Origin of the sequence: Streptomyces sp. NPDC006624 (assembly GCF_040611555.1) — a bacterium.
Taxonomy (GTDB): Bacteria; Actinomycetota; Actinomycetes; order Streptomycetales; family Streptomycetaceae; genus Streptomyces.
The window spans coordinates 1-55,762 of record NZ_JBEXOM010000023.1 but is presented as its reverse complement, the minus strand read 5'-3'; the positions used below and the strand labels follow the sequence as shown (position 1 = coordinate 55,762).

The following is a 55,762-nucleotide window of genomic DNA, read 5'->3' as shown; positions in this document are numbered from 1 at the left end:
ACGCCGTCCACCCGGCGGGTCGCCACCGACTCGGTGAGCTGGTCGCGTTCGGCCTGGTCACGGACGAGCATCAGCTGCAGCTGGGTGCGGCTCTCGGCGAGGGCACCGCTGACGCCGCGGATCAGCGCGGCGAAGAACGGCTCCGAGCCGAGCCGGCTCTCCGACTCCGGGATCACCAGGGCCACGGCGTTGGTGCGGTTGGTGACCAGGCCGCGGGCGACGGAGTTGGGGACGTAGTTGAGCTCTTTGATCGCCGCGAGGACCCGGGCGCGGGCGTCGGCGCTGACCAGGTCGGAGCCGTTGACGACCCGGGAGACGGTGGTGCGGCCCACGCCGGCGCGGGCGGCGACCGTTTTGATCGTTGGGCGGCGGGTGCCGGACATGCGCTTCCCCCTGGGCGTCGCGGCGGCGGTGCCTGCCGCGGAGGTGACCTGCGGCAATTCTTGCAGACGCGGCCACCGGCCGGGCACCCCGGGATCAAGGAGGAACCGGCCCGGCGGGCGGCGCCCGCGAAGAGTTGCGTTCAAGTCATTGACAGATCCGCCCCCCGCCCACGAGTCTTCGATGCGCCGGTGGGAACGTGCCCACCCCAAATTGGGCACGTTCCCACCGGCTCGGTCGGAGCCGTCGTCCGTCCTCGCTCCCGCCCTCTCGGTGGTCGCGGTGGCCGGCGCTGAACTCGTCTCTCCGTTGTGTCGGAGCCGTCGTAGGAGGAAGATCCATGGGCACTTTCGGTTCGTTGCGCAGAAAGGCGGTGGCGACGGCCGCGGCCGTGAGCGCGCTGGCGCTGGTCGCCGGCTGCGGCGGCAGCGACGACGCGGCCACCGGTGGGGGCAAGAAGGACGGCAAGGTCACCATCACCATGGGCCTGTACGGGGTGATGGGCATCAAGGAGACGGGCCTTCTCGAGCAGTACGAGAAGGAGAACCCCGAGGTGGACATCAAGGCCGAGATCGCCGGTGACGAGCAGACGTACTACACCGCGCTGCAGACCCGGCTCGCCGCCGGCAAGGGCCTGAAGGACATCCAGGGCATCGAGATCGGGCGGGCCAAGGAGATCACCGACACGCAGGCGGCGAAGTTCGCCGACTTCTCCGACGTGTCCGGCACCGACCACTTCCTGCCGTGGAAGCAGTCGCAGATCAGCACCGGGGACGGCAAGGTGCTGGGCCTGGGCACCGACATCGGCCCGATGGCCGTCTGCTACCGCAAGGACTACTTCGAGAAGGCGGGCCTGCCCACCGACCGCGAGGAGGTCGCCAAGCTCTGGGAGGGCGACTGGAAGAAGTACGTCGAGGTGGGCCGCACCTTCAAGAAGGACTTCAAGGGTGACCGCGTGGCCTACATGGACGCGGCCAGCGGCCTGTTCAACGCCATGGTCTACGGCCACTCCGAGCAGTTCTACGACGAGAAGGGCGAGTTGATCTACGACTCCAACCCGGTCGTCAAGGAGGCCTGGGGCCTCGCCGCCGACGCGGCGGAGGACGGCCTGACGGCCAAGCTCCGCCAGTTCCAGCCCGGTTGGGACCCCGGACTGGCCAACGGCACCTTCGCCACGGCCGTGTGCCCGGCCTGGATGCTGAGCCACATCAGCGAGAAGGCCGGTGCGGCGAACAAGGGCAAGTGGGACGTGGCCAGGGCCCCCAAGGGCGCCAACTGGGGCGGCTCCTTCCTCGGCGTGATCGAGCAGAGCCCGGTCAAGGAGGAGGCCAAGAAGCTCGTCGCCTGGCTGACCGCACCGGAGCAGCAGGCCCACATCTTCAAGGAGATCGGCAACATCCCGTCCTCGCGCCAGGCGCTGGAGAACGCGGATGTGAAGAACGCCAAGTCGGCCTACTTCAGCGACGCGCCGATCGGCGAGATCTTCGGCGCCGCCGCCCAGGAGATACCGGACAAGCAGGTCCTCGGCCGTAAGGACGGCACGATCAAGGACACCTTCTCCCAGGGCCTGACCCTCATCGAGCAGCAGGGCACCGCGCGGGACAAGGCGTGGCAGACCACCACGGAGCGCATCGAGAAGGCGGTCGGCTGACCACCGCCCCCCTCGCCGCGGCCGTCCGGGCCCGCCCGCCCCTCGCCGGCGGGCCCGGCGCCCGGCTCACCCACCCGCCTTCAGGAAGGAACTCCCGGTGGCCACCTCCACCACCCCGGTCCTGGCCGGGGACGAGCCCGCGGGGCCGTCCCCGGACAAGGGCGCCGCCCGGCGGCGCGGCGCGCTCCTGCACCGCCTCGACCTCAAGGGCGCCCCGTACGTGTTCGTCGCGCCGTTCTTCGTGGTCTTCGCCGCGTTCAGCTTCTACCCCCTCCTCTACACGTCGTGGATCTCCCTGCACGACGTGGAGCTGGCCACCCTCGACGTCATGCAGTGGGTGGCGTTCGACAACTACGTGGAGCTGTGGGGTGATGCGCGGTTCTGGAACGCGCTGCGGAACACGATCACCATCGGCGTCATCTCCACGGTGCCGCAGCTGCTGATGGCCCTCGGGCTGGCGCACCTGCTCAACTACCGGATGCGCGCCTCGCTGTTCTTCCGGGTGGCCTCGCTCGTCCCGTACGCCACCTCGGTCGCCGCGGCCGCCCTCGTCTTCACGATGATCTTCGAGCGTGACTTCGGCATGATCAACTGGGCGCTCGGCGTGGTCGGGATCGACCCCGTGGACTGGGAGGCCGACAAGTGGCCCGCCCAGGTCGCCATCTCCACCATCGTCATCTGGCGCTGGACCGGCTACAACGCGCTGCTCTACCTCGCCGCGATGCAGGCCATCCCCGCCGACCGCTACGAGGCGGCCTCCCTGGACGGCGCCTCCCGCTGGAAGCAGTTCACGCACGTCACCGTCCCCGGGATCCGCTCCACCATCGTCTTCACCATCGTGCTCTCCACGATCGGCGCCACCCAGCTGTTCGGCGAGCCGCTGATCTTCGGCCAGGGCCCCAACGGGATCACCGGCGGCGCGGACAACCAGTACCAGACGCTGGGCCTGCTGCTGTACGAGGAGGGCTGGAAGAACTACCAGATGGGCCGCTCGGCGACCGTCGCCTGGGCGATGTTCCTGCTGCTCGTCCTCGCCTTCCTGGTGCAGCGAGCCGTCAAGCGGCTGCGCTCCCGCACGTCCTGACCTGGAGTCACCATGACCACTGAGAGTCTCCCGGCCCGGACCGGCACCGCGGCCCGCACCTCCGCCGGGAAGCCGGCCGGCCGCGGTGGCCGGCTGCTGCGCCAGCGCGCCGGCCGTCAGCACCACGCCGGTCCCCTCGCCTATGTGCTGCTCGCCGTGATGGCGCTGCTGTCGATCTTCCCGCTGTACTGGACGATGGTCGCCGCCTCCACCGACAACACCCGGGTCAGCCAGACACCGCCGCCCTTCCTGCCCGGCCCGAACCTGTTCAGCAACCTCGCCCGGGCCTGGGACGAGGCGGCGATGGGCAAGGCCATGATCAACAGCCTGATCGTGGCCGGGGTGATCGCCCTGTCCACGGTCCTGTTCGCCACGCTCGCCGGGTTCGCCTTCGCCAAGCTGCGGTTCAAGGGGCGCAACGCCCTGCTGATGCTGGTGATCGGCACCATGATGGTGCCGCCGCAGCTCGGCGTCGTACCGCTGTTCATGATGATGGCCGAGCTGGGCTGGTCGCAGCAGCTGCCCGCCGTCATCTTCCCGACGCTGGTGAGCGCGGTGGGGGTGTTCTTCATGCGGCAGTACCTCTCCGAGGCCCTGCCGGACGAGCTCGTCGAGGCCGGACGCGTCGACGGGGCGCACTCGCTGCGGATCTTCTGGTCCATCGTGCTGCCCGTCGCCCGGCCCGCGATGGCCGTGCTGTTCATGATCACGTTCGTGCACGCCTGGAACGACTTCTTCTGGCCCTTCGTGGTCCTGGACATGACCAACCCGACGGTCCCCGTCGCCCTCACCCAGCTCAGCGCGGGCTACGTCCGCGACCAGTCGCTGATCATGGCCGGAGCGCTGCTCGGCACGCTGCCGCTGCTGGCGATGTTCATCGTCTTCGGCCGCCAGATCGTCAGCGGCATCATGGCGGGCGCCGTCAAGGGCTGACCCGCCGCCGCACGACCGGCCCCGGGCCGGGCCCGCACCCCGCCCGGCCCTCCGGTGCTCCGGCGCGCCCGCACCCCACCCCCGCCGGCCGCCACGCGCCCGCGCGCACCACCGCCCCGCACCCCGAAAGGACTTACGTGGTCACCGCAGCACAGCAGAGCCCGTCCACCCCGGACCCCGCCCGTACCTTCCCCCGGAACTTCCTCTGGGGTTCCGCGACGGCCGCCTACCAGATCGAGGGGGCCGCCGCCGAGGACGGCCGCACCCCGTCCATCTGGGACACCTACGCCCGCACCCCCGGCCGGGTCCGCAACGGTGACACCGGTGACATCGCCACCGACCACTACCACCGCCGGCGCGAGGACGTCGCCCTCATGGCCGAACTCGGCCTGGGCGCCTACCGTTTCTCCCTGGCCTGGCCCCGGATCCAGCCCACCGGCCGCGGACCGGCCGTCCAGAAGGGCCTGGACTTCTACCGGCGCCTGGCCGACGAACTGCTGGAGAAGAACATCCAGCCCGTCGCCACCCTCTACCACTGGGACCTGCCCCAGGAACTGGAGGACGCCGGCGGCTGGCCCGAGCGCGCCACGGCCGAGCGGTTCGCCGAGTACGCGGCCCTCGCGGCGGACGCCCTCGGCGACCGGGTGAAGACCTGGACCACGCTCAACGAGCCCTGGTGCAGCGCCTTCCTCGGCTACGGATCCGGCGTGCACGCCCCCGGCCGCACCGACCCGGTCGCCGCCCTGCGCGCGGCCCACCACCTCAACCTGGCGCACGGCCTGGCCGTCCAGGCGCTGCGCGAGAACCTCCGCGCCGACGCACAGGTCTCCGTCACGCTCAACATCCACCACGTCAGGCCCCTCACGGGCAGCGACGGCGACGCCGACGCGGTCCGCCGCATCGACGCGCTCGCCAACCGGGTCTTCACCGGTCCCATGCTGCGCGGCGCCTACCCGGAGGACCTGCTCAAGGACACCGCCGAACTGACCGACTGGTCCTTCGTCCAGGACGGCGACCTGGCGCGCATCCACCAGCCGCTGGACTTCCTCGGCGTCAACTACTACACCCCCACCGTGGTCTCCGAGACCGACGGCAGCGGCACGCACACCTCCGACGGGCACGGCAACAGCCCGCACAGCCCCTGGCCCGGAGCCGACCGCGTCGCCTTCCACCAGCCGCCCGGCGACACCACCGCGATGGGCTGGGCCGTCGACCCCAGCGGCCTCTACGACCTGCTGCACCGCCTCGCCGCCGACTTCCCGCGGCTGCCGCTGATCATCACCGAGAACGGCGCCGCCTTCGACGACTACGCCGACCCCTCGGGCCAGGTCAACGACCCCGCCCGCATCGCCTACGTGCGCGGCCACCTCGCCGCCGTCCACCAGGCGATCGTGGACGGCGTGGACGTGCGCGGCTACTTCCTGTGGTCCCTGCTGGACAACTTCGAGTGGGCCCACGGCTACAGCAAGCGCTTCGGCGCCGTGTACGTCGACTACCCGACCGGCACCCGCATCCCCAAGGCCAGCGCCCGCTGGTACGCCGAGGTCGCCCGCACCGGCGTGCTGCCCGGCGCCTGACCGGCCCGGCGCGGCCCGCTCGGCCCGCGCCGCACCACGGGCGGGCCCCCGTCCGCCGCACCCGCGGCGGACGGGGGCGGGCGCGGCGGGCGCTCAGTCGAGGCAGAACTCGTTGCCTTCCACGTCCTGCATCACGATGCAGGAATCGTTGTCGTCCGCCAGGAGCCGCACGCGTACCGCGCCCAGCGGGAGCAGCCGCGCGCACTCCGCCTCCAGCGCGGCCAGCCGCTCCTGTCCGACGAGCCCGGTGCCGACCCGCACGTCGAGATGCACCCGGTTCTTGACGACCTTGTCCTCGGGAACGCGCTGGAAGAACAGGCGCGGGCCCACGCCCGTGGGGTCGGCGCAGGCACACCACGAACCGCGGTCCTCGGGCGGCCGCGAGCGATCGAACTCATCCCACGTGGCGAACCCCTTCGGGGGTGACACCACGTACCCCAGCACCTCGCACCAGAAGCGGGCGACGCGCTCGGGTTCCGCGCAGTCGAAGGTGACCTGGAACTGCCTGATCGATGACATCGGCGCACGATAGCAAGGGCGATCACCCCCGGACACCACGAGCGGGTTCACCCGGTCGCCGCCACGAAAGCCCGGAAAAAGTCCACGCGGCGATGTCGAGAACCCATGATCGGCTACGTCCCCTGGAAGAACGCGACCACAATGGGTCGCACCAGCACCCGGGAGAACGACGATGGCCAAGTACCTGCTGCTCAAGCACTACCGTGGCGCTCCGGCCGCGGTGAACGACGTGCCGATGGACCGCTGGACGCCGGAGGAGATCTCGGCACACCTGCAGTACATGAACGACTTCGCGGCCCGGCTGGAGCAGAGCGGCGAGTTCGTCGACGGGCAGGCGCTCGCCCCCGACGGGATGTGGGTCCGCTACGACGGCGAGGGGCGCCCGCCGGTCACCGACGGCCCGTTCGCCGAGACCAAGGACCTCATCGCGGGCTGGATGGTGATCGACGTCGACAGCCAGGAGCGTGCCGTCGAGCTGGCGGGGGAGCTCTCGGCGGCACCGGGGGCGGGCGGCAAGCCGATCCACGAGTGGCTGGAGGTGCGCCCGTTCCTGACCGCTCCGCCCACCATCACGGAGTGACCGCCCCGATGGACGAGGCCCTGCTGCGCAGCCTCACGCCGAGCGTGCTCACCGCCCTCGTCCGCCGCGGAGCCGACTTCGCGGCGGCCGAGGACGCCGTGCAGGAAGCGCTGGTCGAGGCGATCCGGGTCTGGCCCGCCGAGGTGCCGCGGGACGCGAGGGGCTGGCTGGTCACCGTCGCCTGGCGCAAGTTCCTCGACCAGGCCCGGGCGGACGCCGCCCGCCGCCGGCGTGAGGGCCTCGTCGTCGAGCAGGAGCCGGCGCCCGAGCCCGGCCCCGCGGTGGACGACACGCTCCAGCTCTACTTCCTGTGCGCCCACCCCTCGCTGACGCCGTCGTCCGCGGTGGCGCTCACGCTGCGCGCCGTCGGCGGGCTGACCACCCGCCAGATCGCGCGGGCCTACCTGGTGCCCGAGGCGACCATGGCGCAGCGCATCAGCCGGGCCAAGCGCACGGTGGCCGGCGTGCGGTTCGACAAGCCCGGCGACGTCGCCACCGTGCTGCGCGTCCTCTACCTGGTCTTCAACGAGGGCTATTCGGGCGACGTCGACCTCGCCGCCGAGGCCATCCGGCTCACCCGGCAGCTCGCGGCCCGCATCGACCACCCCGAGGTCGCCGGGCTGCTCGCCCTCATGCTGCTCCACCACGCCCGCCGTGCCACCCGGACCGCGCCCGACGGCAGCCTGGTGCCGCTCGCCGAGCAGGACCGGGGCCGCTGGGACACCGGCCTGATCGCCGAGGGCGTGGAGATCCTGCAGGCCGCCCTGGCCCGCGACCGGCTGGGCGAGTACCAGGCCCAGGCCGCCGTCGCCGCGCTGCACGCCGACGCCCCCACCGCCGAGGAGACCGACTGGGTGCAGATCGTCGAGTGGTACGACGAACTCGTACGCCTGACCGACAGCCCCGTCGTCCGGCTCAACCGCGCGGTCGCCGTCGGCGAGGCCGACGGACCGCGCGCCGGGCTGGCGGCCCTCGCGGCGCTGGACGACTCACTGCCCCGCCACACCGCGGTGGCGGCGCACCTCCACGAACGCGACGGCGATCCGGCGACGGCGGCACGGCTGTACGCCGAGGCGGCCCGGAAGGCTCCCGACCTCGCCGAGCGCGACCACCTGATGCGCCAGGCCGCCCGGCTCAACGCCCGCCGCCGCTGACGTCTCCCGCAGCGGGCAGGCCTCGCGCGCTCAGGGCGTGCAGGTCGGCAGGACGGTCGTCAGCTGGGTCAGATCGTCGGGACGGACACGGATCCCCGGGAGCCACAGCCGTTTTCCCTCGTGCGAGACCTGGATCCAGATGCTGGTGTGCTGGTGCTCCTCGTCGGTGACGGTGACGCCGTTGGCCACGGTGCAGTGGGCCTGGAGCAGGTCTTCGTGCCAGACGCGGCCGGCGGAGTTGGTCGTGTTGTAGGGGCGGTAGGGGCTGTACGCCAGAGACAGCGCGCACTTGCGGATACGGGGTTTCTGGCATGCCGTCTCGACGTTGTGGACGAGGGCGCCGGCACTGCCGGTCGTCCCGGTGCCCGCCGCCGCGCCCTGCGAGGGCGTGCCGTCGGGCCCGCCCGGTGCGGGCAGCAGGAGCAGCAGTGCCGCCACGAGTCCACCGGCGACGACGACGGCAGCCGTCGCCGCGACGACCCGGCCCCGTGACCACCGCGCGCGCAGGCGGCGCCACGGGGCGGGCCCAGGCAGGGGCGACGCATCCGCCTCGTCACCGCCGACCGGGGCGGTGGCGGCCGGCGCCTCGCCGCGGGCGGGGCCGGCGGCCTCCCACAGGGCCCGGTACTCGGCGGCATCCGCGCCCAGCGCGCGGCACAGGTCCCGCACCACGGGCCAGGACGGCACGGTCTCGCCGCGGAAGTAGCGGGAGAGGGACGAGTCGCTGATCCGGACCTGCGCCTCCAGGCTGCGCAGCGTCCGCCCCGACTGCTGCTGCAGGGTCCGCAGGGCTGCTCCCAGCTTCCGTGCCGCCGCGCGGGCCTCTGGTCCTTGGCCGGTCATCGATCGGGCCCTTTCCGCAAGGGGGAGCGACAGCGTCCCGCCGGTTGTCCCGTGTCCCGGGACAGGCACGTCCCAGCAGGTCAGGACTGTATTTATCCCGACATCGGTGAAGCAACCGGGATCTGGTTGTAGGGGTGTCGTTTCCTGCGCAAACTCGGCATACCGGCTCGGCGGATCACCCCCGAGGGTGAGCGTGCCGGCACTCCTGGGCCGCGCCGACCCTCCTGGTACGGACGGCCCGCACCCCTCACCGAAAGGAACCTCACCATGCGTGTACGCACCGCACTGTCCGCCTTCGCGACCCTCACCGTCATCGGACTCGGCACCCTGGGCGCGGCGGCGCCGGCCGTGGCCGCACCCCTCACGGCGTCCCAGCAGGTGTCCACCCTCAAGGCGGCCGACAGCCTCGACGTCCACCGCGGCAAGTACATGACCCTCAGCGGCTGCCAGACCGCCGGCCAGCAGGGCATCGACCGCGGCCACTGGGACCGCTACCAGTGCGCCGAGGGCACCATGTGGCCCTGGAAGTGGAACCTGTGGACCAACCGCTGAGCACGTGACCCCGCCGGTGGCTTCCCCGGCTCGCACCGGAGGAAGCCACCGGCGGCGCACACCGCCCGGGTCGCCGGCCGGTCATCACCACGCGGTGATGACCGGCATTCCGGGTTCATGGTGCCGCCAGGCGTGGTTGAGGCGGGCGAGCCGGTCGGGGGCGGCGATGCCGCGCAGGGCCGCGACCTTGCCGTCGCTGACGTCGAACGCCACGGCGCCCGCGATCCGGCCGTCGACGACGGCGAGGACCGCGGGGGAGCCGTTGACCAGCGCGATGTGCATCGCGGGCGTGCCGCCGGCCAGGCGCCGCTTGGCCTCCGTGGGCCGGAAACCGGCCCGCGCGAAGGAGGCGACCCGCTCGCGGGTCTCAAGGCGCAGCAGCCGCTTGCTCAGTCCGGCGCCGTCCGAGACCGCCGTCACGTCGTCGGTGAGCAGCGCCACCAGCCGTTCGGTGCGCCCCGACGTGGCGGCGGCGAGGAACTCCTCGACGACGCGGCGCGCGGACGCCGGGTCGGCCTCGCCGTCCCGGCGGCGCCCGGCGGTGACCCGGCGACGGGCCCGGTGGGCGTGCTGCTGGCTCGCCGCCTCGGTGATGTCGAGCATCCCGGCGATCTCGGCGTGGCTGTACGAGAAGGCCTCGCGCAGGACGTAGACGGCCCGCTCGACCGGTGAGAGGCGCTCCATGAGGGTCAGCACCGCCAGCGACACCGATTCGCGCTGCTCGTAGGTGTCGGCGGGACCGAGCATCGGGTCGCCCTCGAGGAGCGGCTCGGGCAGCCAGTCACCGGCCGCGCGTTCGTGCCGCATCTGCGCCGAGCGGAGCCGGTCCAGGCAGAGACGGGTGAGGACCTTCGTCAGCCACGCCTCCGGCACCTCGATCCGGTCGCGGTCCGCGGCCTGCCAGCGCAGGAAGGTGTCCTGCACGGCGTCCTCGGCGTCGGCGGCCGAGCCGAGCAGGCGGTACGCGAGCGAGGCCAGCCGGCCGCGGCCGGCCTCGAACCGATCGAGGGCTGCGCTGTCCATGCCGAGCACCTTATGCGGCGGCCTTCACACCGCTCCGCTCCGGCGCGGTGGCCAGGCGGCGCCGCCGCGCGGGCATGCCGAAGGTCGGGTGGGCGATGCCCCAGCCGGCCGTCCTCAGCACGCCCGACTTGATCCGTGCGGCGGCCGGGCCGCCCACGTACCAGGACTTCGACCGGGCCTCCTCGTCCACCACCTGGATGATCGCGTCCCGCCGCCCGAGACTGATGTGGTTGCCGTGGTACTTCAGGGCCACCGTGGGAACCTCGCCGCCCGTCAGGCGCGCGATGATCGCGGCGGTGGCCTGCATGGTGGTGTAACCGGCCGAGGCGCAGGACATCGGCAGCGGCCGGCCGTTGTCGCCGATCGCGTGGGCACTGTCGCCGGCGGCGTAGACGTCCGGGTGCGACACCGAGCGCATGGTGCGGTCGACGACGATCCGGCCGCTGTCCGTGACCTCCAGGCCGCCGGCGGCGGCGAGGGGACGCACGGCGAACCCGGCCGCCCACACGGTCACGTCGGCCGGGAGGGACCCTCCGCCGGTGGTGAGGGCGCGGGTCGGTTCGACGGCCGCGACGCCGGTGTGCGCGTGGACGGTGATGCCGAGCCGGTCGAAGGCCCGGCGCAGGTGACGGTTGGCCTTCGGGGAGAGCCAGGCTCCCGGTTCGCCGCGGGCGGCGAGCGCGACCGAGAGGTCCGGCCGGGCCTCGGCGACCTCGGTGGCGGTCTCGATGCCGGTCAGCCCCTCACCGACGATCAGCACGGTGCCCCCTGCCCGCAGGCCGGCCAGGCGCTCGCGCAGACGCAGTGCCGAGGACAGGCCGGACACGTCGAAGGCGTGCTCGGCCACGCCGGGCAGGCCGTGACGGGCCACCGAGCTGCCGAGCGCGTAGAGCAGCGTGTCGTACCCGAGTTCGCCGGCGCCGTCCGCGCCGGTCACGGCGACGGTCCGGCGCCCGGGGTCGACGCCGGTGACGCGCGCCAGGCGCAGCCGTACGCCGGTGCCCGCGAACACGTCGGCGAGCTTGCGGACGCCGAGCTGCTGCCCGGTGGCGAGCTGGTGCAGCCGCATGCGCTCGACGAAGTCGGGCACGGCGTTGACGACGGTGATCTCGGTGTCGGCGGGGGAGAGCCGGCGGGCCAGGCTGCCGGCGGCGAAGGCCCCGGCGTACCCGGCGCCGAGGACGACGATGCGGTGCTTCATGGTGATGCTCCTGTCTCGTGCGCGTGCCCCTTGAACGAGACGGCGCCCCGATTCCTGACAGGAGCCGGATGTGACCTGGGCCACGGGCGCCGGTCCCCGGCCGAGAGGGCGCGCGAGACCGGGGTCGCCCTGTATGTCTGCTGCCGAGGCGTGCGGCTCAGTGCCTCGCCCGGTCGGGCCGGGCGTTGGCCCGCGTCACGTCGCCGCCGTAGTGCGCGAGCACCTTGGGGTCCATCACCCGCCGCCACAGCGGCGTCGCCCAGGCCAGGACGATCATGGATGCGTAGCCGGAGGGCAGTTGCGGCGCCTCCTCGAAGTGGCGCAGTGTCTGGTAGCGGCGCAGCGGGTTCGCGTGGTGGTCGGAGTGCCGCTGCAGTTGGTACAGGAAGATGTTGCTGGTCGTGTTGTTGCTGTTCCAGCTGTGGCGGGGAGCGACCCGTTCGTAGCGCCCGTCCGGGCGGCGTTCGCGCAACAGGCCGTAGTGCTCCAGGTAGTTGACCGTCTCCAGCAGCAGGATGCCGCATGCCGCCTGGACGAGCAGGTAGGGCAGGACCACGGGGCCGAATCCGGCCGTGAGCGCGGCGAACAGCACCACGGTCAGTCCCCACGCGGTCAGCACCTCGTTGCGGAACGACCAGGTGCGGTGCCGGCGGCGGTGCAGCCGGCGGGTCTCCAGACGCCAGGCCGACCGCGCGCTGCCCGCGACCGTCCGCGGCAGGAACGCCCACAGGCTCTCGCCGAGCCGCGAGCTGGCCGGGTCCTCGGGGGTGGCGACGCGTATGTGGTGACCGTGGTTGTGCTCGACGTAGAAGTGGCCGTAGGCCGACTGGGCCAGGGCGAGACGGGCCAGACGGCGTTCCACCGTCTCCCGCTTGTGCCCGAGTTCGTGCGCCGTGTTGATGGCGACCCCGGCGACGACACCCACCGTCGCGGCCAGCCCCAGCGCGTCCGGCACGCTCATGCCCCGGGACCACAGCAGGCACGCGTACAGCAGCCCGGCGTACTGCAGGGGCAGGTACAGGTACGTGCACCAGCGGTAGTACCGGTCCTCCTCCAGCAGCGGGATCGCCTCGTCCGGGGGGTTCTCCTGGTCGGGGCCGATCAGGGCGTCGAGCAGCGGAATGAGCACGAAGGCGAAGAACGGCCCCCACCACCACAGGACGGGCCAGTCGCCGACCGCGACCAGCGCCGCCGCCTGGAAGGGCAGGGTGGGGACCGCCAGGCCGAGCAGCCAGGCATACCGTTTGCGGTCGCGCCAGGGTGTGCCGGCCGGATGTGCAGGGGGCGTCGTCGACGGTGCGGTCATCGGGCTGGGCTCCTCGCGGCGTTCGGCTCCGGGGAAGGGCGGACACCGGGCAGCCGCTGCGGCCGGGGAGGCACGCGGCGGACCACGGGGTCCGGACCCGGCAGAGCGTGGCACCGGCGGCGAGCGCTGACAATCGGGGACACACTGTCAATGTTTTGACGACGCGTCAGGTAACGGCCGGTCCGCCGGCCGCGTCAGCACCCCCATGGCCGCCGCGGTGATGAGGTCCGCCGACTCGCGCAGCGTGTGACCGAGCGGCGGCAGCACGATGTGCGACAGGGTCAGCCGCACGATGACGTCGGCCGCCTGCTCCGTCCGTTCGGTGTCGAACTCCTGGTAGTGGATCTCGCACCACGACCGCACCAGGTGCCGGGCGCCCGTGACCACCGGCTCCGAGCGGGCCGTCAGGTACGGCAGCAGGGAATCGGTGCCGTTGCGGGCCGCCGCGACCACCGAGGCGACGAGCACGTTCTCCCGGGCCTCCCGGAGGGCGTGCAGGACGGCGGAGGCCAGGGCGTCCGACGGCGTGGGCGCCGGCTGCCGCAGGGCCAGGTCCACTCCGCCGAGGAAGCGCTCCGCCTCGCGGTGCACCAGCGCCTGGCTCAGGCCGCCGCGGCTGCCGAACTCCTTGTACACCGTGGGCCGCGACACCTCCGCCCGGGCCGCCACCTGCGACAGGCTCACCGCGTCCCAGCCCTTCTCCGCCGCCATGGCGCGCGCCGCGTCCAGGACGTCGTCGCGCATCTTCCTCCGCCACGCCTCCCGCGGCGGCAGGGCCACCGCCGGAGCGTGACCGGTGGCTGCGGCGAACGGTGTGTCCTCCACGACGTCTCCTCGTCTCTCCTCGCATCCATGCGCTGCTGCGGCGCCGATGACACGGCGGTGCCAGCACTCTGACGAGGTGTCAGGACGAGGATGCGTGTGTTCTATCGGATGGTACAGATGGCGCGCGGATCGTCGATATGTACCGCACAACTCCTTCGGTGGGCCGGACTCGCGCCCATGGAGCCACGGCTGAGCAGCGCCTCCGCCCGTCGCGGAGGGCGGTGTGCGCCGCGTGGCACGAATGTAACGTGCGATACGTCTAGCCAATCCTGAAGAGATTCTGTAACTTCCCAGAGCAGTCGGCGGCGCCTCCGCCGGCGAAGGCATCCGAGAGGTCCGATCCCCATGAACGCTCGCACGGCCCGTCGCCTGGCGGCCGCCACCGCCGTGACCACCGTCCTTTCCGCGCTCGCCGCCTGCTCCGGCGGCGACGACTCCGCACCGGCCGCGAGCAGCGAGCTCACCGTCGCCGGTGTGAAGATCGAGAAGGATCCCGCGCTGCACGACGCGCTGCCCGAGGAGATCAAGAAGTCGGGCACCGTCAAGGTCGCCACCGACGTGCCCTACCCGCCCTTCGAGATGTACGTCAAGGAGGGCGAGAGCGAGCTGACCGGCCTCGACTACGACCTGGGCCAGGCTCTGGGCGCCAAGCTCGGCGTGCGGTTCGCCTTCACCCCGCAGAAGTTCGACGGAATCGTCCCCGCGCTCCAGGCCGGCAAGTTCCACGTGGCGATGTCGGCCATCACGGACAACAAGGAACGGCAGAAGGTGGTCGACTTCGTCGACTACTCGCAGTCCGGTTCCGGCATCCTCGTCGCCGAGGGCAACCCCGAGAAGATCGCCACCCTCGACGACCTGTGCGGGCGCAAGGCGGCGGTGCAGGCCGCCACCAACCAGCTGGACCTGCTCAAGAGCCACCAGGCCGAATGCGGCAAGGCCGGCCGCGGGCGCATCGACATCGAGACCTACCCCAAGGACTCCGACGCCCAGCTCGCCCTGCGCTCGGGCAAGGTCGTCGCCCAGCTGCTGACCAAGCCGGCCGCCGGCTGGACCGCCAAGACCGCCGACGGCGGCAAGATCTTCGACCTCGTCGAGGACCCCGCCGCACCCGGCGGCTACAACGCCTCGCCCAACGGCATAGCCATCACCAAGCGCCTGCCCGAACTGACCGACGCGATCCAGAAGGCCCTGCAGGCCCTCATCGACGACGGCACCGTGACCAAGATCTACGACAAGTACGGCGTCGCCTCCATCGCGGTGAAGGAAGCCACCAGGAACGCGGCGGTCGACTGAGCATGGTCGAGCTGAAGACACCCCGGAACACCGCGGCGCCCGCCCCGGGGCGCCAGGCGGAGGACCTCGTCGTCGTGCCGGTGCGCAACTACGGCCGCTGGGTGGCCGCCGCGGCGGCCCTGGCCGCACTCGTCGGACTGGCCGGCTCGCTGGCCAAGAACGAGAACCTGCGCTGGGACATCGTCGGTGAGTACCTCTTCGCCGACCTCATCTTCGACGGGCTGGTCACCACCCTGTGGCTGACCGCCGCCGCCATGGTCCTCGGACTCGCCCTGGGCACGCTCATCGCGGTCATGCGGCTGTCCCCGAGCCCCGTCCTGTACGGCCTGGCCACCTTCTTCGTGTGGATCTTCCGCGGCACCCCGCTGCTCGTGCAGATCATCTTCTGGGGCTACGCGGCCGCGCTGTACAAGTACGTGATGATCGGTGTCCCCTTCACCGACATCACCTTCTTCCAGGCCGAGACGAACTCCCTGCTGACCCCCGCCGTCGCCGCACTGCTCGCCCTCGGGCTCAACGAGGCCGCCTACGCCTCGGAGATCGTGCGCGCCGGCATCCAGTCCGTCGACCCCGGCCAGACCGAGGCGGCGCACTCCCTGGGCATGCGCCCCGCCCTGACCATGCGGCGCATCGTGCTGCCCCAGGCGATGCGGGTCATCATCCCCCCGATGGGCAACGAGACCATCAACATGCTGAAGATGACCGCCCTGGTCTCGGTCATCTCCGCGCACGACCTGATGTCCAACATCCAGGACGTGTACGCCCAGAACTACCAGGTCATCCCCATGCTCGTCGTCGCGAGCCTGTGGTACCTCGCCCTGGTCACCGTACTCGGCGTCCCGCAGGCGTACCTGGAGCGCCGCTACGGCCGCGGCACCGCCCGCGCCCAGCACGTCTCCCCGCTGCGGCGCCTGCTCGGCGGAGCCGTCCGGCCCGCGCGCGTGAAGAAGAAGGAGGCGGGCCGGTGAGCGCCCCCACGCCGCACGACGAGAGCGTGCCGATGGTGCACGCGGAGGGCGTGCGCAAGCAGTTCGGCAGGCTGGAGGTCCTCAAGGGCATCGACCTCACCGTCCGGCGCGGCAGCGTGTGCTGCCTCCTCGGGCCGTCCGGCTCCGGCAAGTCCACGTTCCTGCGCTGCATCAACCACCTGGAGAAGGTCGACGGCGGCCGGCTCACCGTGGACGGCGAACTCGTCGGCTACCGGCAGCAGGGCGGCAAACTGCACGAGTTGCGGGAACGGGAGGTCGCCGAGCGGCGCCGCGACATCGGCATGGTCTTCCAGCGCTTCAACCTCTTCCCGCACCTGACGGCACTGGAGAACGTCATCGAGGCCCCCGTACGGGTCGCCGGGGTCGCCAGGGCGCAGGCCCGCGAGGAGGCGCGGCACCTGCTGGAGCGGGTCGGTCTCGCCGACCGCGCCGGACACTACCCCGCACAGCTGTCCGGCGGTCAGCAGCAGCGCGTGGCGATCGCCCGGGCCCTCGCCATGAAGCCCAAGCTGATGCTGTTCGACGAGCCGACCTCCGCGCTCGACCCCGAGCTCGTCGGCGATGTGCTCGACGTGATGCGGCAGTTGGCCGCCGACGGGATGACGATGGTCGTCGTCACCCACGAGATCGGATTCGCCCGCGAGGTCGGCGACACGGCCGTCTTCATGGACGAAGGGGTGATGGTCGAGGCCGGCGACCCACGGCAGGTCCTGGTCGACCCCGAGCAGGAACGCACCCGCGCCTTCCTGTCGAAGGTCCTGTGAACGCCCCCGCACGGCAGCGGCCCCGGCCCGCCGAACTGCTCGGCACCGCCCGCAGCCGTCTGCAGCGTTACCTGGACGACCTCGCCGCACTCGTGGCCGTCGACTCCGGCTCCTACAGTCCCGCGGGTGTCAACGCGGTCGCGGACTGGGTGCAGGCCCGCCTGGAGTCGCTCGGATTCGCCGTCGAGCGCATCCGCCCGCACGCCGGCACCGGATCCCGCCCCGACACCCCGGCGCTCGTCACGGGCGACGTGCTGGTGGCCCGCAAGGCGGGCCGCCTCGCCGAGGCGGACGGCGGACGGCGCATCCTGCTGGCCGCCCACATGGACACCGTCTTCGAGGACGGCACCGCCGCCGAGCGGCCCTTCGCCCTCGACGGCACCCGCGCGCACGGTCCCGGAGTCAGCGACGACAAGGGCGGGCTGCTGGCCGGTCTGACCGCGCTGGAGCTGCTGCACGAGCACGACGCCGCGCAGTACGCCGAGCTGGTGTTCCTCGCCACCCCCGACGAGGAGATCGGCTCCCCGGCCAGCCGGGCGATCACCGAGGACGTCGCCGGCGGCGCGCACTACGCCCTCGGCCTGGAGTGCGCCCGGGAGAACGGCGACCTGGTCGTCGCCCGCAAGGGCGTCGCCGACTTCCGGCTCACCGTCACCGGCCGCGCCGCGCACGCCGGCATCGAGCCCGAGCGCGGCGCCAACGCGGCCCTCGCCGCCGCCCACCTGGTCGTGGCCCTGCAGGCCCTCAACGGCCGCTGGGACGACGTCACCGTCAACGTCGGCGTCGTCAGGGCCGGTCACCGGCCCAACATCGTCTGCCCCGAGGCCGAACTCCGCCTGGAGGTGCGCGCCTCCACCGCCGCCGGGGTACGCAGGGTCAGGCGGGCCATCGAGGACGCCGCCGCCTGCCCGGCCGTACCCGGCACCACCGTGACCGTCGAGCAACTCGACGACTGCCCCCCGATGGAGGCGACCGCCGACTCCCTGCGGATGCTCGCCGCGGCCGAGAAGGCGGCGGCCGCCCTCGGCTTCGCGCTCGGCGCCACGGCCACCGGAGGCGTCGGCGACGCCAACCTGATCGCCGGCACCGGCGTGCCCGTCCTGGACGGCCTCGGACCCGTCGGCGGCGCCGACCACACCCCGCAGGAGTGGCTGGACACCGCGACCGTGCCCGAGCGCGTCGCCCTGCTGGCCTCACTGATCACCGCCCTCGGCAGCGACGACGGCGGCGCATGACCGCCGGGCCCCCGGCCGTGTCCGACCCCGCCCGGGGGCCCGGCTCCCCACCGACCCACGACACCTCCCAAGGAGGCCCCATGCGCGATCGTCCCGGCCGGCGCCGACTCCTCGCCGGCGCCACCGCCGTCGTCCTCACCCTCGCCGCCGCACCGGCCGCGCAGGCCGCCCCGCGCGCCGAGAGCGCACGGACGGCGGGCTCCCTCGTCCTCATCGGCGGCGCACTCGACGAGGACAACACCGAGGTGTACGGCGAGATCATCGAACGCGCCGGCGGCTCCCGCGCCCGCATCGGCGTCCTCACCGCCGCCTCCGTCCCCGAGAGCCAGGACCCGCACGCGGACGACCCCGACCGGTGCAGCAACTCGGCCTGCAACGGCGCCTACTACGCCGACCTGTTCGAGAAGCACGGGGCGGCCGACGCCCAGTGGATCCCCGTCGACCTCGACCACATCGCCGCCGCCGACTCCGACGCCGTCGTCGACCAGGTCGAATCCATGACCGGCTTCTTCTTCGGCGGCGGCGACCAGTACCGCTACGTCACCACCCTCCTGCACGGCGAACGGCACACCGACTCCAAGGTGCTCGCCGCGATCCGGGCCAGGCTCGCCGACGGCGCGGTCGTCGCCGGCACCTCGGCGGGCGCACAGATCGCCGCCGGACCCGACATGGTCACCGGCGGCGACTCCTACCAGGCCCTGCGCGACGGCAGCGCTCCCGGCTACTTCGACGACCCCACCCGGCTCGGCTACCTCCCCCGCGGCGGATTCGGCTTCCTGCGCTCCGGGCTCGTCGACACCCACACCGGCGCCTACGGCCGGGAGGGCCGCGCCCTGCGCCTGGCCGCGGACACCGGACACGACCGCGTCTACGCCCTGCAGGAGAACAGCGCGCTCGTCGTCGACGCCCCGGGAACCCGCGACGAGACCATGACCGTCCTCGGCGCCAACGGCGTCGGCATCCTCGACCTGCGCGACGCCCGCACCCGCACCGCGCCGGCCGGCTGGTCCGTCACCGGGGCCCGCTACACCCACCTCACCGACGGCGACCGCTACGACGCCCGCCGCTGGACCGCCCGCCCGGCCGGTGACAAGCAACCCCTGATCCCGCGCGGGACGGCCCCCGTCCCCGCCAACGACGACGGCTTCTACTCGCCCGACAACCCGGCCGGGGTCCCGTACTCCTTCCTCACCACCGCCCGGGCCCTCGCCACCGCCCGGTACCAGCGCACCGCCACGGCCACCACCTACGAGAGCGCGCCCCGCTTCACCGTCACCTTCACCGAACAGCCGGGCTTCTCCGCCTGGACGAGCGACGGCACCACCGCGCAGACCCTCCTCGGACTGCGCGTCGACACAGCGCCCCGGTGACCGATCGCCGCACTCCCGCGGCGGCCGGGGCCGGCCGGTCCCTCCGGCCGGTCCCGGCCGTCCGCGCGGGCATTAGGCTCGGCACCGGCGCACCACAAGATCGAAAGGAGCCCTCATGGCCCCCGGCACACTCGCCGACGACATCCGTCTCAAGCTGGGTCACCTCAGCCCCGCCGAGCGGAAGGTCGCGAGGGTGCTGCTGGCCGCCTACCCCGCCGCGGGCTTCGAGACCGTCGCCACGATCGCCGAACGCGCCGCCGTCAGCGCCCCCACGGTGCTGCGCTTCGTCGCCCGCCTCGGCTACAACGGGTTCCCCGAGTTCCAGGCCGCCCTGCGCGCCGAACTCGACCAGCGCAACGCCTCACCGCTGTCCCTGTACGAGGGGACGGAGGACACCTCGGAGGACGACTCGGCCGCGGGGCTCATGGCCCGCTCCAGCAGGCTGTTCACCACCGCCGTGGCCCAGACCCTGGCCGAGACCCCGCCGCACGACCTCGAACGGGCCGTCGCGCTGCTGTCCGACCGCAAACGCCGGATCACCCTGGTCGGAGGCCGCTTCACCCATCTGCTCGCCCAGTATCTGGGCCTGCATTTGATGCAACTGCGCGGCGACGTCCACATCTTGCCCGAACGCGATGTCGAGCGCGCCGCCGCCCTCGCCGGATTCGGCCGCCGCGACGTCCTGGTCGTCTTCGACTACCGCCGCTACGAGGACGACAAGGTGGCCCTGGCGCAGCTCACCCTGGAACGCGGCGGCAAGGTCGTCGTCTTCACCGACACCTGGCTGTCGCCCACCAGCGCGCACGCGGAGGTGGTCCTGCCCAGCCAGGTCACCACGCCCTCCCCGTACGACAGTCTCGTGCCCACCCTCGCCGTCATCGAGACCGTCGTCGCCGGCCTCCTCACGGCCCTCGGTGACGACGCCCACCAGCACCTGAAGCACACGGAGGACGTGGCCCGGCGCATCGGCCTGGTCTGACGCGGCGGCCCGCCGCCGACGGCGGGTGCGCAGGTCCCCGGGCGCCACTCGGGCGACTTTCGGCGGTCCGGCGGCGTGATGCCGCGGTTCCCTCCCGGACCGGTACGAGCATGCAGTCGTACCGCGTGTCCGGCCCCCGGGGAGGAACTGTGACCACCCAGAACGGCGCACCGGTGGCCACCGGTGTCACCGCCGAACGCCTCGCCGGGCTCCGCGCGTGGAACCTGGGGCTCACCCTGCTGCACCTGGCCCAGGCCGTGGCGATCGTCCTGCTCGCCGGGGGCTTCTCGATCACCGTCACCTCCTCCGTCCCCGAGGGACCACCGGGAACGAAGGCACCCGCGCCCGAGGCGCTGTTCGACGTGCCGATCGGCTGGGCGGTGGCCGTCTTCCTCGCCCTCGCGGCACTGGACCACCTGCTGACGGCGACGGTGTGCCGCGCCACCTACGAACGCGACCTCGCGCGCGGCATCAACCGCTTCCGCTGGCTGGAGTACGCCCTGAGCGCGACCCTCATGGTGCTCCTCATCGGCTTCTACTCCGGCATCACCGGCCTCAACGCCGTCATCGCCGTCGCGGGCGCGAACGTCGGGATGATCCTCTTCGGCTGGATCGAGGAGCTGATGAACCCGCCGGGGCGGGCGGTGACGACGATGCTGCCGTTCTGGTTCGGCACGCTGGTCGGCGTGACGCCGTGGATCTCCATCGCGTACAACGTCGCCGCGGCCGAGACCGTCCCCGGGTTCGTGTACGGGATCGTCGTCGTCCAGGCCGTGCTGTTCTTCAGCTTCGGCCTCAACCAGTGGCTCCAGTACCGCGGGATCGGCCGGTGGTCCGACTACGCCTACGGCGAGAAGGCCTACCTGGTCCTCAGCCTCGTCGCGAAGTCACTCCTGGCCTGGCAGATCTTCGGCGGTTCGCTGTCCGGCTAGCCCGACGCGGCCAGGGGGGCCCAGAACGCCGGGGCCGCGGCGTGGACCACCGGGCCGCCGCGGAGGGCTGCCGCCTCCGTCACCGTGCCCGCGTCCAGTCCCGGCGGCCCGCTGCGCGAGACCACCAGCGACGAACCGCCGTGGGCGACGGCCACGTCCAGCAGCCCCTTCGCCGGGTCCAGCCGTCCGCCCCGCCCGGCGGGGCGGTGGTAGACGGCCGGCCGGTACGTGATCCCGGCACGCGTCACGCGCGGCATCGCACGACCGAGCACGGCACGCGCCGCCGGGCCGTCCGGGCGGTGCGGCACGGCTCGCGGCGGCAGCGGCGGCATCACGGCGATCAGCAGCAGCGGCGCACCGCGGGCGGCGGCAAGCCGGACCGCCACGTCCACGACGGGGGCGTCGTCGAGACGGTCGGCCAGCACCGCGGCCACCGGGCACCGCGGGTGTGAAGGACAGGAGGGGGAGGGCGGGCGGAGGGAGCTCATGACCGTCGCACCTTCCGGGAGAGGGGAGGGGGTGCTTCCAGCGTCTCCTCCACCGGAAAGCCTGTCAACATTTACGCGAAATATGTTTCGCGTAACGGGGGTCGTATGTGTCGCGCGTCCCCCGCCCTCCGTCTCGCCCGCCCGGGACCACCCCGGCGTCAGTCCCGCACGACGCACAGGGCCCAGATGACGAAGGCGTACAGCGCGATCAGGACGATCGACCACACCGGGTAGTACGGCAGGGACAGGAAGTTGGCGATGATCAGCAGGACGGCGATGCCGACCCCGACGACCCTGGCCCACAGGGAGCGCGAGAAGAGCCCGACGCTCACGGCCATGGCGATCACGCCCAGGATGAGCTGGATCCAGCCCCAGCTGGTGAGGTCGGCCTTGAAGATGTAGTTGGGGGTGGTGACGTAGACGTCGTCGTTGGCGATCGCCATGATGCCCCGGAACAGGTCCAGGATGCCGGCGACGAACAGCAGGACGGCGGCGAACGTCACCAGTCCGCCGGCGGTCGCCTCGGACGCCCGCGAGCGGTGGTGGGTAGTCGTGGTCATGTCTGCTTCCCTCACTTCCTCGTCACCGCAGCAACTGGTGCTGCTCCACCGATCGTGCGGGACGGCCCGGGCCCGGTGATCACCCATCACGGGTGAGTTCGCGCGGCCGGTCACGCAAGCCGGGGAAGGAGCGGCCGCCGGACGCGGCGGGGCGGCCCGGGCGGCGGTGGCGGCGACGGCGGCGTCACCACCGCGTCCCACCGGTGTGCGACGCCGGTCGCGGGAGGGCGCCGCTTGTCACCCCTCGGGGGTGAGGCACGGTCGTCGGTGCTCTCGGTGGCGCCGCCATCGGTGGCCGGCTCGGTGATCGCCGTCCCCTCCCCATGGCGATCACCGCTGCCGCGGCTGCCGCGCTCACGGTGCTGGTGCTCTTCTGCGCCGGATGGCCCAACGCCCTGCCTCGCCGCCACCGTCCCGAAGGACGCCCTCGCCGAGACTGGCCCCGACACACCGTCCGAGAACTGACCCCCGGAAGGCGCGGCCATGTCAGAGCTCCTCAAGAAGCCCGAGACGACCAAGGGCCCGGCCGAGTGGTTCACCGGCGACGTCTGGTTCGACGTCATCGCCCCGCCGGACGGCCCTCAGCAGGGTCGCTGCACCTCGGTGCGCTTCGCACCCGGCGCCCGCAGCGCCTGGCACCGGCACGCCAACGGCCAGCTGCTGCACGTGACCGAAGGCGTCGGCCTGACCCAGGTCCGCGGCGGCGGGATCGTCGTCATCCGGCCCGGCGACACCGTCTGGTGCCCGGCCGGCGTGTGGCACTGGCACGGCGCCGCCCCCGACCACTTCATGACGCACCTGGCCATCTGGGACAGCTTGGCCGAAGGCCAGGAAGGCCCGGAGATCGAATGGGGTGAGCACGTCACGCAGGAGCAGTACGACGGCCGGTCGTCCTGATCCTGCCTCCGCCGCCGACCGGGCGGTTTCCGCTTCGGGCGGAGTGCGGGTGCCCGGAACCGATTCCCTGCGACCATGCGGGTGCACCCGACGACCAGGGAGGACGGTATGGAGCCGAGGGATCTCCGTCGTGCCGTGGACGCGGGACGGGCGACCGCCGCGGAGCTGGGTCTCGAGGTCGACGACGTGGCCGTCCTCCACGACTCGGACCGCGTCGCGCTGCGCCTGGCCCCGTGCGATGCGCTGGCCCGGGTCGCCCTTGAGGCGCAACGGGCCGAGGCCGAGTTCGAAGTGGAGGTCGCCCGCCGCCTCGCCGAGGCCGGCGCTCCCGTGGGCCAGCTCGATCCCCGGGTCGCGCCCCGGGTCCATGTGCGTGACGGCTTGGTCGTCTCGCTCTGGACCTACCACGAGCCCGTGGGGTCACCCGTCGCGCCGGCCGCCTACGCGGACGTGCTGCTGCGCCACCACGCCGCCCTGCGCCGGATCGACCTGCCCGCACCGCATGTCACCGATCGAGTCGCCGCCGCACTCAGGGAAGTGAACGACCCGGAGCGATCCCCCGAACTGCCCGACCGGGAGCGGGACTTCCTGAGCGGCACACTCGGCGGACTGAGCGCCGAGATCGGCGCCGGGTCGGCCGGTGAACAACTGCTGCACGGCGAGCCGCATCCCGGCAACCTCCTCCACACGAGCAAGGGCCCGCTCTTCGTGGACCTCGCCACGTGCTGCCGCGGGCCGATCGAGTTCGACCTCGCCCACGCGCCCGAGGAGGCGGACCCCCACTATCCGGAGGCCGACCGGACCCTGATCGACCGCTGCCGCGCCCTGAACTGGGCGATGTTCGCGGCCTGGCGCTGGCGCCGGGACGACCAGATGCCCGACCGGGAGCACTGGAGGGCGGAAGGGCTCGACCGGGTCCGTGCCGCACTCGAGCGCTGCGAAGCGGGTCCCGCTCGCCCTTGAGCGACGGGGGAGAGAACGAATCCGGAAGGCGACGAGTTCCGCGTTCGGCGCAGTGCGTCGGAGCGAGCCGCCCATGGATGCCTGACGCCGCTGCCGCTGCCGCTGCCGCTGCCGCGTGGCCCGGCACACGCGGCCTCGTGGATTGCGGCCGGGAACACCCGGGGAAGTCATAGGGCTGTGATCACCGTGAAGGGAGCATGACGCCCCGTGACGTTCACGACGCCCCCCATACCCAGAGCTGCTGGATCGTTCCCGCTGATCGGTCACGCGTTACGGCTCATCCGCGACAACCTCGGATTCATCGCCTCGCTGCGCCGCGACTACGGCCCGCTGGTCGAGATCACCCTGCAGCCCGGCACCCGCACCATCGTCGTCCAGGACCCCGACCTCATCCGCACCATGCTCGTCGACCTCGCCCCCACACTCGACAAAGGCCGCTTCTTCGAGAAGATGGGCCACATCCTGGGCGACAGCGTGGTCACCGCAGCCGGCCAGGACCACGTCGGCAGACGCCGCCAGTTGCAGCCGGCGTTCGCCCGGGACCGGATCGCCCGCTACGTCGACGTCATGCGCGACGAAGTCACCGCCACCACCGGCACCTGGCGGCCCGGCCGCCCATTCGACGTACACGAGGCCATGGTCGGACTGTCGCTCGACATGCTGGCCAAGACGGTGTTCTCCGCGAGCCTCGACGAGGAGACCTTCCGCAGACTGCGCCACGACCTGTCCGTCGTGATGACGGGCGTCGGCGCACGCGTCATGCTGCCCGACTGGGCCGAGCGGCTGCCGCTTCCCTTCAACCGCCGCTTCAACGAGTCCCGGGACGCCGTACGGGCCACCGTCCACCGGGCCGTCGACGAGCTGCGGGCCTCCGACCACGACACCGGCGACATGCTCTCGATGCTGCTGCACGCCACCGACCCCGACAGCGGCGAGCCGCTGACGACGGACCAGATCTGCTCGGAGATCCTCACCCTGGCCGTGGCGGGCACCGAGACCACGGCCAGCGTCCTGTCCTGGATCCTGTACGAACTCGCCCGGCAACCCGGCATCGAGGCCCGGGTCCTGGCCGAGCTGCACGAGGTCCTCGGCGAGCGCCCCGTCGCCTTCGCCGACATCACCCGGCTCCCTTACTTGCGGCGCGTGATCGACGAGGCGACGCGGCTGCATCACACCGGCTGGCTCGTGACCCGCAGGACGACCACCGAGACCCGCCTGGGGGAGTGGACCCTGCCCGCCGGTACGGAACTGGCCTACTGCCAGCACGCCCTGCACCGGGACCCCGCGCTCTTCCCCGACCCCCTGACCTTCGACCCCGATCGCTGGCTCGACAGCGCCCAGCCGCCGCCCACCGGTGCCTTCCTTCCGTTCGGCGCGGGCAAGCACAAGTGCATCGGCGACCACTTCGCGCGCACCGAGCTGATCACCGCCGTCGCGACCATCGTCCGCACGGTCCGCTTCGAACTCGCGGACAGCCGGAGAGTCCGCCCCGTGGCACGTGCCACCGTCCGGCCGGGACGCCTCATCATGACCGTGTCACCGCGGACGAGCACCACGCGCTCCGCGGCCGCCTGAGGCACGGTGCGGCCCAGCCGTGGGCCGGGCAGGCGTCACCGCCCGGCCCGTTCCACGGCGCACGGCCGTCGGTGGCCGCTACGGTCCGTCGGGCGGGTGCGAGGTGGCGCTGTCCGGCCTCGGTGAGGCGTACCCCGGGGCCGCCCCGCCCACGCCCCGGGGGCCGTGGCCGACACCGCCGGAGCGAGACCGGCCCTCGTGCTAGGGTCACGCGTTCGCGTGGTCGTCGTCGCGGTGGTCGGCTGTCCGGTGCCGCTGGTGCATCGGCTGCTCCGTCCTGCCGGGCCTTCCTCGGTACGTCCCCCTGCGGAAGGCTGTCCATGAACCATCACGAGGACTCCGGTAGCGCCCACGGCACTCCGGCCCGGCCCGGTGCCACGAGCCCGGCGACGGGTCCGGCCGTCTCCTTCGCCGACTTCGGACTGCCCGCGGAGGTGCTGCGGACTCTGAGCGGGCAGGGCGTGCGCGAGCCCTTCCCGATCCAGGCCGCCACCCTGCCCGACGCCCTGCGGGGACGCGATGTCCTCGGACGCGGGCGCACCGGCTCGGGCAAGACGCTCTCCTTCGGCCTGCCCCTGCTGACCCGTACGGCCGGGCGGCGCGCCGAACCGAAACAGCCCCTCGCGCTGATCCTGGTTCCCACCCGGGAACTGGCCCAGCAGGTCACCCAGGACCTCACGCCGTACGCCGAGGCGCTGCGGCTGCGACTGGCCACGGTCGTCGGCGGCATGTCGATCGGCCGGCAGGTCGCCGCCCTGCGCCAGGGAGCCGAGGTGGTCGTCGCCACCCCCGGACGCCTGCACGACCTGATCGGGCGCAACGCCTGCCGCCTGGGGCGGGTGAGGATCACCGTGCTGGACGAGGCGGACCAGATGTGTGACCTCGGCTTCCTGCCGCAGGTCGTCGACGCGCTCGATCAGGTGCACCCCGACGGTCAGCGCATGCTGTTCTCGGCCACGCTGGACCGCGACGTCGACCAGCTGGTCCGCCGCTACCTCAAGGATCCCGTCGTCCACTCGGTCGACCCGTCCGCGGGCACGGCCACGACGATGGAGCACCACGTCATGGTCGTCCACGGTCCCGACCGCTACGCCGTCATCACGGAGATCGCCGCCCGCGACGGCCGCGTCCTGCTGTTCCTCGACACGAAGCACGCCGTCGACCAGCTCACCCGGCACCTGCGGGCCAGCGGGGTGCACGCCGGGGCCCTGCACAGCGGCAAGTCGCAGCCACAGCGCACCCGGACCCTCGCGCAGTTCAAGAGCGGCCGGATCACCGCTCTGGTGGCCACCGACGTCGCGGCCCGCGGCCTGCACGTCGACGACCTCGACCTCGTGGTCAACGTCGACCCGCCCACCGGCCCCAAGGACTACGTGCACCGCGCGGGCCGGACCGCCCGCGCTGGTGAGTCCGGCCGCGTCGTGACACTGGTGTCGGCGGGTCAGCGCCGCGAGACGGGACGCATGATGGCCGAGGCCGGCATCGAGGCGACCGTCACCAAGGTGCGCTCCGGCGAGGCGGTGCTGAGCCGGATCACCGGCGCCAAGGCTCCCTCCGGCATCCCGCTCGACGGCGGACCCGCCGCCGTCCGGCCCAAGAACACGAACGCTCCCTTCCGCGGCCTCGGCACCAGCAAGGACACCTCCCGCGGCGGCGCTGGAGGCACGTCCCGGAAGGCCGCCGAGGCCCGCAAACTCGCCGAGGCCCGCAAGGCCGCCCTCGTGCGCCGCAACGGCTGAGATCCCCGTGCGTCGCCTCGACGCCTTGATGCCCGAAGTCCAGCACGCTTGGAGCACCCTCGCGTCTGCCCGGCGAGGCTGAGGTCCGGCCGGCCGGTGGTGCATCCGCCGACGGCCCTCCGGCGGAAGTGGTCGTGCAGGGGACAGGGTCCTCGTTCCGAACCCCGAGCCGGGACGAGGACCCGCCCTCTGGCTCAGCGCCCCCGGCTCAGATCGCGTGCCGCGTTGCCGCACCCCTGCCGAGCCGAGCCGCGCCGCCCGTCCAGCGACAGGCGACCTTCGCCCCGGGCGGTCTGCGACGATGGCGCCATGGACGAGGACGTCATTCCCATCCTTCGCGTCGAGGACGCTGCGGCGGCGGTCGCGTGGTACGGACGGCTGGGCTTCGCCAAGCGGTGGGAGCATCGCTTCGCACCGGGACTCCCCGCGTTCGTCGAGGTCGCCAGGGGCGGGGTGCGGCTGTTCCTGTCGGAGCACACGGGAGATGCCCGCCCTGACACGTTGGTCTACCTCCGCGTTCGTGATGTCGAGGCCATCGCTTCCGAGTTCGGAGTGCAGGCGAAGGACGCTCCGTGGGCGCGTGAGATCGAACTGCGCGACCCTGACGGCAACCGGCTTCGGATCGGCACGCCCACGGAATGACACGCCCACGGAATGACACGCCCACGGAGTGACACGCCCACGGAATGACACGCCCACGGAATGACACGCGCCGGCAGCGCGCGGCAGGGAAGCCGTGCCGGTGGCTGAGCGAGCAGGCGTCAGCGAGATCGACGACGACTCCCCCCGTGCGGCGCGCCACCGGCCGCGGCCACGTGCGTGCAGCCGGCTCGGCGCCTGCTCCCAACTGAACCGGCCAGGCGTCGAAGACCCGCCCGGAACCGCGCGACTCCGGCACGACCGCGCCCTGGACGGCCGCCTGGCCGCGGGCCATCCGCAGCCCATGGGCCGGCAGCGGTCGGGTACCCGCCGGTCATGCCGCAGCGGAGCCCGCACCTGTACATCGGCCACGACCGGGTCGGCTCGGCCGCGGTGCGCAGTGCGGGGACGTCGCTGCCGGACGAGCAGGGGACCTTGACCGTGCTCGTGCCGGGGCTGGGGGCGCCGGGCTATCTGCTGCGCACGCTGCGACGGTGTGCGCGGTCGGGGCCGGTGCGCCTGCTGGACGTCCCCGGCTTCGGGAATCCGGCCGGACGGGCCTGCCCCGAGACGCTCGGGCCGCTCGCGGAGACGGTGGCGCGGTGGCTGTCCGTCGTCCCGCCAGGGCCCGTCGTCCTCGCCGGGCACTCCACCGGCGCCCAGGTGGCGCTGCACGCGGCCGTGCGTGTCCCGGAGCGGGTCCGGGCGCTCGTCCTGCTGTCCCCGACCTTCCCGCCCCACCTGCGGCGGATGGCGCCGCTGCTCGGCGCGGTCGCCCGCACGGCCGTCCACGAGAACCCGGGCTTCCTGCCGACCGTGCTGCCCTCCTACCTCAGGGCCGGTCCTCGGTCACTGCTGAAGTACGTCCGGTCGGCCCAGGCCGACGCACCCGAGGAGGTCCTGCCCTCGGTGACCTGCCCGGTCACCGTGGTGGCGGGGGAGAGGGACGCGTTGTCCCCACCGGACTGGGTCGGCCACCTGGCGCGCCGTGCCGGCGACGGCCGCCCGCTGCTGGTGCCCGGGGCGCATGCCTTCCCCCATCCCCATCCCGCCGTCACCGCGGACGTTCTGGCGCGAGCGCGGCGAGGACGGCCGTAGCAGCGCTCATCGGCGGCACGGGTGGGATGCGAGCCGCGACCGGGGCCGCCGCCGCGGGCTGACGGCCGGGCCGGTGCCGTTCCGTCGTTCCCCGAAGGCGCCGGAGAGCCACCGCGCCGCACGGCGTACCCAGTGGCTTCGGGGTACCCGGTGGCTGCCGGCAAGGGGCGACGGGTGTGCGTCCGGTCCGTCCACGCCCCCTTGCCCACGCCGCAGACGTGCGGGCCGCCCGGCGCGTCCCCTGGCCGTCGTATGTCCCGTGCCGCATCGTGAACGGGTTGCTGACCTGTGAGAGGGCCGCCGTCTTCGCCGGGGCGCGGGCTCGGTGGGTGCGCCGGTGAGGTCGGGAGAGGACGAGTGCGATGAGCCGAGCGGATCGGGACCCGGAGCGGGCGGGGCATGCGCGGGACGCGGCGGCCGGCCCGAGCGGACTGATGGACCTGCTGGGCGTCGCCGCCGTGCTGCTGGAGGCCGACGGCCGCATCGACATGTGGAGTCCGCAGGCCGCGGAGCTGTTCGGCTACACCGGTGACGAGGCGGTCGGACAGTACGCGGCCCTCCTGCTCCTCCACCCAGATCACCGGGACGAGGCGATCAGACTGTTCGCCGAGGTCATGGAGACCGGCCGTGGCTGGGCGGGCGTGTTCCCCGTCCGGCACAAGGACGGCAGCACCCGGATGGTGGAGTTCCGCAACATGCGGCTGACCGACACCCTCGGCGACCACTACGCGCTGGGGCTCGCCACCGACCGGGCCACGCTGCAGCAGGTGGAGCGGAACGTGGCCCTGTCCAGCCAGCTGGTCACCCAGGCGCCCATCGGGCTGTCCGTCCTGGACAACGACTTGAGGTACGTGGCCGTCAACCCGGCCCTGGCGGCGATGCACGGCGTGCCCGAGGCCGATCACGTCGGCCGCAGTTTCCGCGAGATCCTGCCCGGCGAGGCCTTCGCGACGGCCGAGACCGACATGCGGGAGGTGCTGGCGAGCGGTGTGGCGATGGTCGACCGGGAGGTGGTGGGCCGTACCCGGGCCGACCCGGACAACGACCACGCCTGGGCTGTGTCGCTGTACCGGCTGGAGGACCACACCGGGCACGTGCTGGGGATCGCCAACGTGGTCGTGGACGTCACCGACCGGTACCGGGCGGCCAGGGCGGCCGACCGGGCCCAGCAGCGTCTGCGCCTGATGGCCGACGGCTCGTCCCGCATCGGCACCACCCTGGAGGTGGAGCGCACGGCGCGCGAACTCGCCGACGTCCTCGTGCCCGACCTGGCCGACATGGCGGCCGTGGACCTCCTGGACTCCCTCCTGCGGACGGGCCGTCCGGAGCAGGGGGAGGGCCCGCCGCTGTTCCGCTCCCTCGCGGTGAAAACCGCCTACCCCACCGAGGCCGCCCGGGCGATCATCCAACCGGGCCACCTCGTCACCTTCCACGCCGGTCACCCGGCGGCCCACTGCATCCGCACCCGCCAGCCGTCGCTGATCACCCACCTGGACAGCGGCGACCTCGGCCGTGTCGCCACCGACGCCGCCGCGGCCCGACTGCTCGCCGAGGCCGGTGTCCACAGCGACATGGCGGTCCCGCTCATCGCCCGGGACGAGGTCATCGGCGTGATGGGCCTGGCCCGCGCACGCAACCCGCAGCCCTTCGACGAGGACGACCTCACGCTGGCCTGCGAGCTGGCCGCGTCCGCCGCGCTCGGCATCGACAACGCCATCCTGCACCAGCACATCCGCAACGCCGCCGAGACCCTGCAGCGCAGCCTGCTGCCGCAGCTGGCGCCCCGCCGCCCCGGCCTGGAGATCGCCGCCCGGTACCGGCCCGCGCAGGCCTTCAGCGAGGTCGGGGGCGACTGGTACGACATCATCCCGCTCGACGGCGACCGGACCGCCCTCGTCGTGGGCGACGTCATGGGCAGCGGAATCCCGGCCGCCACCGCCATGGGCCGGCTGCGAACGGCCACCTCGACCCTCGCCGACCTCGACCTCGACCCGTCCCGGATCCTCACGCACCTCGACAAGATCACTCAAGGTCTCGATCCCTACATCGCGACCTGCCTGTACGCGGTCTACGACCCCCATCACGAGCGTGTGCACGTGGCCTGCGCCGGCCATCTGCCCCCGGTCCTGGTGCCCGCCGGAGGACCACCCCGACTGCTCGACCTGCCCACCGGCACGCCGCTGGGAGTCGGCAGCGGCCCCTTCGAGACCACCACCGTCGCCGTGCGTCCCGGTGATCAACTGGTCCTGTACACGGACGGACTGGTGGAGACGCGCGACGACCCCATCGACGAACGCCTGGACGATCTCCTGCACCTGCTGTCGCCGCCCCACCGCTCCGTGGAGGAGACCTGCGACCTGCTCCTGCGGCGCCTGCGCGAACCCGGTGACCGGGACGACGTCGCCCTGCTCATCGCCCGCGCCCAGCCCCTGCACGGCGGGACCGGCCCGCCGCGGCACTGACGCGCGTCACCCGGCGGACCCGTTCGCGCCCTCCCGCTCCACGCGGCGGAAGACCGGTGCCGGGCCGGTGCCCTCGGGCCGTACGGCGGCCAGCGCCCGGGCGACCGCGGACTCCAGCGTGCCACTGGTGTCGACGGCGACGGCCTCCGGCCACGGTCGCTCGGCGCCCGCCATCGCGGCGGCGATGCCGGGGCCGGCGTCGGACGGGCCCGGGGCGCGCGCGGTCAGACGGGCCGCCGACACGTCGCCCGGCACATGGCAGTGCAGGGTCACCAGGTCGGAGCTGGTCCGCTCGGCCACCCGCAGGGCCGCTTCGCGCCGGGCCGCGTCCAGCCAGGTGGCGTCCACGACGACGGACTCACCGCAGGACAGCAGAGCCGACGCGCGGTCGAGCAGCGCGGCGTACGTCCTGGCGGTCCACTCCGGCGTGTACAGGCCCTCGCCGTAGCCGGCCGCCGCCGGCTGCTCCGCCGGGATCCCCGCCAGCTCCTTGCGCAGGCGGTCGCTGCTGAGCAGCGTGACCCCCAGGCGGTCGGCCAGCGCGCCGGAGAGCGTGGACTTCCCGCTGCCCGGCAGGCCCCCGACGAGCGTCAGGCCGACGGCGGAGGCGCGCAGGTGGCTCAGCGCCGCCGGGACCAGCCGCCGTGCCGCCGCTTCCGCGCCCGGCGCGCCCTGACGGGCCTGGATCATCGAGACCTTGGCCCGCACGAACGCGCGGTAGGCGACGTAGTGGTGCCACAGGGAAGGCGGCGCGGGGTCGCCCGCGAACTCGCCGTACCGCGCGAGGAAGTACGCCGCCTCCCGCGGGGCGCCGAGCTGTTCCAGGTCCATGGCGAGGAACGCGGCGTCGTCGAGGCCGTCGAGATGGCGCAGACGGTCGTCGAACTCCAGACAGTCCAGGACCCGGGGGCCGTCGTCGAGGCAGAAGACGTCCTCGGCGAGCAGGTCCCCGTGCCCGTCGACCACCCGGCCCTGCTCGATGCGGGAGTCGAACAGCCGCTTGCGGCCGGCGAGATAGCGGCGTACCAGCCGCTCGGCCTCCGCCACCCCGTCGGGCACCACCCCGTCGTCGCCCAGCGCGCGGACCTGCGCGAAACTCGCCTCCCACCGCGACGACAGCGCGTCCCTCGTGCCCTGCTCGGCCACGTCCCGGCTCCGCGGCGCCCTGGCGTGCCAGGCGGCGAGTTGCCGGGCGACGGCCCGCAGGACGTCGTCGACGGCGGCCCCTTCCCGCACCAGGCGGGACAGCCGGCGCTCCGCGGGCATCCGCCGCATCACCACGAGCGGTTCGGGCGCCTGCGCGCCGGGGGTGCGGAGTTCGCCCAGCCCCAGATACACGTCGGGTGCGAAGCGGCGGTTGAGGGCGACCTCGCGCTCGCACGCGGCCCGGCGGGCCGTCACCGTCGTGTAGTCCAGGAAGCCCAGGTCCACCGGTTTCTTCATCTTGCAGGCGCGGTCGCCGGCGAAGAACACGATCGCGGTGTGGGTCTCGCACACCTCCGCGCGCGGCAGCGGATCCCCGGCGCGCCGGGCACCGGAGCGGGGTCCGGGACGGTCAGCCATGGGGTACGACGGCGACGGGGCAGCGCCCGTGGTGGATCGCGGCCTGCGCCACCGGACCCAGGTGCGGCCCCAGCCCGGCGCGGTGCCTGCGGCGGCCGACGACCACGAGCGCGGCGTTCTCGGCGGCCTGCACGACGGCCTTGGCGGGGCCGGCCAGACGGACGCTGCCGGTGACGTCCACCTGCGGGTACTTCTCGCGCCAGGGACGCAGCGCCCTGTCCAGCTGCAGCTGCGCCTCCTGCGTCATCTCCTCGGTGACGCCGTGGTCCACCCCCCAGGGCACCCGCGCGTGCAGCGGCACGCTGCGGCCGTGCAGGGCCAGCAGAGGCATGTTCCCCGCCGCGGCGGTGTGGAAGGCGAAGTCGAGCAGGTCGTCGGAGGGACCGTGCAGCTTCAGGGCCACCACGAGGCGGCGCGCGGTCGCCGCCGGCGCCTCGTCCGCGCGGCCGGCGGCGCGGACCAGGACGACCGGCCGCGAGGCCCGGGCCACGACGGGCATGCTGACGTCGCCCAGGAAGTAGCTCTCCACGGCCTCCAGCCCTCGCGAGCCGAGCACCAGCAGCTCGGACTCCGCCGCCGCCCGCAGCAGGGCGTCCTGGGCGTCGTCGGCGACCAGGTCCGCGGCGATGGACAACTGCGGGTGATGTGCCTGGAGCTCGGCCTGTGCGGTGTGGACGAGACGCTTCGCCCAGTAGTTCTGGTCGACTTCCGCGGGGACGCTGGTCGGCTCCGGCGCCAGCAGCGGCCAGGCGTGCAGCAGACGCAGGGTGAGCCGGCGCCGTTCCGCCTCGTCGGCGGCCCAGTGAGCGGCGGCAAGACTCTCGGGCGAGCCGTCGAGGCCCACGGTGACGACTGGTTGCATGGCGGCGGCCTCCGTCTCGTACGAAGCTGGAGAGGACGGTGGATGACGGTGAACGGGTCCGGTCGCGGGCGGGTGGGGGTCCGGGCGTCGCCGACATGCCGAGCGGTGCGGGTCCCTCATTCGAGGAGTACCGCAATCCCCTCCCCCTCGCATGCGGGCCCGCGGACGAGCGGGGAGAAGCTCCGCGGAACGCGGCACGAAGGGAGACGGACGAGGTGACGATTCCCCTGGTGGTCGGCGTCGACGGGTCCGAGGCGAGCCTGGAGGCGGTGGACTGGGCAGCCGGGGAGGCGGCCCGGCACGGGGTGCCGCTCCACCTGCTGCACGCCGCGGCGCCGGACGACGAGGGGACCGAGGTGATCAGAGCCGCCTCGGAACGCGCCGGGAACGCGGCTCCCGGCGTGCGGCTGACGAGCGAGGTGCGGCACGGGGACGCGGCCGCCGCCCTCGTCGGCACGGCGCACGACGCCTTCGCCCTGGTCCTGGGGTCCCGAGGACTCGGGGACCTCACCGGGCTGCTCCTGGGCTCGGTGGGTCTGGCCGTGGCCGCCCGCGCCGACTGCCCGGTCGTCGTCGTGCGGGGTGCGGCGGAGCACCGCGGCAGCCGGTTCGGGAGCGTCGTCGTCGGCGTCGAGGACGGGGAGGGTAGCCGTACGGCCGTGGACTTCGCCTTCCGCGAGGCGCACGTGCGGCGCTGCCGGCTGGTGGCGGTGCACGCCTGGACCGTCCCGGTCGGGAGCCCGCTGCCGCCGGGCCTGTCCGGATTCGCCCTCCAGGCCCTCCAGCGCCCGCCTGCGCAGGTGCTGGCCGAGGCGCTGCACGACCCGGCGGAGCGGTATCAGGGCGTGCCGGTGACCAGCGAGGCGGTCGAGGGCTCCGCGCGACGGGCGCTGCTGAGGGCCGCGGCCGGCGCCGACCTGCTCGTCGTCGGCGCCCGCAGACGGCAGGGGCACATCGGTCTGCAACTGGGGCTGGTCAACCACGCGGTGCTGCATCACGCGCCGTGCCCGATCGCGGTCGTCCCGCGGACCTGACCGCCGCCCGCAACACCGTCAGACCGACGCGGCGGCCCGCCGGCGGCATCCGGGCCGCCCGGTTCCGGCCGCCGTCACCGGGCGTGGGCCAGCAAGGAGCGCAGCACGTCCTCGGCATGGGTCCACAGCAGGGCCCCGCCGGCAGCGGGCAGCAGGTGCCGGGTCGCCGTCGGGATCAGCCGGGCGAGTGATTCCCCCAGATCGGGGGAGTGGACCGGGCTGGTGTCCTGCTGCCCGTACCAGAGGTCGACCGGGACGGTGATGCCGGCGGGATCGAAGGGCCAGCGACTCATCGCCAGGACGGTGTCCCGGGCATAGCCCGCCGGACCCCGGGCGAACGCCTCGTCCATCGCGCGCCGGAAGGCGTGCCGGAAGACCGGGTCGGTGTAGACCGCCCGGTCCGTCTCGGGACTCGTCGTGATGATCAGTTCCCACAGGGCGTCGGCGCCGCCGAACCCCGCGAAGGAGGCCTCGGCGGCGCCGGGACCGGCCGCGACGGCATCGACCATGTCCCTCGCCCGCGGGTTCAGCGAGTGAGCGAAACGCGGGTGGGCGAGTTCGTCGCTGCCGGACACCACGGCCACCGCCCGCACCAGCCGGTGCGCCGCCAGAGCCAGGGCGAACGGCGCCCCCTGCGAGAACCCGACCGCCAGCGGCGCCCGCAGCGTCCGCTCCCGCACGAGGTGGCCGATGTCGACGGCCCAGTCGGTCAGCGTCCGGCCGGGGGCGGGGTCGGAGGCGCCGAGGCCGGGCCGGTCCACGCTGACGAGCCGGACCCCGGCCGCGTCGACGGCGTCACCGCCGAACGCCAGCCGCCTGCTGGTGGCCGCCCCCGGGCACAGCAGCACCGGGGTGCCGTCGGCCGGTCCCCACTCCGCCCAGCCCAGGAGCCTGCCGTCCGGCAGCCGGGTCCGCCCGAGCCGCTCCGGTTCGCGCACGCCGTGATCCATGCTCCGCATTGTGCCGTGCGCCCCGGGCGGGCAGTTGACGCCCTGTCGGGAACGGGAGGCCCGCAGAGCCCGGTCAGGCCGGCTGCAGCAGAAGTGCCTTGATGTCGTGCGGGAGTTGCTCCACCACCGCTTCCAGGTGTCCCGGCGAGACGTGCCCGCGTACGACGGCGGTGACCGTCGCAGCCATGCCGGGCACGTCCTCCGCGGAGACCTTGGCCTCCCGGGCGAAGCGCTCGACGTAGCCCCCGCGGTCGTACTTGACCGGTACCACGCTGGGGTCCCAGCCGTCGTAGTAGGCGCCCCGCAGCAGATCGGGCAGTTGCGCGGCGAAGTGGGCGGCCACGTCGACGGTGACCCGGTCACGGAGGGTGTGCAGCCAGGTGCGAAGGACCCGGTGGGCGAGGTGGCGGTCCTCGGTGCCCAGAGCCTGCGACACCGCTTTCAACCAGATGTTCGCGGTGTGGATGGCGTGCTCGAAGTCGGGATGGTGGGTGGCGGACATGCCTTTCTCCTTCCGGTCGTCGTGCGTCCCCGCGTCGCACGGGGGTGCCGCGCCCGGGCGCTGACCGTGGCTGATGGCTTGTGTCTTCCTGCCCTACGGGCTCCATGCTAGGGCGGACCGAACCGCTCAGCAGCCGCACGCCGTCACGGGCGACCGGTGCCCGGAGCGGGCTTCCGCGGGGCCGGAAATCGTCCGCCGAGGGACGTTCGGCCCTGGGACCGGAGCCCGCCGCCGTCCCATGGTGAGACACGTGACGGGGGAACGGATCGGCGACGGGCTGGAGGCCGCGTCATGAGTACACGGAACCCGCCGCACGCGTCCGGCCCGCTCCCGCCCGGCCAGGAGCACGCGGCGAAGGGGACGAACCCGCTGCGGCGCACGTCCGACCGCGTCGAGGCCTGGCTGCGGGGCGTTCTGATGCTCCTCCTCGCCGTCGGCCTGCCGGTGGCCGCGCTCAGTGCGGGGACGACGGCGTACGAGTCGTCGCTGCGCACCGTGCGGGCCCAGGCGGCGGAGCGGCAGGAGGTCACCGCCCGGCTGACCTCGGACACCGACGGCGTCACCACGAACGGGAAGCGGGGGGCGGAGGTCCGCTGGACCGACGCCGACGGCACCGAACGCACCGGAAGCACCCTCGTGGAGCCGGGAACGGCCGAGGGCGCCGCCGTGCGGGTCTGGGTGGACCGGGACGGCGGCCTCACCAGCCCGCCGATGAACGGCTTCGACGCGTCGTTCGCCGGCTGGTTCGTGGGCGGCATGGCGGCGGCCGGGGTGGCGGTCGCCTACGCCGCCGCGCGGGCGGGCGCGTGCCACCTGCTGGACCGGAGACGGTACGCGCAGTGGGCGGCCGAGTGGGACGTCGTCGAGCCCCGGTGGTCCGGGCGCCACCACCGGTGACGGGACGGCGGATCCGGACGCGCAACGGAGGAGGCGACACGGATGTCCGACGCCACGACCACCGACCTGTACGAAGTGACGATGGCCCTGTCCTACCTGCGCGAGGGGATGACCGCCCCCGCGACGTTCAGCCTCTTCGTCCGCGACCTGCCTCCCGAACGCGGCTTCCTGATCGCCGCGGGGCTGGACTCGGCCCTGGAGTACCTGTCCGGCCTGCGCGTCGGCCCGGAGGACGTCGACGCCTTCGCCTCCGCGCTGCACCGCCCGCGAAGGGACCTGGAGCCGCTGCTCGGCCTGGAGTTCACCGGCGACGTGCGGGCGGTGCCGGAGGGGCGGGTCGTGCTCGCGGGGGAGCCCCTGCTGGAGGTGACCGCGCCCCTCCCGCAGGCGCAGCTGGCCGAGACCTACGTGCTCAACCAGCTCAGCCACCAGACGGCGATCGCCTCGAAGGCCGCACGCTGCGTGCTGGCGGCGGCGGGGCGTCCGGTCGTGGACTTCTCCCTGCGGCGCACCCACGGCCCGCAGGCCGGTTTCCAGGCCGCACGCCTGGGCGCGCTGGCCGGCTTCGCCGGGACCAGCAACGTGGCCGCTGCCACCACCCTGGGCCTGCCCGCCGTCGGCACGATGGCGCACTCGTACGTGGAGGCGTTCGCCTCGGAGGAGGACGCCTTCCGTGCCTTCGCACGGTCGCATCCCGGGCCGGTGACCTTCCTGGTGGACACCTACGACACGGAGCGGGGCGTCCGTGTCGCGGCGCGTGTCCTGAAGGACCTGGACCGCGGGCCCGGCTCGGCCGTACGGCTGGACAGCGGCGACCTCGGGGCGCTGGCGGCACGGGCTCGGTCCGTCCTCGACGACGCGGGCCTGCCGGACGTACGGATCACCGTGAGCGGCGGTCTAGACGAGTACGCGGTGGACGAACTGGTCCGCTCCGGGGCACCGATCGACACGTACGCCGTCGGCACCCGCGTCGGCGTCTCGGCCGACGCACCGTTTCTCGACTCGGCGTACAAGATGGTGGAGTACGACGGCCAGCCGGTGATGAAGCTGTCGTCGGCGAAGGTCACGGCACCCGGCCGCAAGCAGGTGTTCCGCCGTCCCGGATACGCCGACGTGACGGCCCTGGCCGAGGAGGAGCCCCCCGACGGCGGCAGGCCGCTGCTGGAGACGGTGATGCGGGGCGGGCGGCGCACCGGCGGCAGGCCCACCCTCGACGAGTGCCGTCGGCGCTGCGCGGCGGAGCTGGCCGCACTGCCCGCGCCGGCCCGGCGGATCCGGGCGCCCGTCGCGCCCCGGGCGGTGCCCTCCGGGCGGCTGAGCGCACTCGCCGACCACGTCCGGCACCGCATCGAGGAACGGACGGCATGAGGTGCCGTCAGGGCGGATTCCCGCTCCCGCGCCCTGTCCCGGGCGTGCCCGGTGCACCGCGCACGGCCCGGGGTGAGGCACCCAGCTCGCGGCGGCAGGCCTTGTTGAAGGCCTGGAGGTCGGGAATGCCCACCGAGGCGGCGATCGCGGAGATGGAGAGGGTGGACTCGCGCAGCAGATGGCGGGCGCGTTCCAGGCGGCGCTGCCGGATGTAGCCGACGACCGTGTCGCCGGTCGCCGCGCGGAACAGCCGGGTGAGGTGATTGTGGGAGACCCCGGCGGCGCGGGCCACGTCCGGGACCGTGAGCGGGTCGGCGAGCCGGGACTCGATGTGGGAGATCGCGGCGGTGACGGCGGGGTGCGCGCCGTCCGCGTGACCCTGCGGAGCGGGCGGGGCGAGGTGGGCGACGCGCCACAGGACGGCCCAGACCTCGGCCGCGGCCCGGACCGGTGTGCTCGGCCAGGCGGTGACGGCCTGGAGCATCAGGGCGGACAGCGCGGGCAGTTGCGGGCCCGCGTCCTGCATCACCGGCACCGTGCGGGGTTCGCCGGTGGCGGGCAGCCGGAGATGGGCGTACAGGTGCTCCGAGCGGCCCCGGTAGCGGTACCGGACGGTCGTGGCGGGCGGTACGAGACTGACCCGGCCTGGGCGGACGCTGTGGTGCGTGCCGTCGACGGTGAGGTCCGCCTCGTACCGGTACAGATGCAGCTGCCACAGGTCCGGCAGGCGGAACACGTCCGTGTGCCCGGCCGGGCCGTGGACTCCGACGCCGACGTTCGCCACGACGGGCGGCTCGTCCAGACGCACCACGGCCTCACGCATGGTGAAAACCTACCAGTGGTGGGTGAGCCTGGCCCACGCACCGGACGCGGTCGCCTCCCTACCGTGGTGGCCATGACGACACCCCGAGAGCACCTGCTCAGCTCGGTGCGGATGGCGCACTTCGTCGCCCACGGCTCGCTGCGCATGGACGCCGTGGTGCCCGCGGAGATGAACGCCGAGGCCGTCGAGGTCTTCGACACAGGCATCCCACCGGTGCCGTACGGCACGCCGGTCCCCGACGCCTACCCCGCGGGATCCTTCCCGCGGCGCCTGGTCGAACTGCCCGCGATAGCGGGCGCCCTGCGCAGTCTCGTCGGACCCGATCCCCACGTCGACCACCACTTCGTGCACGTCCGGGAGCCGCACGAGGGCGGTGCGCAGCCGCTGCACGGGGACGCCGTCATCGACGTGCGGCCCGACGCGTTCGACGTGCAGCTCATGTACTACCCGCAGGACGTGACGCTGGAGATGGGCGGCACCCTCAGCGTGCCCGGCAGTCATCTGCGGCGTACGAACGAGAGCGACACCGGCCGCTACCAGAACCTGCGCGGCCAGAGCCGGCTGGTCTGCCCGGCGGGCACCGTGGTGTTTCTGCACCACGGACTGTGGCACGGCGGCCGACGCAACGACAGCGCGGTACGCCGCTACATGTTCAAGATCCGTTTCAATCCGACGGTGCGCCAGCGGCGGTTGTGGGACACCTCGGACCTGGCGGACCCGCGTGTGGCGCGGGAGCTGAACACCCTCTTCCCCTGGTACGAGGCCGCGACGGGACGCCTGGAGCTGTACAACCGCGTCCTGCTGTGGCGGGCGCTGACCGGTGACGAGGACTTCGACCTCGACCACTGGGTCACCCGCGTCTCCAACCGGCCGCAGGAGGTCCCCGCATGAGCACGCTCACCCCCGCCCCGGCCGGCGCCGCGCTCCGCCAGCAGGTGCTGGTGCTGTACCTGGACTCGTCGGCCCTGGACGCCCCGGTCGTCGGCTGGTCGCTCTACGACGGCACCGGCCGCACGTCCCCCACCACGGGCGACAGCGACGAGCCTCCCTACGGGACGGGCCTGGCCGCCCTGCGCGACGGCTGGCGCCTGTTCCAGGCGGCCCAGCTCATCCCGCCGTATCCGGGAGCCGAGTACGACGTGTCGTTCCTCAAGCACGAGTTCTTCTTCGAGAAGCTCGTGGACACCGGCGGCGGTGGTCGCGGCACCGGCCCGTGACCACCGCCGGAGGGCTGCTTACGGTCAGGACGCCGTGCCGGTGACCGAACTGCCCGACTTGGTGACCTGGTAGGTGACCTCGGTGCCGCTCCAGAAATGGAACGTCAGCGTCACCGGAGCGCCGTCGCGCAGTGCGCCGAGGAAGCCGGACGTCAGGATGATCCGGCCGCCCGGGTAGTCAGGCGAGAAGGCCCGGTTGAACTCCTGATACGGAGTCCAGTCGGTCTGACCGGCCGGGCTGCCGTCGGCGTACGTGGCCTCCATGGTGGCCAGCCTGTCGCCGCGGAACCGCGTGGGGACGGCGAAGGAGCCGGTGGTTCCGGTCGCGTCCGACAGCACCGCCGGGTCGTAGGTGATGACGTCGATCTGCCAGGGGACGCCCTGGGAGAACCTCGCCTGCAGGGTCGCGTTGACCCCGTAGGCCCGGTCACCGGCCAGCCGGGTGAGTGCGGTCGCCGTCAGCGTGAGCCGGCTGCCGGAGACGGTGTAGTCCCGGCCGGGGACCAGCGGGCTGCCTCCCTGCCGCAAATCCCGGAAGGCGGTGCCGTTCAGGTTCAGGGTGAGCGACCGGGCAGCGATCCCACCGGACTTGGGCAGGTGGACCGCGTCGGCGGACGCGGTGCCGGAGCGGGTCGTCCAGCTGGACTTGATCAGATCCATCATGCCCGGGTCCCGCCACTGCAGGGTGGTGCGGTCGACGAACGAACCGGCGTCCCACAGGGCGGTGGTGACCCCGCTGCGGCGCGCCTGGTGGCCGAAGTCCTCGAAGTACTTCAGTGCCTCGCCCCGGTTCACGGCGTCCGGGCGGGTGTAGTCCGGGTAGCTCAGCAGGCCGTACTCACCGAGGTAGACCGGGACGCCCCGGGCGACGAACAGGTCGCGCATGCGGGCGAAGGCGTCGGTCATGTCCTTCTGCGCGGTGGCGTCGTACCGGGTGCCCCCTGCGATGTTCACGCTGAACGGCCAGTAGCCGTAGTAGTGCACGGTCGCGACCAGGTTGCCGTCCCGCAGCGCGCTCATCGTGGCGGACAGGTCCTCCATGAGGGCCTGGGACGGTGTGCAGCCCTCCGTGGGCAGCACGAGCAGACGATCGCCGTTGCCGCCGCCCGAGGAGCGGACGACCTTGTGGAAGGACGTGTTCAGCTCGCGCAGGAGCTGCTTCTTCTGCGCCTCGGTGGCGTTGTTGAACACCGGCTCGTTGACGCTCTCGAACAGCAGCGTCCGCGGCGCGTCCCGGAACCTGGCGGAGATCTGGGTCCAGGTCGCGTCGAAGCGCGCGAGCACCTCGTCGTGGTCGGTGGGCATGTCCGCGATCCACTGCCACGAGTCGTGGTGGACGTTGAGGACGACGTAGAGCCCTTCGGCGAGCGCCCAGTCGACCACCTGCTCGACGCGGTTCATGAACGCGGCGTCGACGGTGTAGGGGGCGGTGGCGGACTGGTGGTCCTTCCACGTCACCGGGATGCGGACGCTGCGGAAGCCCTTCGCCCGGACGGTGGCGAACAACTCCCGGGTGACCGGCGGGTTGCCCCAGGACGTCTCGTCGGGGATGGCGTCCAGGGTGTTGCCCAAATTCCAGCTGGGCTACATCGCGGCTACGGCGTCCATGGCGGAGGCCGGAACCCGGACCTTCGGCCGCACGGGGTGCGCGGAGGTGTCGGTGGCGGCGAGGGCGGTGCCGCCGGTCATTCCCAGGACGACGAGCAACGTCAGCAGCAGCCCGGCCAGACGTCCGGGGCCGCGGCTGCGGTGGTGCGGGTGCCGTAAGTCCTTCACGGGCCGTTCCCTTCGGTGGGTGGGGCGTGCGGTTGGGCGTGAACGGACCGAGCGTCGAAGCGCTTCACTCACCGGGTGAAGTTAGTGGAGGTGTTACCGGCGGAACAAGGGCTGCGACAGCAGGAGAGGATGGTGTCACCGGATACGGCCGGCGGCCTGTCGGGCCGGTGACGCTGTCGATGCGCTTCGATAGCGGGAGAGGCGCCGACAGGCAGCGGCGGTGGAGGGGCATGCCGCGGCCGTGCGGGCCGCCTCCCCATGCGCCGGGAACAGGGCACAGTGGACCCATGGAGGAACGAGGACTGGAGCCCGACGGAACGATCGCACGCGAAGGCGCTCTCGACCGGGTGCCGGCGGCCTTCGTGCCCGTCGTCGACGCGGCACGCGCCCACATCACCGCGGAGTTCGGCACAACGCGCCTGCACAGCGCGTACCTCTACGGCAGCATCCCCCGCGGGACCGCCCTCCCCGGAGTCTCCGACCTCGACCTTCAACTCGCCCTCCACGACGAGCCCACGGCGGCCGATCGCGCCGGCGCCGACGCGATCGAGGCCGCACTCGACAGCGCTTTCCCGCAGATCGACGGCGTCGGGATCCTGCTGACCAGCGTGCGGCTTCTGCTCAGCGAAGCCGAGCTCCACGACGGCGGATTCTTCACCGCCTGCCTCTGCACCTCGCTGCTGGGTCCTGACCTCGCGCGCGAACTGCCCCGTTACCGCCCCACATCCCTGCTCGCGCGGGAGACCAACGGCGACCTCGCCCGTGTGCTGCCGCGCTGGCGTGCCAAGGTGGCCGAAGCCGCCACGGACGCCGATCGCCGGATCCTGAGCCGTGCCGTGGGCCGTCGTCTCGTCCGTACGGGATTCACTCTGGTCATGCCCCGGTGGGGCGGCTGGACCAGCGACCTGGACCGGTCCGCGGAGATCTTCGGCCGCTACCATCCCGAGCGCGCCGCGCAGATGCGTGTCGCCGCGGCCGTCGGTCGTACGCCCTCACCCGAACCGGCGGTGCTCGCCATGCTGGTCGACGACCTCGGGCCCTGGCTCGCGGCCGAGTACGCAGCCGTGCACGGGGAGAAGGCGGAGAAGGCCCCACCCGTCCGTGCCCCGTCATGAAGGCGTCGCGTCCTCCTCCGCCGTCGCGGCGCCGGCCGTCGTGGGGCGGCGTACGACCAGCTTGCTCACCTCGTACGACATCTCGGTCGTCCGCGGCTCGGGCGGAGGGTGGTAACGCCCGGCGCACACCGAGAGGTTGACGATGAGGTAGGCGTGCCAGCCGCGGCCCACGCCCCGTCCGTCGGCGAAGACGCGCGTGCCGTTCAGCCACCACTCCACCGAGCGGGCGCCGAACACGGTGCGCAGGTCGATCCACGCTCCGGGGCCGACCACGTCGTCGTGGTGGTAGCGGTTCGTGCCGCGCACGTGATTGGTGAATTCGAGCAGGTCCGGGTTGTCCGGGTGGTACTCGAAGACGTCGATCTCCTGATCGCCGTCCCGCCAGGTCCAGATCGCCGGCCAGGCGCCGATCTCCCTCGGCAGCCGCACCCGCGCCTCCAGCACGTCCCCGGGGCGGACGGTGAACCCCTCCTCGCTGCCCTCGGTGGTGAGCAGCCCGGTGTTCCACCGCCCGTCCTGCCGTCGCCTGGCCCGGAAGACGCCCGAGCGGCTGTACGCGGCGTCGGCCACCAGGTAGTCCAGCTTGTCGTCGCGCGGATTGACCGGGCCCCCGCCGGGATAGGCCCACGAACGGCCCGCGACCCACTGCGTGGTGGAGGCGAAGTCGGCCGTGAAGACGACGGGGGAGGAGCGCGGGCGGCCGTGAGCGGAGGGAGGGCCGGACGGCAGGGGTTCGGTCATGCCGGATGTCTCACCGGCTGATGGCCGGGTATGCGCCCGATCATGTCTTTACGGCAGCTTTGACCCTTTCGGGTGAACGGTGCAGGTCACGGTACCCAGGCGCCGATGGTCCCGGTCGGTCCGATGCCGGGTGTCGCGGCCCGGTGAGGCAGGGGCTATGTCCTCTTACCGGCCCATAAACCGCAGGGGGTTGATTGTCACTGCTTCGAAGGAAGGATCTCGCTCCGCCCGGTGGACGGGGTCCGCCCGGGGTTAGCTTTCTGCAGGTAGGCGGATCGCCGCGATCCCTCTCGATGCCCACTCCTCCCTGGCTCCCGGTCGGCGTGCTCATGTGTGCCGGACGCCCCGTCGTGCAAGGAGAAACTCCCCCCGATGACCGTCGACAGCAGCCCGGAAGCCCGGACCACCCCCGAGGCGCCGCAGCAGTCCCTCGGTACCGCCGCCGCCCGCAACCTCGCCACCACCACCAAGTCCGCCCCGCAGATGCAGGAGATCACCTCCCGCTGGCTGCTGCGCATGCTGCCCTGGGTCGAGGCCGACGGCGGCGCCTACCGGGTCAACCGGCGGTTGCGGCACACCCTCGGCGACGGGCGGATCGAGTTCGTCCAGGAGGGCGCCACGGTCCGGGTGATCCCCGGGGAACTCGCTGAACTGGCCCTTCTGCGCGGGTTCGAGGACGGGGACGTCCTCAAAGCCCTGGCCGGCCGCTGCACGCAGCGCGACTTCGCGGCGGGCGACGTCCTCGCCGAGCGCGGCAGCCCCGCGGACCGGATCCACCTGATCGCCCACGGGCGGGTACGCCAGACCACCGAAGGCAAATACGGCGGGGAGATCGCCGTCGCGGTGCTCGCGGACGGCGCCCACTTCGGTGAGAACGCGCTGCTGGATCCCGACGCGCGCCACGACGTCACGGTCACCGCCGAGACCCCCGGCACCCTCCTCACGCTCTCCCGCTCCGACTTCGCCGCCGTCCGCGCCTGCGCGCCCGGCCTCCAGGCGCACCTCGACGCGTACGGCTCGCGCACCCGGCAGCGGCAGAACAAGCACGGCGAGGCCGAGATCGCCCTCTCGGCCGGCCACACCGGCGAGGCCGAACTGCCGGGCACCTTCGTCGACTACGACCTCGAGCCGCGCGAGTACGAACTCTCCGTCGCCCAGACCGTGCTGCGGATCCACACCCGGGTCGCCGACCTCTACAACGGCCCGATGGACCAGACCGAGGAGCAACTCAGGCTCACCATCGAGGCGTTGCGCGAGCGCCAGGAGCACGAGCTGATCAACAACCGCGAGTTCGGGCTGCTGCACAACGCCGACTTCAAGCAGCGCGTCCAGCCCCGCTCCGGCCCGCCGACCCCGGACGACATGGACGACCTGCTCTGCCGCCGGCGCGGCACCAAGCTGTTCCTCGCCCACCCCAGGACCATCGCCGCCATCGGGCGCGGATTCAACGCCTGCGGTCTGTACCCCGACCACGTCGACCTCGGCGGGCAGTCCGTCCCCGCCTGGCGCGGTGTCCCCATCCTGCCCTGCAACAAGATCCCGATCAGCAAGGAGCAGACCAGCTCCATCATCGCGATGCGCACCGGCGAGGAGAACCAGGGCGTCATCGGCCTGCGGCAGACCGGGCTGCCCGACGAGTACGAACCAGGGCTCTCCGTGCGCTTCACGGGCATCAACGAGCAGGCGATCCTCTCCTACCTCGTCACCACCTACTACTCCGCCGCGGTGCTCCTACCCGACGCCCTCGGCGTGATGGAGAACGTGCAGATCGCCCCCAGGCCGCACTGACGCCCTCACACGCGCGGCGGGTCCGCGCCCGTCACCCACCCCCCACGCACGCAACGGAGCGCCGACTCCGCCGCAGCAGCAAGGAGCCGCCGATGCCCCACGCCGGGCCCCTCGGACCACGTCCCCCCGAACGGCGGCCGACGCCGCCCCCCGCCGCGCCGCCTGCTCCCACTCCGCCGGCCCCCGGCCAACCGGTCACACCGACGGCCCGGCACTTCCTGGCCGCACTGCATCCGCCGGTCACCATCCCCGACCCGCCACCCGCCCCGACGCCCGACGGCGCCGTACCGGCACCACCTGCCCCGACGCCCGACGGCGCCGTACCGGCACCACCTGCCCCGACGCCCGACGGCGCCGTACCGGACACGCCCGACGCGACCACGGCCGCCCTCCGGCGGATCCTGCGCGGACCCACCGGACTGGGCACGGAGTCCCTCTCCCCGGCCCGCGCCCTCGCACCCCCGCTCCCGGACCCGGCGCCCGAGGCCCCCGCCCGGCCCGCCGCCGGGCGGGCCGTCCCCGGCCTGTACCACCACCCGGTCCCGGAGCCCGATCCCGTACGCGTCGAGGAGGTGAGCCGCCGCATCAAGCGCTGGGCCGAGGACGAGGTGCGGCTCTATCCCGAGGAATGGGAGGGACAGTTCGACGGCTTCTCCTTCGGCCGCTACATGGTCGCCTGCCATCCCGACGCCCCCACCGCCGACCATCTGATGCTCGCCACCCGGCTGATGGTCGCGGAGAACGCGCTGGACGACTGCTACTGCGAGGACCACGGCGGATCACCCGTCGGGCTCGGCGGGCGCCTGCTCCTCGCCCACACCGCCCTCGACCACCTCCACACCACCGCCGAGTACGCGCCGGCCTGGCAGAAGTCGCTCGGTTCGGACGCCCCGCGCCGGGCGTACCGCAGCGCGATGGACTACTTCGTCCGCGCGGCCACGCCGTCCCAGGCCGACCGCTACCGGCACGACATGGCCCGGCTGCACCTGGGCTACCTCGCCGAGGCCGCCTGGGCGCAGACCGGTCACGTGCCGGAGGTGTGGGAGTACCTGGCGATGCGCCAGTTCAACAACTTCCGCCCCTGCCCCACGATCACCGACACCGTCGGCGGCTACGAACTGCCCGCGGACCTGCACGCCCGGCCCGACATGCAGCGGGTCATCGCGCTCGCCGGCAACGCGACCACCATCGTCAACGACCTCTACTCGTACACCAAGGAACTCGACAGCCCGGGCCGCCACCTGAACCTGCCGGTGGTGATCGCGGAACGCGAGCGGCTCTGCGAGCGCGACGCGTACCTGAAGGCCGTCGAGGTCCACAACGAACTCATGCACGCCTTCGAGGCCGCCGCGGCCGACCTCGCGGCGGCCTGCCCCCTGCCCCCGGTGCTGCGCTTCCTCAAGGGCGTGGCCGCCTGGGTCGACGGCAACCACGACTGGCACCGCACCAACACCTACCGCTACAGCCTGCCCGACTTCTGGTAAGGAACGGACATCTCTGTGACCGCTGAAACGACCTCCACCGTCACCGCGAAGATCCCGGCCCCCGCGACGCCGTACCAGCGGGACATCGCCCGTTACTGGAACAACGAGGCCCGGCCGGTCAATCTCCGCCTCGGTGACGTGGACGGGCTCTACCACCACCACTACGGCATCGGCGCCGTGGACCACGCCGCGCTCGGCGACCCGGCGCACAGCGAGTACGAGAAGAAGCTCATCGCGGAGCTGCACCGGCTGGAGTCGGCCCAGGCGGAGTTCCTCCTCGACCACCTCGGCCCGGTCGGGCCCGACGACACCCTCGTCGACGCGGGCTGCGGGCGCGGCGGCTCCATGGTCATGGCGCACCGCCGCTTCGGCTGCAGGGTCGAGGGCGTGACCCTGTCCGCCGCCCAGGCCGACTTCGGCAACCGGCGCGCACGGGAACTGCGGATCGAGGACCACGTCCGGTCCCGGGTGTGCAACATGCTCGACACGGCCCTGGAGAAGGGCAGCGTCACCGCCTCGTGGAACAACGAGTCGACCATGTACGTCGACCTCCACGACCTGTTCGCCGAGCACGCCCGCTTCCTGAAGGTGGGCGGCCGGTACGTGACGATCACCGGCTGCTGGAACCCCCGCTACGGCCAGCCGTCCAAGTGGGTCTCCCAGATCAACGCCCACTTCGAGTGCAACATCCACTCCCGCCGTGAGTATCTGCGCGCCATGGCCGACAACCGGCTCGTGCCGCAGACCGTCATCGACCTCACCCCGGACACCCTGCCCTACTGGGAACTGCGGGCCACCTCCTCGCTGGTCACCGGGATCGAGGAGGCGTTCATCGAGTCGTACCGGGACGGCTCCTTCCAGTACGTCCTGATCGCGGCCGACCGCGTGTGAGCGCCGCCTCGCGGGGCGGGGGAGTGCCGGGACCTCACCGGCCGTCCCCGCCCCGCGAGGCGCACCTCCGCTCACCCGGCCCCGTCCTCCGGACGGCGCCGGGTGGCGAACGGCTCCGGCCGCGCGCCCGGGGTCAGCTCCTCAGGTGGGTGACCACCGCCGCCATCGCCCGGCGCAGGGCCGGGACGGTGTCCTCGGGCGGGTCGATCGTCTCGAAGGCGTGATGACCGCGGGGCAGGTCGACCACTTCCAGCCGCGCCGCACAGGCCTCGGCCGCGGTGACGAACGCCTCGACGGTGGCGGCGATCTCGGGTGACTCCAGCCCGGCGCGCAGCAGGACGAGGGGCAGCGAGCCCGCGCCGGCGACGGCCCGGGCCGGGTGGAACCGGCTGCCGGCCAGACCCCAGTTGGGCAGCGGCGCCAGGATGGGGTAGGAGGCGGCCACGCAGCGCAGCCAGGCCGGGGGTTCGGCCAGCCAGTCCGCGGACAGCGGACCGCCGCCGGAGAAGAACCACAGGGCGACCCGGTCGCCGTCCACCCGGGGATCGGCCCGCACCAGGTCCACCGCCGCGGCGACGTCCGCGGCGGCGCGTTCATAGTCGGCGACGTCGTGCAGGCGATGGTCGAGGGTCGCGCCGGCCACGCCCTCGGCGGCCGCCAGACGCGCGTGTCCCACCAGGGTCGGCCACTCGCGGGGTGTGGGACGGGCCCCGGCGGGCACCGGGCCGCCGTGGACGAACACCACGGCCGGCAGCGGCTCTTCGGAGTCGGGAACGTACAGGTCGACGTGTCCCCTGCGGTCTCGGGGCAGCTCGGGAACGTCCACCGGGAAGGGGCGCAGATGGGTGGGGGTCGCGCCGCTCCCGGCCGGTCGCAGACGGTGTCCCTCGCCGGCCGACGCGCGCAGCAGGACGTCCGCCAGTGCGGCCGGGCAGGACAGCATCGGCCAGTGCCCGGTGGGCAGTTCGAAGAAACCGACCTGAGGTTCGGCGAGCACCGCCAGCGCCGGGTCCCCGAGGTCGACGAGCTGTTGCACCAGGTCGATACCGGCGCCGTTGCGGGTGCACAGCACGCCCGTGACGGACACCGCGGTCGCCGCTCCGGTCAACCGCAGCGGCTGCACCAGGGTGCCCATCGGCTGCGGCGCGGCCAGGGCGGTCAACCGGTCCAGCGCCGCGTCGGGGACACCGGCGGTACTGCCCCAGCGCGCCCACTCGTCCCGGGCAGGCGGCGCCAGTTCACCTTCCCGCCCCGTGAGCCGGGCCCGCTCGGCCAGCTGCCCGCGCAGTTCCTGGTCCGGAACGGCGGCCAGCGCCGGTACCCCGTTCCGCGGCATCGCGCAGTCCAGATACACGATGCGGGCGACGCGCCGTGCGCGCCGGTCCGCGGCTCCGAGTGCGGGGTGGATGCCGTAGTCGTGCCCGACGAGCACGATCTCGTGTCCGGGGTCCACCGCGTCGATCGCCGCGATCACGTCCTGGACGTGCGTCTCCAGATCGACGGGCGGCGACCCGGCGGCCGCGGCCGCGTCGAGTCCCGTCAGCGCCACCGCGTGCACCTGCACCCCACTGCCCGCCTCGGCCAGCCGGGCGGCCGTCTCCCGCCAGACGTGGGCGCCGGTGAACAGACCCGCCACCATGATGAACACCGTCATGGATCACTCCTCCCCGAGTACGCATGACGCCGCGCCGTTCGCGTACGCCATGGTCCGCGGACGGGGCCTGCGCCCGGTCCGCGCGCCGGTACCGTAGGAACTCCCCCGGAGGGAGGTTCAACTGTCCACGTCACCTGAGCAGTTCTGGAGCATCGGTGAACTCGCCGAGCGCGCGGGCGTCACCGTCAAGACCGTCCGCTTCTATTCCGACCGGGGCCTGCTGCCCGAGTCCGCCCGCAGCGGCGGCGGGCATCGCCGCTACGGTCCCCGGGCGCTGGAGCGGCTGAGGCTGATCCGCTCCCTGCGCGGACTCGACCTGTCGCTGGCCGAGGTGCGCCGGGTCGTCGAGGACGGGGACGCGGCGGGCCGCGTGCTGGAGGACGCCGTCGCGGGCCGCCTGCGCGAGCTGGGCAGTGAGATGAGGGCCATGCGCTGGCGGGAGGCGGCGCTGCGGCTGGTCGGCGAGTGCCCGCCCGCGGAGCGGGCCGGCCGGCTGCGGCTGCTCGCTGCCGTGAGCACCCCGCCGAGCACGGCCCCGCTGGCCCGTTTCTGGCGCGCCTGGCTGCCGGCGCGGATGCCGGCCCGGGCGACGACGGCGTTCCTGGAGGCGGCCGTCCCGCAGCCGCCCGACGAGCCGTCCCCGACCCAGGTCCTCGCGTTCGCCCGGCTCCACGCGATGACGACGGCCCCCTGCCCGGACGGCCGGCAGCCCCAGCCGGCGGTGCACCGGGTGGCCGGAGCCCGCGGCGCGGCCGTGCTGTACGCGGGACTGGCCGAGGCGTTCGAACTCGCCGCGCCGCAACTGCGCCGGGGACGCGACCCGTACCCGGGGGAGGCGCTGGACGCCTATGTCGCGGCGTACGCGAGCGCCCACGGCAGCCGGGACACCCGCGACTTCCGCCGCTCACTGGCCACGCAGCTCGCGGCCGACCCGCGCCTGGACCGGTACTGGGAGCTGACGGCCGAGGTCCTCACCCCACCGGCCGGCCCCCCGGAGCCGACCCCGGGCTCCGCGGACGACTGGCTGCGCGGGGCGCTGGCGAGGGACAACGCGGAAGTGGCGTGACGCCTTATCCGTCCCGACAACCTGCCCCTCCACGGAGGGAGTTGACGACACCCGTATGGTGGAGGAGAAGCGCATCGATGCCCGCCCTGTGCTGTGAGCCGGGCGGCCGGACGGGGGAAGAAAGGTGCGTGCCCGATGACCGTCGGGCTCCTCTCCTCGATCGCTGCCCTGTGCTACGGCGGCACCGTCTCGATTCTCGCTCTGACCGCGACCTTCGCCCGGCGGCGCACGCTCCGGCGTGAAGCGCGCAGCACCCTTGCCGTCCTGGTGCGGGGGAGGGAGGCGGAGTCGCGGCAGGCTGACGGGGCGGCAGCCGGCGTGGACGGCTGAGGGAGCGTGGGGTGACCGGGCCGGCCGCCGGGGCGGATCGTCGTGATGGTTCTGTGACGGTGCGCAGTCGGGTGCCGGACGCGATCGGGGGTACCTGCGTCGCCATGGCACCCGAAACCGATCACACCGAGTCCGTACGAGCCCTGCGCCAGCTCCGCCGGATGCGTACCTTCTACGCCGGGGGCGCCGTCCTGTGGGCGGCTTCGGCCGCGACGTCGGGATGGGGCGACCCCGGAAGCCGGCAGATGTGGGTGTCGGTGGCGCTCCTGGCGGTCTTCGCCGCTCTGCTGGCCGTGACGTCCTGGTGGGTGTGGCGTCAGCAGCCCGCCGGACCGGCGGCACCCGGGCGTCACGCGGCACCGCGGAAGATGGCCGGGCGCCAGCAGGCCAGCGCCTGAGCCGGCAAGCGGACACCTTTGTTAGTCAAGTTTGACTAGGCTGTCCGGCATGACGGAGACCACCATCCCGATCCTGCCGTGCCGGACCGTCCAGCCCGTTCTCGACTTCTACACCGCCCTCGGCTTCGAGGTGACCTTCCAGCAGCGGAGTCCCCACCCGTACGCGGTCGTGGAACGTGGCGGCATCCAGCTCCACTTCTTCGCGATGAAGCGGTACGAGCCGGCCGAGTCGTACAGCACCTGCTACGTGCGCACCGATGATGTCGACGGGCTGCACGAGGTCTTCCGGGCCGGGCTCAAGGCGGCGTACGGGAGGGTCCCGACGCGTGGGCTGCCGCGCATCGGGCGGCTGACGGACACCTCGCACGGCATGCGGCAGTTCCTGGTGACCGACCCCGGCGGCAACTGCCTCCGCGTCGGGCAGCAGACGAGCCAGAGCGCGCATCACCGGCCCGCACCCGAGGGGACCTTCCCCCGGGCCCTGCACTACTCATCCCTGTTCGCGGACTCCCGAGAGGATCCCGCGGGTGCCGCGAGGATCATCGACCGGGTGCTGCGCGCCGAGGACGAGCAGCCCACGCCCGTGCAGCTGCTCCGGCTCCTCGTGCTGCGCGCGGATGTCGCCGGGCGTCTCGGCGACGAGGAGACCGCGAGGTCCGCCCTCGCCCGGGCCGCCGCCGTCCATCTCACCGAGCGGGAGCGGGAGTCGGTCCGTGACGACCTGGAGCGTCTCGACGACCTGGCGCGCCCCGACGGGCTGGAGCGTCTCGACGAGCCGGAGCGTCTCGACGAGCTGGGAGGCTGAGGCGCACGTGCGGGTGCCGGCCGCGAACCTGGCGTCCGGCGGTGGCGAGTTCGGTCCGCCGGGGCCGGGACGGTCGCGCTGAAGCCGCGACCGGCAGGGGACCGGCCCGGCGACGGCGTGAACCAGGCCCGTGTGCGACCAACCGCCCAGCGCACAAAGGTCGTTCAGCAGCCCGAGGAACGGCGCTGTCCGGGGACGTCCGCTTGCGGAGTGGGCGTCCTCGCCTCGGGGGAGCGGACGTCGGCCAGGGTCGTGGCCAGGGCCTGCCAGATGTGGGCCGACAGGTCGAGGTTGCCGGACGTCGTCGCCTGCCGTCCGAGCCGTTGCAGGGCGGCGATGCCCTCGTCGGCGCGGCCCGCCAGGATCATCAACCTGCCGTCGAGAACCGACAGCCGTACCCGGTCGCGGTAGGACAGCCGCAGGTCCTCCTCGGTGAGCAGGGCCCGGGTGAGGGCGCGGGCGTCGTCCAACCGGCCCTGGCAGAAGGCGAGCTGGGCCCTAAGCGCCCGCAGCTCCTGCAACTGGAGCGGGGTGCCGATCAGGTCGAGGACGGAGGCGGCCTCCTCCAGCCAGCGTTCGGCGGCGGCCACCCGGGGCGGTGACATCTGCAGCGCGGCGGCGGTGGCGGCGGCCCGCAACCGGGTCCAGAGGGTCAGATCGTCCTTGCCCTTCAGCAGGCCCAGGGCCGCCTCCAGACGGGCCCAGGCCGTGGTCTCGTCCCCCTGACGGTTGCTCACCACGGCCGCCGTCCACAGCGCTTCGGCCGCCTGCGTGGCGGTGGCCCGGGGCAGCAGCTCCCGCTCCAGCTCCACCACGTGCCGGCCGGCCGTCTCCAGATTGCCCAGCTCCGTCTCGATGCTGATCAGCACCATCAGGGCGGCCAGGGTGTCGGACACGCACAGCTCCGCCGCCCGGGCGATGGACACCGCCTCCTCCGCCGCCGGCTCGGCGGTGCGCATGTCGCCCAGGGCGCGGGCGCAGCGGGCGTAGCGCACACGCGAGCGGACCCGCAGCTCCGGAGCCTCCAGCAGATCGCCCAGCTCGACGAGTTCCAGCAGCCGCGTGCGCTTCAGCTCGTAGTCGCCGTCCCGGCCGGCGGCGCTGCTCAGCAGCCACAGCGCCTGCCAGCGGGCGGCGGGATCCTCGCCCGCGTCCTCCTCCACCGCGCGCAGCAGGGCCGCCGTGTCGTCCGTCCCGGGCGGGGCCGAGGTCACGGCGGCCAGGATCCCCGTCAGGGACCTGCCGTCCGACGGGCCGGTCAGCGCGGACGCGTCGACGCCGAGCCGGCGGGCGAGATAGGCCACGGCACGCTCGGTGGGGGGCCGTTCACCGGACTCCAGACGTGACAGGTATCCCGTCGACATGCCTTCACCGACGAGACCGGCCTGGCTCAGGCCCCGTGCCAGCCGGAGCCTCTTCAGCCGACGGCCGAAATGCGGCTGTTCGAGCATCTCCCCCTCTGTTCCCTGGCGCGATCGAAAGGGTCCCCGCGGCGTCTCCGACTGCCCGGTCGGGCGCGCGGGTTGTCAACACTTTAGGAAGCGCGGCAACGGGCGACAACCCGTTAAACGCAGGTCAACCGGCCCTCGACGAGGCGGTTCCGGACTCCCCGGGGAATGTCTGAATGGCGCCTTTCGCTGCCCGAATACCGCCCGATCGCAAGGGAGTTGACAGGTTGCCGAGGTCACTTGGCAAACCCTTGCCAGAGGGGTTGTCGAGCCTTAATCTCGATGGCACCCCCTTGATGTGATCCCTCTCTTCGTCATGTGGAGGTTTTCGTGCCGCGCAGTTCCCGACCGGGTTCCCGCCGACGGCCGGACGTACGGCCGGCCGGTCCGCCCGGTGGCTCGCCGTCGACACCGGACTCCGAGATCGAATGGCCATGACAACGTTATCCACGGCAGTCAGATGCCGGCCGCCTCGGCGCCGCTTCCTCTGCTCACCCTGACCCACCCGGGAGTCCGGCGCCCCGTCGCCGGCCGGCCCGGGACGACGCGGACACGCGGCCCGGCCACCGGCGAGGTGGTGCGTGCCGTCACCGGACGCTCGTCCACACCCCGGTACAGCGCATCGGTCCGTTCCGCGTCCGCACACCCTTCCCAGCCCCCCACGCGCAGGAAGAAGGACGGTACGTCCGTGGCGACCACGAGTTTCCCCGACGCCTCGCCCCGCAAGAAGAAGACCGCCGCCGCCCCGGCTGCCCCCGCCCGCCGCGACCCGACCGGAAGCGGCGCGCCGGGAACTGCCGCCCCGGCGGGTGCCTGCACCGCCCACGTGTCCCCCGGGGACCTGGTCGTCACGGCCGCGGAACCCGAATTCGCCCGCCAATTCGGCCTGAGTGCCGACGAGATATGCGGGTACGGTCTTGTCGACCTTCTCCGCTCTCCCGCTCCCGCTCGATTGCGGGAACGGTTCACCGCCCTTTCCTCGGGGCGTTGTCGCCGATTCACGGAAAGGGTGACGGGGCGCGACGACACCGGCCGGGAATTCCCGGTGGACGTCACCGCGGTCGCCGTCAGGAATCCCTCCGGTGAGATCGCCGGCGTCGTCGTCTTCCTGCGCCGGCCCGAGGACACGGCGTCCGGCGGGCCCGTGCTCAACGCCCTCGACGCGCAGGTGCTGGAGGGGGTGGCGAGTGGCGAGTCCACGGTGCAGATGGCCTCCCGTCTCTATCTGAGCCGCCAGGGAATCGAGTACCGCGTCGGGCAGATGCTGCGGCGCTTCGACGCGCCCAACCGGCCCGCCCTGGTGGCGCGGGCGCACGCGCTCGGGATGTTCGCCGCGGGTCAGTGGCCCCCGCGCGTCCTCACCGAACGCGTGCGGTAGCGGGGCGGAGAAGGGCTCGCCGAGCCCCGGGCGGCGGCCGTGGCGGTGACACACCGCCAC

Annotated in this window: 52 protein-coding genes and 1 pseudogene (1 of these 53 cut by a window edge); 35 read left to right on the top strand and 18 right to left on the bottom strand. The window is 73.0% G+C overall.

Annotated features, from left to right (window positions below; translation table 11 throughout):
• Positions 1–383: the beginning of a LacI family DNA-binding transcriptional regulator gene (locus ABZY20_RS31405; RefSeq protein WP_356445933.1), read on the bottom strand. The gene continues 631 nt to the left of window position 1, outside the view; the window shows 383 of its 1,014 coding nt (coding positions 1–383); it begins with the start codon at positions 381–383; the stop codon falls past the left edge of the window.
• A 338-nt stretch (positions 384–721) separates the two neighbouring features.
• Between ABZY20_RS31405 and ABZY20_RS31400 the strand changes: the two genes are divergently transcribed.
• From ABZY20_RS31400 to ABZY20_RS31385, 4 genes are all read left to right on the top strand, one after another.
• Positions 722–2,032, top strand: a complete 1,311-nt coding sequence (locus tag ABZY20_RS31400) for an extracellular solute-binding protein (protein ID WP_356445932.1) — start codon at positions 722–724, stop codon at positions 2,030–2,032.
• A 97-nt stretch (positions 2,033–2,129) separates the two neighbouring features.
• Positions 2,130–3,116 carry a sugar ABC transporter permease gene (locus ABZY20_RS31395; RefSeq protein WP_356445930.1) on the top strand — a complete coding sequence of 329 codons (987 nt, stop codon included), beginning with the start codon at positions 2,130–2,132 and terminating at the stop codon, positions 3,114–3,116.
• Positions 3,117–3,128: 12 nt separating this feature from the next.
• Positions 3,129–4,049 (top strand): carbohydrate ABC transporter permease, encoded by a 921-nt coding sequence (locus ABZY20_RS31390; protein ID WP_356445928.1) that lies wholly within the window; start codon positions 3,129–3,131, stop codon positions 4,047–4,049.
• A 137-nt stretch (positions 4,050–4,186) separates the two neighbouring features.
• The gene (locus tag ABZY20_RS31385) at positions 4,187–5,626 is read left to right on the top strand and encodes a GH1 family beta-glucosidase (RefSeq protein ID WP_356445926.1); all 1,440 of its coding nucleotides are present in this window, start codon (positions 4,187–4,189) and stop codon (positions 5,624–5,626) included.
• Positions 5,627–5,719: 93 nt separating this feature from the next.
• On the opposite strand, the gene ABZY20_RS31380 is transcribed toward ABZY20_RS31385, so the two are convergent.
• The gene (locus ABZY20_RS31380) at positions 5,720–6,145 is read right to left on the bottom strand and encodes a VOC family protein (RefSeq protein WP_356445924.1); all 426 of its coding nucleotides are present in this window, start codon (positions 6,143–6,145) and stop codon (positions 5,720–5,722) included.
• 172 nt (positions 6,146–6,317) lie between these two features.
• Between ABZY20_RS31380 and ABZY20_RS31375 the strand changes: the two genes are divergently transcribed.
• A complete protein-coding gene (locus ABZY20_RS31375) occupies positions 6,318–6,725 on the top strand; it encodes a YciI family protein (RefSeq protein ID WP_356445922.1) in 408 nt (135 codons plus the stop codon).
• Positions 6,726–6,733: 8 nt separating this feature from the next.
• Entirely contained in the window at positions 6,734–7,879 is a 1,146-nt protein-coding gene (locus tag ABZY20_RS31370; protein ID WP_356446055.1) for a DUF6596 domain-containing protein, read from the top strand.
• 30 nt (positions 7,880–7,909) lie between these two features.
• On the opposite strand, the gene ABZY20_RS31365 is transcribed toward ABZY20_RS31370, so the two are convergent.
• The gene (locus ABZY20_RS31365; protein WP_356445920.1) at positions 7,910–8,722 is read right to left on the bottom strand and encodes a helix-turn-helix transcriptional regulator; all 813 of its coding nucleotides are present in this window, start codon (positions 8,720–8,722) and stop codon (positions 7,910–7,912) included.
• 267 nt (positions 8,723–8,989) lie between these two features.
• On the opposite strand from ABZY20_RS31365, the gene ABZY20_RS31360 reads away from it, so the two are divergent.
• Complete coding sequence (locus ABZY20_RS31360) at positions 8,990–9,274, top strand: hypothetical protein (RefSeq protein ID WP_356445918.1); 285 nt, start codon at positions 8,990–8,992, stop codon at positions 9,272–9,274.
• Positions 9,275–9,358: 84 nt separating this feature from the next.
• On the opposite strand, the gene ABZY20_RS31355 is transcribed toward ABZY20_RS31360, so the two are convergent.
• The 4 genes from ABZY20_RS31355 to ABZY20_RS31340 form a co-directional block, all read right to left on the bottom strand.
• Complete coding sequence (locus ABZY20_RS31355) at positions 9,359–10,297, bottom strand: sigma-70 family RNA polymerase sigma factor (protein WP_356445916.1); 939 nt, start codon at positions 10,295–10,297, stop codon at positions 9,359–9,361.
• Between the two features lie 10 nt (positions 10,298–10,307).
• Positions 10,308–11,498, bottom strand: coding sequence for an FAD-dependent oxidoreductase (locus ABZY20_RS31350; protein ID WP_356445914.1), 1,191 nt, complete (start codon positions 11,496–11,498; stop codon positions 10,308–10,310).
• A gap of 157 nt (positions 11,499–11,655) precedes the next feature.
• Complete coding sequence (locus tag ABZY20_RS31345; RefSeq protein ID WP_356445912.1) at positions 11,656–12,804, bottom strand: alkane 1-monooxygenase; 1,149 nt, start codon at positions 12,802–12,804, stop codon at positions 11,656–11,658.
• 147 nt (positions 12,805–12,951) lie between these two features.
• Positions 12,952–13,629: a TetR family transcriptional regulator gene (locus ABZY20_RS31340; protein ID WP_356445910.1), complete on the bottom strand. Its 678-nt coding sequence runs from the start codon at positions 13,627–13,629 to the stop codon at positions 12,952–12,954.
• Between the two features lie 345 nt (positions 13,630–13,974).
• Between ABZY20_RS31340 and ABZY20_RS31335 the strand changes: the two genes are divergently transcribed.
• The 7 genes from ABZY20_RS31335 to heR all read left to right on the top strand — a co-directional run bounded on the left by ABZY20_RS31335 (position 13,975) and on the right by heR (position 21,191).
• Complete coding sequence (locus ABZY20_RS31335; RefSeq protein ID WP_356445908.1) at positions 13,975–14,922, top strand: ABC transporter substrate-binding protein; 948 nt, start codon at positions 13,975–13,977, stop codon at positions 14,920–14,922.
• 2 nt (positions 14,923–14,924) lie between these two features.
• Positions 14,925–15,890, top strand: a complete 966-nt coding sequence (locus tag ABZY20_RS31330) for an amino acid ABC transporter permease (protein ID WP_356445906.1) — start codon at positions 14,925–14,927, stop codon at positions 15,888–15,890.
• 32 nt (positions 15,891–15,922) lie between these two features.
• A complete protein-coding gene (locus tag ABZY20_RS31325; RefSeq protein WP_356446054.1) occupies positions 15,923–16,675 on the top strand; it encodes an amino acid ABC transporter ATP-binding protein in 753 nt (250 codons plus the stop codon).
• A complete protein-coding gene (locus ABZY20_RS31320; RefSeq protein ID WP_356445904.1) occupies positions 16,672–17,910 on the top strand; it encodes a M20/M25/M40 family metallo-hydrolase in 1,239 nt (412 codons plus the stop codon). The genes ABZY20_RS31325 and ABZY20_RS31320 overlap by 4 nt, the downstream gene beginning before the upstream one ends.
• Positions 17,911–17,990: 80 nt before the next feature.
• On the top strand, positions 17,991–19,280 hold the full coding sequence (locus tag ABZY20_RS31315) for a cyanophycinase (RefSeq protein ID WP_356445903.1): 1,290 nt from the start codon (positions 17,991–17,993) through the stop codon (positions 19,278–19,280).
• Between the two features lie 115 nt (positions 19,281–19,395).
• Positions 19,396–20,259: a MurR/RpiR family transcriptional regulator gene (locus ABZY20_RS31310; protein WP_356445901.1), complete on the top strand. Its 864-nt coding sequence runs from the start codon at positions 19,396–19,398 to the stop codon at positions 20,257–20,259.
• A gap of 149 nt (positions 20,260–20,408) precedes the next feature.
• Positions 20,409–21,191, top strand: coding sequence for a heliorhodopsin HeR (gene heR, locus ABZY20_RS31305; RefSeq protein ID WP_356445899.1), 783 nt, complete (start codon positions 20,409–20,411; stop codon positions 21,189–21,191).
• Here heR and ABZY20_RS31300 read toward each other — a convergent pair.
• Together ABZY20_RS31300 and ABZY20_RS31295 are read right to left on the bottom strand one after the other, a co-directional pair.
• The gene (locus tag ABZY20_RS31300; protein ID WP_356445897.1) at positions 21,188–21,679 is read right to left on the bottom strand and encodes a universal stress protein; all 492 of its coding nucleotides are present in this window, start codon (positions 21,677–21,679) and stop codon (positions 21,188–21,190) included. The two genes, heR and ABZY20_RS31300, sit on opposite strands and share 4 nt — an antisense overlap.
• Positions 21,680–21,837: 158 nt before the next feature.
• Positions 21,838–22,239 carry a hypothetical protein gene (locus ABZY20_RS31295; protein ID WP_356445896.1) on the bottom strand — a complete coding sequence of 134 codons (402 nt, stop codon included), beginning with the start codon at positions 22,237–22,239 and terminating at the stop codon, positions 21,838–21,840.
• A gap of 483 nt (positions 22,240–22,722) precedes the next feature.
• Here ABZY20_RS31295 and ABZY20_RS31290 point away from each other — a divergent pair, with 483 nt between their 5' ends.
• The 7 genes from ABZY20_RS31290 to ABZY20_RS31260 all read left to right on the top strand — a co-directional run bounded on the left by ABZY20_RS31290 (position 22,723) and on the right by ABZY20_RS31260 (position 31,612).
• Positions 22,723–23,136, top strand: coding sequence for a cupin domain-containing protein (locus ABZY20_RS31290; protein ID WP_356445895.1), 414 nt, complete (start codon positions 22,723–22,725; stop codon positions 23,134–23,136).
• 108 nt (positions 23,137–23,244) lie between these two features.
• Positions 23,245–24,099 carry a phosphotransferase gene (locus ABZY20_RS31285; RefSeq protein ID WP_356445894.1) on the top strand — a complete coding sequence of 285 codons (855 nt, stop codon included), beginning with the start codon at positions 23,245–23,247 and terminating at the stop codon, positions 24,097–24,099.
• Between the two features lie 207 nt (positions 24,100–24,306).
• Positions 24,307–25,674 (top strand): cytochrome P450, encoded by a 1,368-nt coding sequence (locus tag ABZY20_RS31280; protein WP_356445893.1) that lies wholly within the window; start codon positions 24,307–24,309, stop codon positions 25,672–25,674.
• Positions 25,675–25,994: 320 nt separating this feature from the next.
• Positions 25,995–27,413: a DEAD/DEAH box helicase gene (locus ABZY20_RS31275; RefSeq protein ID WP_356445892.1), complete on the top strand. Its 1,419-nt coding sequence runs from the start codon at positions 25,995–25,997 to the stop codon at positions 27,411–27,413.
• 309 nt (positions 27,414–27,722) lie between these two features.
• Entirely contained in the window at positions 27,723–28,055 is a 333-nt protein-coding gene (locus ABZY20_RS31270; RefSeq protein WP_356445891.1) for a glyoxalase superfamily protein, read from the top strand.
• A gap of 333 nt (positions 28,056–28,388) precedes the next feature.
• The gene (locus tag ABZY20_RS31265; RefSeq protein WP_356445889.1) at positions 28,389–29,150 is read left to right on the top strand and encodes an alpha/beta hydrolase; all 762 of its coding nucleotides are present in this window, start codon (positions 28,389–28,391) and stop codon (positions 29,148–29,150) included.
• Between the two features lie 362 nt (positions 29,151–29,512).
• Positions 29,513–31,612: a SpoIIE family protein phosphatase gene (locus tag ABZY20_RS31260; protein WP_356445887.1), complete on the top strand. Its 2,100-nt coding sequence runs from the start codon at positions 29,513–29,515 to the stop codon at positions 31,610–31,612.
• Between the two features lie 6 nt (positions 31,613–31,618).
• Here the strand turns inward: ABZY20_RS31260 and ABZY20_RS31255 are convergent, their stop codons facing one another.
• Together ABZY20_RS31255 and ABZY20_RS31250 are read right to left on the bottom strand one after the other, a co-directional pair.
• On the bottom strand, positions 31,619–33,109 hold the full coding sequence (locus tag ABZY20_RS31255; protein WP_356446052.1) for an AAA family ATPase: 1,491 nt from the start codon (positions 33,107–33,109) through the stop codon (positions 31,619–31,621).
• A 58-nt stretch (positions 33,110–33,167) separates the two neighbouring features.
• A complete protein-coding gene (locus tag ABZY20_RS31250; RefSeq protein WP_356445885.1) occupies positions 33,168–34,037 on the bottom strand; it encodes a universal stress protein in 870 nt (289 codons plus the stop codon).
• 215 nt (positions 34,038–34,252) lie between these two features.
• Here ABZY20_RS31250 and ABZY20_RS31245 point away from each other — a divergent pair, with 215 nt between their 5' ends.
• Positions 34,253–35,071, top strand: a complete 819-nt coding sequence (locus ABZY20_RS31245) for a universal stress protein (protein ID WP_356445883.1) — start codon at positions 34,253–34,255, stop codon at positions 35,069–35,071.
• 74 nt (positions 35,072–35,145) lie between these two features.
• On the opposite strand, the gene ABZY20_RS31240 is transcribed toward ABZY20_RS31245, so the two are convergent.
• Together ABZY20_RS31240 and ABZY20_RS31235 are read right to left on the bottom strand one after the other, a co-directional pair.
• Complete coding sequence (locus tag ABZY20_RS31240; RefSeq protein WP_356445881.1) at positions 35,146–36,021, bottom strand: alpha/beta hydrolase; 876 nt, start codon at positions 36,019–36,021, stop codon at positions 35,146–35,148.
• A 73-nt stretch (positions 36,022–36,094) separates the two neighbouring features.
• Complete coding sequence (locus ABZY20_RS31235) at positions 36,095–36,523, bottom strand: DUF2267 domain-containing protein (RefSeq protein ID WP_356445879.1); 429 nt, start codon at positions 36,521–36,523, stop codon at positions 36,095–36,097.
• A 291-nt stretch (positions 36,524–36,814) separates the two neighbouring features.
• Between ABZY20_RS31235 and ABZY20_RS31230 the strand changes: the two genes are divergently transcribed.
• Together ABZY20_RS31230 and ABZY20_RS31225 are read left to right on the top strand one after the other, a co-directional pair.
• Positions 36,815–37,420 carry a hypothetical protein gene (locus ABZY20_RS31230; RefSeq protein ID WP_356445877.1) on the top strand — a complete coding sequence of 202 codons (606 nt, stop codon included), beginning with the start codon at positions 36,815–36,817 and terminating at the stop codon, positions 37,418–37,420.
• Between the two features lie 42 nt (positions 37,421–37,462).
• A complete protein-coding gene (locus ABZY20_RS31225; protein WP_356445875.1) occupies positions 37,463–38,788 on the top strand; it encodes a nicotinate phosphoribosyltransferase in 1,326 nt (441 codons plus the stop codon).
• 7 nt (positions 38,789–38,795) lie between these two features.
• On the opposite strand, the gene ABZY20_RS31220 is transcribed toward ABZY20_RS31225, so the two are convergent.
• Entirely contained in the window at positions 38,796–39,611 is an 816-nt protein-coding gene (locus ABZY20_RS31220) for an AraC family transcriptional regulator (RefSeq protein WP_356445873.1), read from the bottom strand.
• 72 nt (positions 39,612–39,683) lie between these two features.
• Between ABZY20_RS31220 and ABZY20_RS31215 the strand changes: the two genes are divergently transcribed.
• Both ABZY20_RS31215 and ABZY20_RS31210 read left to right on the top strand, forming a co-directional pair.
• The gene (locus ABZY20_RS31215) at positions 39,684–40,502 is read left to right on the top strand and encodes a phytanoyl-CoA dioxygenase family protein (RefSeq protein WP_356445871.1); all 819 of its coding nucleotides are present in this window, start codon (positions 39,684–39,686) and stop codon (positions 40,500–40,502) included.
• Positions 40,499–40,828, top strand: coding sequence for a hypothetical protein (locus ABZY20_RS31210; RefSeq protein WP_356445870.1), 330 nt, complete (start codon positions 40,499–40,501; stop codon positions 40,826–40,828). Before ABZY20_RS31215 ends, ABZY20_RS31210 begins: the two co-directional genes overlap by 4 nt.
• Positions 40,829–40,852: 24 nt before the next feature.
• Here ABZY20_RS31210 and ABZY20_RS31205 read toward each other — a convergent pair.
• Positions 40,853–42,604 (bottom strand): annotated as a pseudogene (locus tag ABZY20_RS31205) (cellulase family glycosylhydrolase).
• Positions 42,605–42,891: 287 nt separating this feature from the next.
• Between ABZY20_RS31205 and ABZY20_RS31200 the strand changes: the two are divergent.
• Complete coding sequence (locus tag ABZY20_RS31200) at positions 42,892–43,719, top strand: nucleotidyltransferase (RefSeq protein ID WP_356445868.1); 828 nt, start codon at positions 42,892–42,894, stop codon at positions 43,717–43,719.
• On the opposite strand, the gene ABZY20_RS31195 is transcribed toward ABZY20_RS31200, so the two are convergent.
• Positions 43,714–44,460: a beta-glucanase gene (locus tag ABZY20_RS31195; protein WP_356445866.1), complete on the bottom strand. Its 747-nt coding sequence runs from the start codon at positions 44,458–44,460 to the stop codon at positions 43,714–43,716. The two genes, ABZY20_RS31200 and ABZY20_RS31195, sit on opposite strands and share 6 nt — an antisense overlap.
• Before the next feature lie 372 nt (positions 44,461–44,832).
• Here ABZY20_RS31195 and ABZY20_RS31190 point away from each other — a divergent pair, with 372 nt between their 5' ends.
• From ABZY20_RS31190 to ABZY20_RS31180, 3 genes are all read left to right on the top strand, one after another.
• The gene (locus ABZY20_RS31190) at positions 44,833–46,248 is read left to right on the top strand and encodes a family 2B encapsulin nanocompartment shell protein (protein WP_356445864.1); all 1,416 of its coding nucleotides are present in this window, start codon (positions 44,833–44,835) and stop codon (positions 46,246–46,248) included.
• Positions 46,249–46,340: 92 nt separating this feature from the next.
• Positions 46,341–47,732 carry a family 2 encapsulin nanocompartment cargo protein terpene cyclase gene (locus ABZY20_RS31185; protein WP_356445862.1) on the top strand — a complete coding sequence of 464 codons (1,392 nt, stop codon included), beginning with the start codon at positions 46,341–46,343 and terminating at the stop codon, positions 47,730–47,732.
• Positions 47,733–47,747: 15 nt separating this feature from the next.
• Positions 47,748–48,623 carry a geranyl diphosphate 2-C-methyltransferase gene (locus ABZY20_RS31180; protein WP_356445860.1) on the top strand — a complete coding sequence of 292 codons (876 nt, stop codon included), beginning with the start codon at positions 47,748–47,750 and terminating at the stop codon, positions 48,621–48,623.
• 133 nt (positions 48,624–48,756) lie between these two features.
• Here ABZY20_RS31180 and ABZY20_RS31175 read toward each other — a convergent pair whose 3' ends face one another.
• Positions 48,757–50,277, bottom strand: a complete 1,521-nt coding sequence (locus tag ABZY20_RS31175) for an alpha/beta fold hydrolase (protein WP_356445858.1) — start codon at positions 50,275–50,277, stop codon at positions 48,757–48,759.
• A gap of 121 nt (positions 50,278–50,398) precedes the next feature.
• Between ABZY20_RS31175 and ABZY20_RS31170 the strand changes: the two genes are divergently transcribed.
• The 4 genes from ABZY20_RS31170 (at position 50,399) to ABZY20_RS31155 (ending at position 52,876) form a co-directional block, all read left to right on the top strand.
• On the top strand, positions 50,399–51,343 hold the full coding sequence (locus tag ABZY20_RS31170; protein ID WP_356446050.1) for a MerR family transcriptional regulator: 945 nt from the start codon (positions 50,399–50,401) through the stop codon (positions 51,341–51,343).
• Between the two features lie 135 nt (positions 51,344–51,478).
• Positions 51,479–51,673, top strand: coding sequence for a hypothetical protein (locus tag ABZY20_RS31165; protein WP_356445857.1), 195 nt, complete (start codon positions 51,479–51,481; stop codon positions 51,671–51,673).
• Positions 51,674–51,777: 104 nt separating this feature from the next.
• Complete coding sequence (locus ABZY20_RS31160) at positions 51,778–52,071, top strand: hypothetical protein (RefSeq protein ID WP_356445855.1); 294 nt, start codon at positions 51,778–51,780, stop codon at positions 52,069–52,071.
• A 49-nt stretch (positions 52,072–52,120) separates the two neighbouring features.
• A complete protein-coding gene (locus tag ABZY20_RS31155) occupies positions 52,121–52,876 on the top strand; it encodes a VOC family protein (protein ID WP_356445854.1) in 756 nt (251 codons plus the stop codon).
• Between the two features lie 164 nt (positions 52,877–53,040).
• Here ABZY20_RS31155 and ABZY20_RS31150 read toward each other — a convergent pair whose 3' ends face one another.
• The gene (locus ABZY20_RS31150; RefSeq protein WP_356445852.1) at positions 53,041–54,327 is read right to left on the bottom strand and encodes a helix-turn-helix transcriptional regulator; all 1,287 of its coding nucleotides are present in this window, start codon (positions 54,325–54,327) and stop codon (positions 53,041–53,043) included.
• A 313-nt stretch (positions 54,328–54,640) separates the two neighbouring features.
• On the opposite strand from ABZY20_RS31150, the gene ABZY20_RS31145 reads away from it, so the two are divergent.
• The gene (locus ABZY20_RS31145) at positions 54,641–55,702 is read left to right on the top strand and encodes a PAS domain-containing protein (RefSeq protein ID WP_356446048.1); all 1,062 of its coding nucleotides are present in this window, start codon (positions 54,641–54,643) and stop codon (positions 55,700–55,702) included.
• Positions 55,703–55,762: the final 60 nt, after the last annotated feature.

What these genes read in the sequence shown, in the direction of transcription:
- ABZY20_RS31215 (WP_356445871.1), top strand. Translation starts at nt 39,684, where the DNA reads ATGACGACACCCCGAGAGCACCTGCTCAGCTCGGTGCGGATGGCGCAC.
- ABZY20_RS31375 (WP_356445922.1), top strand. Translation starts at nt 6,318, where the DNA reads ATGGCCAAGTACCTGCTGCTCAAGCACTACCGTGGCGCTCCGGCCGCG.
- ABZY20_RS31185 (WP_356445862.1), top strand. Translation starts at nt 46,341, where the DNA reads ATGCCCCACGCCGGGCCCCTCGGACCACGTCCCCCCGAACGGCGGCCG.
- ABZY20_RS31155 (WP_356445854.1), top strand. Translation starts at nt 52,121, where the DNA reads ATGACGGAGACCACCATCCCGATCCTGCCGTGCCGGACCGTCCAGCCC.
- ABZY20_RS31220 (WP_356445873.1), bottom strand. Translation starts at nt 39,611, where the DNA reads ATGCGTGAGGCCGTGGTGCGTCTGGACGAGCCGCCCGTCGTGGCGAAC.
- ABZY20_RS31390 (WP_356445928.1), top strand. Translation starts at nt 3,129, where the DNA reads ATGACCACTGAGAGTCTCCCGGCCCGGACCGGCACCGCGGCCCGCACC.
- ABZY20_RS31160 (WP_356445855.1), top strand. Translation starts at nt 51,778, where the DNA reads ATGGCACCCGAAACCGATCACACCGAGTCCGTACGAGCCCTGCGCCAG.
- ABZY20_RS31400 (WP_356445932.1), top strand. Translation starts at nt 722, where the DNA reads ATGGGCACTTTCGGTTCGTTGCGCAGAAAGGCGGTGGCGACGGCCGCG.
- ABZY20_RS31175 (WP_356445858.1), bottom strand. Translation starts at nt 50,277, where the DNA reads ATGACGGTGTTCATCATGGTGGCGGGTCTGTTCACCGGCGCCCACGTC.
- ABZY20_RS31330 (WP_356445906.1), top strand. Translation starts at nt 14,925, where the DNA reads ATGGTCGAGCTGAAGACACCCCGGAACACCGCGGCGCCCGCCCCGGGG.
- ABZY20_RS31190 (WP_356445864.1), top strand. Translation starts at nt 44,833, where the DNA reads ATGACCGTCGACAGCAGCCCGGAAGCCCGGACCACCCCCGAGGCGCCG.
- ABZY20_RS31365 (WP_356445920.1), bottom strand. Translation starts at nt 8,722, where the DNA reads ATGACCGGCCAAGGACCAGAGGCCCGCGCGGCGGCACGGAAGCTGGGA.
- ABZY20_RS31265 (WP_356445889.1), top strand. Translation starts at nt 28,389, where the DNA reads ATGCCGCAGCGGAGCCCGCACCTGTACATCGGCCACGACCGGGTCGGC.
- ABZY20_RS31200 (WP_356445868.1), top strand. Translation starts at nt 42,892, where the DNA reads ATGGAGGAACGAGGACTGGAGCCCGACGGAACGATCGCACGCGAAGGC.
- ABZY20_RS31270 (WP_356445891.1), top strand. Translation starts at nt 27,723, where the DNA reads ATGGACGAGGACGTCATTCCCATCCTTCGCGTCGAGGACGCTGCGGCG.
- ABZY20_RS31240 (WP_356445881.1), bottom strand. Translation starts at nt 36,021, where the DNA reads ATGGATCACGGCGTGCGCGAACCGGAGCGGCTCGGGCGGACCCGGCTG.
- ABZY20_RS31290 (WP_356445895.1), top strand. Translation starts at nt 22,723, where the DNA reads ATGTCAGAGCTCCTCAAGAAGCCCGAGACGACCAAGGGCCCGGCCGAG.
- ABZY20_RS31325 (WP_356446054.1), top strand. Translation starts at nt 15,923, where the DNA reads ATGGTGCACGCGGAGGGCGTGCGCAAGCAGTTCGGCAGGCTGGAGGTC.
- ABZY20_RS31355 (WP_356445916.1), bottom strand. Translation starts at nt 10,297, where the DNA reads ATGGACAGCGCAGCCCTCGATCGGTTCGAGGCCGGCCGCGGCCGGCTG.
- ABZY20_RS31235 (WP_356445879.1), bottom strand. Translation starts at nt 36,523, where the DNA reads ATGTCCGCCACCCACCATCCCGACTTCGAGCACGCCATCCACACCGCG.
- ABZY20_RS31370 (WP_356446055.1), top strand. Translation starts at nt 6,734, where the DNA reads ATGGACGAGGCCCTGCTGCGCAGCCTCACGCCGAGCGTGCTCACCGCC.
- ABZY20_RS31230 (WP_356445877.1), top strand. Translation starts at nt 36,815, where the DNA reads ATGAGTACACGGAACCCGCCGCACGCGTCCGGCCCGCTCCCGCCCGGC.
- ABZY20_RS31360 (WP_356445918.1), top strand. Translation starts at nt 8,990, where the DNA reads ATGCGTGTACGCACCGCACTGTCCGCCTTCGCGACCCTCACCGTCATC.
- ABZY20_RS31225 (WP_356445875.1), top strand. Translation starts at nt 37,463, where the DNA reads ATGTCCGACGCCACGACCACCGACCTGTACGAAGTGACGATGGCCCTG.
- ABZY20_RS31285 (WP_356445894.1), top strand. Translation starts at nt 23,245, where the DNA reads ATGGAGCCGAGGGATCTCCGTCGTGCCGTGGACGCGGGACGGGCGACC.
- ABZY20_RS31250 (WP_356445885.1), bottom strand. Translation starts at nt 34,037, where the DNA reads ATGCAACCAGTCGTCACCGTGGGCCTCGACGGCTCGCCCGAGAGTCTT.
- ABZY20_RS31300 (WP_356445897.1), bottom strand. Translation starts at nt 21,679, where the DNA reads ATGAGCTCCCTCCGCCCGCCCTCCCCCTCCTGTCCTTCACACCCGCGG.
- ABZY20_RS31165 (WP_356445857.1), top strand. Translation starts at nt 51,479, where the DNA reads ATGACCGTCGGGCTCCTCTCCTCGATCGCTGCCCTGTGCTACGGCGGC.
- ABZY20_RS31295 (WP_356445896.1), bottom strand. Translation starts at nt 22,239, where the DNA reads ATGACCACGACTACCCACCACCGCTCGCGGGCGTCCGAGGCGACCGCC.
- ABZY20_RS31345 (WP_356445912.1), bottom strand. Translation starts at nt 12,804, where the DNA reads ATGACCGCACCGTCGACGACGCCCCCTGCACATCCGGCCGGCACACCC.
- ABZY20_RS31350 (WP_356445914.1), bottom strand. Translation starts at nt 11,498, where the DNA reads ATGAAGCACCGCATCGTCGTCCTCGGCGCCGGGTACGCCGGGGCCTTC.
- ABZY20_RS31210 (WP_356445870.1), top strand. Translation starts at nt 40,499, where the DNA reads ATGAGCACGCTCACCCCCGCCCCGGCCGGCGCCGCGCTCCGCCAGCAG.
- ABZY20_RS31335 (WP_356445908.1), top strand. Translation starts at nt 13,975, where the DNA reads ATGAACGCTCGCACGGCCCGTCGCCTGGCGGCCGCCACCGCCGTGACC.
- ABZY20_RS31275 (WP_356445892.1), top strand. Translation starts at nt 25,995, where the DNA reads ATGAACCATCACGAGGACTCCGGTAGCGCCCACGGCACTCCGGCCCGG.
- ABZY20_RS31310 (WP_356445901.1), top strand. Translation starts at nt 19,396, where the DNA reads ATGGCCCCCGGCACACTCGCCGACGACATCCGTCTCAAGCTGGGTCAC.
- ABZY20_RS31145 (WP_356446048.1), top strand. Translation starts at nt 54,641, where the DNA reads ATGTGGAGGTTTTCGTGCCGCGCAGTTCCCGACCGGGTTCCCGCCGAC.
- ABZY20_RS31195 (WP_356445866.1), bottom strand. Translation starts at nt 44,460, where the DNA reads ATGACCGAACCCCTGCCGTCCGGCCCTCCCTCCGCTCACGGCCGCCCG.
- ABZY20_RS31315 (WP_356445903.1), top strand. Translation starts at nt 17,991, where the DNA reads ATGCGCGATCGTCCCGGCCGGCGCCGACTCCTCGCCGGCGCCACCGCC.
- ABZY20_RS31150 (WP_356445852.1), bottom strand. Translation starts at nt 54,327, where the DNA reads ATGCTCGAACAGCCGCATTTCGGCCGTCGGCTGAAGAGGCTCCGGCTG.
- ABZY20_RS31380 (WP_356445924.1), bottom strand. Translation starts at nt 6,145, where the DNA reads ATGTCATCGATCAGGCAGTTCCAGGTCACCTTCGACTGCGCGGAACCC.
- ABZY20_RS31260 (WP_356445887.1), top strand. Translation starts at nt 29,513, where the DNA reads ATGAGCCGAGCGGATCGGGACCCGGAGCGGGCGGGGCATGCGCGGGAC.